Source organism: Halomonas icarae, assembly GCF_009901955.1.
GTDB classification, from domain to species: domain Bacteria; phylum Pseudomonadota; class Gammaproteobacteria; order Pseudomonadales; family Halomonadaceae; genus Halomonas; species Halomonas icarae.
Genome location: NZ_WUTS01000001.1, coordinates 2,712,585 through 2,766,073 on the forward strand (window position 1 = coordinate 2,712,585; position 53,489 = coordinate 2,766,073).

The following is a 53,489-nucleotide window of genomic DNA, read 5'->3' on the forward strand; positions in this document are numbered from 1 at the left end:
GGCGCCCAGCGCCTGCTGGCGGGCGAACACGACGAGCCTGGCGCGATGCAGGCCGTGCCGCGCTGGCCGATGGATACTCTGGAACCTCCTGCCGGTGGCTGAACGGCGCCATGATCGCGCTCTTTATGTCACAGCGCCCAGCGCCTGCTGGCGGGCGAACACGACGAGCCTGGCGCGATGCAGGCCGTGCCGCGCTGGCCGATGGATACTCTAAACAAGCCGTAAGCCGTAAGCTGGAAGCTGGAAGCTGGAAGCTGGAAGCTGGAAGCTGGACAACAGCTTGAATTCGCCACATCGTGTGGCAAGGTCACTCTTCAAGCCTCCAGGAGCGAAGCGACGCTCTTCAAGCTTGTGGCTTACAAGGGTGGCTCATCGCCGCGCCCGAGGCGCTGGATATTGAGAATATGGCGGCCCAGCACCAGCAGGGTAAAGGCGATCACCACGCCCACATAATTCGGCGCGAGCCACAGGCTGGCCAGAGGGGCGGCGGCGGCACTGGCCAGCGACGCTACCGCGGCGGTACGTACCCGCCAGGCGAGCAACCCCCATAGCGTGGCACACACCAGCGCCACTCCCGGGGTCAGCACCAGCATCACACCAAAGGCACTGGCCACCGCCTTGCCACCGCGCAGGCGATGCCAGACCGGATAGCTGTGGCCCAGCAGCACGGCGAGGCCCACCACCCCCTGGGCCCAGGGCGGCAACTCCAGCAGAATCGCCCCCACCAGTACCGGCATGCCCTTGACGGCATCCACCAGCAGGGTCGCCAGCGCCAGCCAGCGCCCATGCAGGCGCAGCACATTGGAGAAGCCCGGATTGAAGGAGCCCGCCAGGCGCGGGTCGCCCACGCCCGCCAGCCGGCAGACGGTAAGCGCGCCGAGCCAGCTGCCGCTGAGGTAACCCAGCACCACCAGCGGCAATAGCGAGATCAGTGGCGCCTCCACGGCCGCCCCTCCTGCAACGGGAACTCGGCCATTCTGACAGTCCCGCTTCGGACTGCCCAGCAACCGAGGTATTCCACACGGCGCGGCTCGCGTACAATCTCGCCCCATTCCCCCTGCACCCGCCCGGAAGCCACCATGGATCTAGTGCTGATAGAGTCCCTCGCCGTCGACACCGTGATCGGCGTCTACGACTGGGAGCGCAACATCACCCAGCGCCTGGTACTCGACCTCGAGCTGGCCACCGATATTCGTCCCGCCGCGGCGGACGACGATATCGCCCAGACCCTCGACTACGCCGCCATCAGCGAGCGCATCCAGACCTTCGCTGCCGCCCACGACTTCGCCCTGGTGGAGACCTTCGCCGAGCGACTGGCCGCGACCCTGCACGAGGAGTTCGGCATCGCCTGGCTGCGCCTGGTCGTGCGCAAGCCCGGCGCCGTGGCGGCCGCTGCCGCGGTGGGCGTCAGCATCGAGCGCGGCGTGCGCCCGGGAGTGTCGTGATGGCACTGGTCACGGTCAGCATCGGCAGCAATATCGAGCGCGACCACCATGTACGCGTCTGCCTGGACGCCCTGGCGGCCTCCTTCGAGAACCTGCGTGTCTCGCGCGTGTTCGAGAGTGAACCGGTAGGCTTCGAGGATGGACGCAACTTCTACAACCTGGTGGCGGCCTTCGAAAGTGACGCCTCGGTTGCAGAGCTGCAGGCCTGGTGCAAGCGCCTGGAATTCGCCAATGGCCGGCGCGAAGAGAGCCCCAAGTTCAGCCCCCGCACCCTGGATGTGGACCTGCTCACCGTGGGTGAGCTCAGCGGCGAGCACGGCGGGGTCAGCCTGCCACGCGGCGAGATCACCCACCACGCCTTCGTCCTGCAGCCCCTGGCCGAACTGCTGCCCGAGGCGCGCCATCCCGTGAGTCAGGAGACCTACGCCTCCCTCTGGCACCGCTTCGACGCGGACGATCAGCGGCTCTGGCCGGTATCCTTCATCTGGGCCGGGCGCAGGATCTCGACCCCGGACCGGGCGACCGACTAGGCTTTGTCTGAAAAGTCGGCGAGCGAAGGTTAGACAAGGCAAAAATCGGCGAAAAGACGGAGTTTACGGAGTGTAAATGAGTACTTTGAGTCGATTTTTAACGCTGTATAGCCGAGCGCAGCCAGTTTTCGGACAGAGTCTAGCCCGCCGGCCGGCGGCGAGCTTATTCACTGCCCAGGGCGGCATCGATCACCTCACGGCGTCGACGGGCAAGCTCCAGGCCCAGCTCGCGGCCCTTGAAGCCCTCCTCCACCAGCGCCTTCGGCAGCACCTGGGCGGCCAGCCGCCAGCCCAGGGCCAGCTCCTCGGCCAGCACCGGCGCCTCCAGGCTCACCAGGCTGATCAACGGCATCACCCGTTCTCCACGTCGCCAGGCATCGATGCGATCCAGCCAGGCGAGGATCTCGTCACCCGTCGCAGGCACCAGACGCGACGCCGCGACCAGCGCCCGAGTCTGCGCCACCTGGCGAGCCAGGTCGGCAAAGGCCCTGGGCTGACGCAGGCGCTCGGCCAACTCGGCTCGCTCCGCCTCGCCCAGATGCTCCACCAGGCGCGCCCAGCGCCAACAGGCCAGCGCCTCGCCCTCCCCCTCCTCGGGTAGGCGATGCAGTCGGCCCAGGGCCGCGTCCAGCGCTTCACGGTCGGCCACCAGCGCCGGCATCAGCTCCGCCAGGGCGCCGCACTCATCGAGTGTCTGAAAGTAGACCTCGGGCCAGGGCTCGGCCAGTGCCTTCTCGGTCTCGACCCATACTCGCTCGGCCACCAGATGGGCGAGCTCTCCGCTCTGCACCAGCTGGCGCATCAGCTCCCGAGTCTCCTCGGCGATGGTGAAACCGAGGCCCGCATAGCGGGCCAGGAAACGCGCGGTACGCAACACCCGCAGCGGATCCTCCACGAAGGCCGGCGAGACATGGCGCAACACCCGCGCCTCCAGGTCGGCGAGGCCGGCATAGGGGTCCACCAGCTCGCCCTCCAGGGTCTCGGCCATGGCGTTGATGGTCAGGTCACGGCGCGCCAGATCCTCCTCCAGGGTCACCTCGGGGCTGGCATGCACCTCGAAGCCGGTATAGCCATGGCCGGCCTTGCGCTCGGTGCGCGCCAGGGCGTACTCCTCGTGGGTTCGGGGGTGGAGAAAGACCGGAAAGTCACGTCCCACGGGCCTGAATCCGCGCCGACGCAGGGCCTCCGGGGTGGCCCCGACCACCACCCAGTCGGTATCGGTGACCGGCCAGCCGAGGTGTGCATCGCGCACCGCCCCGCCTACCCGATAGACCCTTAGCCCTGCCACGGCCGGATCACACGACCGTGCCACGCTCAGGCCTCCACTCGATCGGGATGGCGCAGCTGCCAGTCGGTAAAGCCGCCATCGAGACTGTAGACCTCGGCAAAGCCCTGGACGGCCAGCCAGGCCGCCGCCTGCTGGCTGGAGTGACCGTGGTAACAGACCACCACCACCGGCCGCTCCGCGGGCGTCGCCTCGACGAACTCGCCTACCGACTCGTTGTCGAGCCGGCGACTGCCGGGAATATGGCCCTGGGCGAAGCTCAGGGCGTCGCGGATATCGACCAGCGCCGTCTCCCGGCCCTCATCGAGCCAGGCCTTGAGAGTGGGGGTATCGAGATGCTGGAAGCTCATGGCACGCCTCATGTCAGGGTTGGAAGCGGTTCAGGATAAACAGCTTGTGAGGGATCAGGATAGAACCGGTGCCGCCGCGCTTATCGCCGCCGGCTGGGCACGCTGATGCGCTCGCCGCGTTCGAGGTCCAGGGCCGTCAGGGAGCCACCCCATACACAGCCGGTGTCCAGCGCGCAGGCATTGACACGGCTGCCCGGCGTCTCGCCCTGGAGCGCCGCCCAGTGACCGAAGACGAGCCGAGTAGCGTCGCCACGCGGATAACGGAACCAGGGAGCGAACCCCGCCGGGGCACTGTCGAGCCCCTCCTTGGCGGCGAAGTCCAGCCGGCCCTCGGCATCGATGAAGCGCATGCGGGTGAGCACGTTGACGATGGCACGCAGGCGATCGATGCCCTCGAGGTCATCGCGCCAGCAATCCGGCGCATTGCCATACATGCGCTCGAGAAAGCCCCCGGCCTGTTCACCGCTGAGCATCACCTCCACCTCGGCGGCGAGCCTCTCGGCCTGGTCCGGCGACCATCGGGGCAGCAGGCCGGCATGGGTCATCAGGGTATCCTCACCGCCCAGCGTCTCACGCACCAGCATTGGGCGTGACTGAAGCCAGTCGAGCAGTCGCTCGCGATCCGGGGCGGCGAGGATGGCATCGAGGGTATCCTTGCGATTGAGCGTGGCGCCCCCTCGAGCCACCGCCAGCAGGTGGAGGTCATGGTTGCCGAGCACCGTCAGGACGGCGTCTCCCAGGGCCTCGACCTCGCGCAGGCAGTCCAGTGACCCCGGGCCACGATTGACCAGATCGCCGGCCAGCCACAGCCGGTCGCGACGCGGATCGAAGCCGAGGGTCTCGAGCAGCTCGACGAACTCTGCGTGACACCCCTGAAGGTCGCCGATGGCATAGGTCGTCATGGACGCTCCCTGTTGATGGTTCGGGCGCAGCTTGTGGTTCGGCTGCCGCGAATTCAGTGGACCTGGTTGGGCCCGGCCAGCCGGAAGGGGGCAATGGGCACCTCGAAGGGGCGCTGGGTGGCGGTATCGACGCAGGTGTACTCGCCCTGCATCACCCCCACCGGTCCATCGAGGATGGCGCGACTGGTATAGCGAAAGTGCTGGCCGGGGGCAATCACAGGCTGTTGCCCCACCACCCCCTTGCCTCGCACGTCCTGAACCTTGCCGCTGCCCTGGGTGATGGTCCAGTGACGTGCCATCAGCTGGATGCTATGACGCGAGGCGTTGTGCACCGTCACGGTGTAGCTAAACACATAGCGCTCCTCCTCGGGAGCGGACTCCTCGGGGCGAAACTCCGGTTCGACCTCGACGTTGACGGCCGCCCCCTCGGTCATCACGGGATCATCGCCTGAGGCTCGATCGCTCATGGGCGCGCCTCCCCGGTGGCCTGGGTCAGGTGATCGGCAATCGACACGAACTCCTCCACGCTGAGGGTCTGAGGGCGCCTCGCGGGGTCGATCCCCAGCGCCTCGAGCTCGTCGGCGGTGATGCGCCCCTTGAGGTTGTTGCGCAGGGTCTTGCGGCGCTGGCCGAACGCCTCCTTGACGATCGTGGCCAGCAGCGCTTCATCGCGGGCCGGATGGGGCAGCTCGGCATGGGGCGTCAACCGCACGATGGCGGAATCCACCTTGGGCCGGGGCACGAAGGCTTCCGGCGGGACCACGAACAGTGACTCCACCCGACAGCGATACTGGGCCATCACCGAGAGCCGCCCCCAGTCGGCACCGCCTGGCTCGGCGGCAAGGCGCTCCACCACTTCCTTCTGCAGCATGAAGTGCATGTCGGCGACGGCATCGCCGGCCTGGAGCAGGTGGGCGATCAGCGGGGTCGAGATATTGTAGGGCAGGTTGCCGACCACCCGCAGCGGCTCGCCCTCACCGCGCAGGGCGCGAAAATCAACCTTGAGGGCGTCGCCCTCATGGATCACGAAGTCGGGATAGTTGAAGAACTGAACGCGCAAGCCGGGAATCAGGTCACGGTCGAGCTCGATCACCTCCAGGCGTCCGTCGGCGGCCTCCAGCAACGGCTCGGTGAGCGCCCCCTGGCCGGGGCCGATCTCCACGATGCGCTGGCCGGGGCGCGGCCCGATGGCCCGCACGATGCGAGAGATGATGCCGCGGTCGCGCAGAAAGTTCTGTCCGAAGCGCTTGCGGGCCTGATGAACCGGGGGGCGAGATGCCATTCAGGGGTGTCCTTCTATCACTAGAGTCTTGAATTCTTGACTGAAACCGGAGCTTTTCGGCGGCCGGCCATCTCCGCCGCCAGGGCCACGGCGACCCGCAGGCTACCCGGGTCGGCGCGGCCCGTGCCGGCCAGATCCAGGGCGGTGCCGTGATCCACCGAGGTACGCACCAGCGGCAGCCCCAGGGTGATATTGGCGGCCCGGCCGAACCCAGCATACTTGAGTACCGGCAGGCCCTGGTCATGATACATGGCCAGCACCGCATCGACGCCCGCCAGGTGGCGCGGGGTAAACAGGGTATCGGCGGGCAGCGGGCCATCGAGGGTCAACCCCTCGTCGCGCAGTGCGGCCAGGGTCGGTTCGATCACCTCGATCTCCTCGCGCCCCAGGTGGCCCCCCTCCCCGGCATGGGGGTTGAGCCCGCACACCGCGATGCGCGGCGTGGCCACCCCGAACCAGCGCCTCAGATCGGCGTCGAGAATGCGCAGCACCCGTGTCAGACGCTCCGCAGTGATGGCCTCGGCCACGTCGCGCAACGGCAGGTGGGTGGTGGCCAGCGCCACTCGCAGTGATGCCCCCTCCGCCCAGTCAGGCCGCTCGGCATGCAGGGCGGCATCGGTGGCGAGCATCATCACCACCTCCTCGACACCGCAGGCATCACGGAGATACTCGGTGTGGCCGGTAAACCCGGCATGCCCCGCATCGAGGATCACACCCTTGTGCAGCGGCGCGGTGACCATGCCCTGAGCGTGCCCCGCCCGACAGGCATCGATGGCCACATCCAGGGTCTCGAGTACATAGGCCGCGTTGTGTGGCGCCAGCACTCCCGGTCGGGCCGGCTCACGCAGCGTCACGGGCCATACCGGAAGCTGGCCGGGGGCCACCGATGGCACCTCCTCGCCGGGTGCCGCCTGGAGCAGCTCGATGGCAAGGCCCAGCCGGGAGGCGCGCTCGGCAAGCAGCGCGGGATCCCCCACGGCCACCACCCGCGCATCATCAACCCCCTCGGCGGCCAGTCTCAGGACGAGATCCGGGCCGATACCGGCCGGCTCGCCGGTCGTCAGCGCCAACAGCGGCATGCCTGGCGTCGTCATCAGCGTGCGTCGAGGCGATTGTCGACGAAGGCCTGGGAGCGGATCTCCTGTAGCCAGGCTTCGAGCTCGGCGTTGGCCTTGCGCTGAAAGAGGGCCTGCTGGGCCTGCTCACGGGTGGCGCCCTGCTGCGCCATGAAGCGCTCCACCTCCCGCTCGGAGAGAGTGACTCGGCTGCCGACACGACGCTGCTGAAGCTGGCGCAGCGTGATTTCGCGACGGATCTCCTCCCGCACGCTGGCCAGCGTCAGGCCATCGGCCTCCAGGGCGTCGGCAAACTGCTCCAGGCTCATGCCATTGCGCTCGGCGATGCCACGCACCTGACGATTGAGCTCGGTGTCGTCCACCGTGAGGCCGGACTCCTCGGCCATCTGCCACTGGATCTCCTCGAGGATCATCTGCTCCAGGATCTGTTCGCGCAGCACCCTTTCCGGGGGAAGCTCCTGCTGCTGGGCGCTCATCTGGCTGCGCACCTGGGCGATACGCTCCTCGAGCTGGCTATGCATGATCGCCCCCTCGTTGACCACCGCCACGATATGATCCAGGGCCTGGCGCTGGCTGGAGGTGAATTCCTGGGCCTGGGTGCCGAACGGCACCACGGCTAGGCCCAGCGCCATCGCCAGGCCGGCGGCCAGGAGGGGGGTGCGGCGACTACGCATGGTGTGCTGTCCTTTCATCATTCCTCTCTAACGGACCATTCCGGCCTAGAAGGCGGTGCTGCGGTAGCCGGGAATGGCCTCCTCGAAGTAGCTGTCGGCCTCGCGGCCCACGCCGCCGAGCCCCTTGAACACGAAGCGCAGGAAGACCCCGCGATCGGTGAAGTCATCGGTCACGGCGCCGGTGTCGTTGTCATCGATCCACTCGCGCCACACCAGCTGCACGCCGTAGCAGCAGTCGTTCCACTGCACCCCGGCCAGCTGCTCCAGGGAACGGTCGTTGGTATTGTCGTAGAGCAGGCGGCCGATCAGGTCGAGGCGCCGGCCGGCCTGCCACGCAAACGAGACGTCATACTCCTCGCGATCGTAGGCGCGGAAGTCATCGTCGGTCCGATCCAGCGAGGGATCGAAGCCTTCGAGCTCCCAGTGATAGCCGAGGTTCAATGCATGCCCCTGGGGCGAGCGATACTGCAGGTCGACACCGGTACGCTCGGTGCGCTCCAGGTTGTCGTCATAGAGCCACTGCCAGCGGGTACGCCAGCGCTCGGTGATCTGCCAGTCGGCATTCGCCACCAGCGGCGAGCGATCTCGGGTGGCGCGATAGCGATCGGCATCATTGGTCGGCAGCTCGTCGGGGTTGCCCGCCATGTCGATCGTGCGATCCTCGAAATAGAGCGCCTGTCCCAGCCCCAGGGAGAGGCGCTGGCGGCCGCTGCCGTCCTCCAGCAGGCGCGACGCCACGCCCAGGGAGAGACGATTGAGGTCACCGACCCGATCGCTGCCCGAGAAGCGGTGGGGCGACCACAGCTGCCCCCAGGAGAAGGCGCGCTCGCTGGTGTCGAAGTCGGGGAAGTCGCGCTGGTCCCGTTCCGGCACATAGGCGTAGTTGGCCCTCGGCTCCAGCGTCTGGCGATAGCCACGGCCGCCCAGGTCGAGCTCACGCTCGAAGACCAGGCCGGCATCCACGGAGGTGACCGGCACGCTGCGGGTCAGGCTGGTATCACGATCGCCGACGTCACGATCACCGTAGTCCAGCTCATAGGCGGTACCCAGCCACTCGAGTCGCGGCTCCAGGTGGCCCCAGCTCGCGTCGAAGCGCCAGCCCAGGGCCGGCGACAGATGCAGCCGGGAGCCGGTGGCTGCCTCACGATCAAAATGCTCATTATTCGGCAACGCTGTCTCGTCGATGTCGCGCCAGAAGTAGCTGTAGTTGCTTCGCCACTGCTGATAGAAGCCGCTCTCCTGACGCCAGCGGGCAGAGGCGCTGAGGCTGGGCAGGCGATAGAAGGGCTTGTCCTGCTCCAGCAGCGGGTCATCGAGCTTCTGGAACCCCTGGGCGCGAGCATCGAGGCGCCAGGTGTCGCCGCGGTAATCGATCTGGGCCAGCCGTGGCATCGCCGAGGTGTTCTGCTCGGCGAAGTCACTGCCGAAATCATCGAAGTAGCGACCATCGCTGGCCGCACCGTAGCGCAGCCGATAGTGGGTGCGGGGGTCCAGGGTGCCGGCATGGCGATAGTCGAGGTACCAGCGCTCCTCGCCCTCGAAGCGGCGCGGTGGATCATTGGGGTTGTCGCTGCTGCCGGCATCATCGCTGCCCAGCCAGGCGCCCTCGACCTGACCGGCCGCGGAAGGGAACAGGTAGCGGTACTGGCCACCCAGCAGCAGCCCGCTATCGCTGATCCAGCGCGGCGTGATGGTGGCGTCCTGGTCCGGGGCGATATTCCAGTAGAAGGGCTGGGCATAGTCCAGCGAGTCGCTGGAGAAGCCCACCGTGGGCCACAGGAAACCGGTATGCCGGCGATCATCGATGGGAAAGCGTACCCAGGGCCAGTAGAAGACCGGAACATCCTTCACCTCCAGCCGGGCATGGCGGGCGGTACCGAATCCGCTCTCCCGGTCGAGCACGACATCACCGCCCACCAGGCGCCATAGATTGTCGCCCGGGTCGCAGGTGGTGAAGCTCGCCGAGGAGAGCCGGTAGCGGCCATCCTCGAGGCGAGCCAGGCGCTCGGCATCCCCACGCAGGCGCTGGTCGTGAACCACATAGTGGGCCTCGTCGATGCTCGCCGCATCGTTGACCAGCGAGAGCTCGGCGGCACTGCCCCGCACCAGCAGCCCCTGGTCGCGCAATGCCATGGGGCCCTCGGCGTAGGCACGCTCCCGACTGGGGGGCACGCGCACCTCCGGGGTCTCGAGCTGGGCGGTGTCGCGGCGCAGCACAACCTCGCCCCGCAGCAGGGTCTCACCATCCTCGCCGTAGTGGGCGCTGGACGACTCGCTGGCCACTTTGCCGGGCTCCGGCGGCGGCAGGCGATAGCCGGGCATCACATACCGCCCGCGACATCGGGCATCCGCGGGGCGCTCGTCGCCCCAGGCTTGAAAGTCCAGCTGTTCGGCAGGCAGCGACTCCGGGGGAGCCGCCTGCAGCGGACCTCCGGCAAACGCCGCGGTCACCAGGCCCGCGAGGGCTGTCCATGAGAGTCGCTTGCCCATGTTGGTCGATGTCCTTGGCGGGGTGAAACGCTATTATACAGGCCGCCGTCGGCCTGTCCTGCCGGCGGTGACGACGCAGCGCCCAGCATGCGGTGCCTGCCCACGACCGTCAACCGGACATACCGACTGGAGCCTCATCAATGATCGACGCCGCCTCTGACGCATCGCGCCACGAACGGCTCATCCGCTGGGCCGCCGAGTGCCACGCCCTGGCGCCCGATGCCTTCGAGCTGCGCCTGGCCGCCGGTGACGCCAGCTTCCGCGACTACTACCGGCTTACCCTGCCCGATGGCACCACCCGCATTCTGATGGATGCTCCACCCGACCAGGAGGATAGCAGTCCCTTCGTGGCCATCGCTCGTCGCTGGGAAGCCGCCGGGCTCCCGGTGCCGCACCTCTACTCGGTCGACCTGGAGGCGGGATTTATCGAACTGGAGGACCTCGGGAATACGCCACTGCAGCACTGCTTCGACGACGCCGCCGAGACGCTGACCTGGCACGAGCGCGCCATGGCGCTGCTCCATGATCTACAGAATCACGCCGGGCCCGGGACCCTGCCACGCTTCGATGCCGCCCTGCTCGAGCGTGAGCTGGAGCTCTTCCCCGAATGGTGCCTGGGCGAATGGCTTGGGCTGGAAACACCGGTAGGCTGGTCGGCGTTACGCCAGGCCCTGGTGGCGCAGGCGCTGACCCAACCGGTGGTCACCGTGCACCGCGACTTCGATGCCATGAACCTGATGGTTCGCGATGACGCCCTGGTGTTGATCGATTTCCAGGACGCCGTCGCCGGCCCGCTCAACTACGATCTGGTGTCGCTGCTGCGCGGCCGCTACTGCCGCTTCGACGCGCCGCGCTTCGCCGCCTGGGTCGAGGCCTTCCGGTGCCGCGCGATCGCCGACGGCCGCCTCCCCTCCCGCACCACGCAGGCCGACTTCCTGGCCCAGGCCAACGCCATGGCCGCCCAGCGCTCGCTCAAGGTCCTGGGCATCTTCTGCCGCCTGACCCTGCGCGATCGGAAGCCGGGCTATCTCGAGCGCCTGCCCCACTTCCTCGATCACCTCGAGGACAGCCTGGCGGGCCTGGAGGGACACGACGCCTTCAAGACCTGGCTGTCCGACACCTTCCGGCCGGCCCTGGTCACCCGGCTGGAGGCGAGCGCATGAAGGCGATGATCCTGGCCGCCGGCCTCGGCACCCGCATGCGACCGCTCACCGACCACTGCCCCAAACCGCTGCTGCGGGTGGGCAACAAGCCACTGATCGTTCATCACCTCGAGCGACTGCGCGCGGCGGGCATCCATGAGGTCGTGATCAACGTCAGCTATCGCGCCGAACAGATCATCGAGGCGCTCGGGGATGGCAGCACTTACGGGGTTTCCATCGCCTGGAGCCGGGAGGAGACGCCCCTGGAAACCGGCGGCGGCATCCAGCGGGCGCTGCCGCTGCTTGGCACTCAGCCCTTCCTGCTGGTCAACGGGGATATCTGGTGCGACCTCGACCCAACTACACTGCCCGCGCTCGGCGACGATGAACTGGCGCGGCTGGTACTGGTGGACAATCCCGAGCATCACCCAAACGGCGATTTCCACCTCGACGCCGATGGCCGGGTGCACTCCCAGGGTGAGCCGCGGCTGACCTTCTCGGGCATCAGCCTGCTCGACCCGGCGCTGGTGGCCAACGAGCCTCCTGGCGCCTTCGCCCTGGCGCCGCTGCTGCGACGCGCCATGGCCGCAGGCCGCGTGGCCGGTCACCACCACCGCGGCCAATGGGTCGATGTGGGCACGCCGGAGAGGCTGACAAAGCTGGACAAGGAACTGGCATCAAACCTCCCACGAAACTAAGCGAGAGGCGCCGGGGGCTGGCCTAAGAGGGGGTCCGAGGACCATGGAAGGCCGAGGTAGCGTACAGGGACGTATTCACAGCACCCCCCTCGCAGGCTAGCCGCCGGAACAGCCTCGAGCGGATAGCTTCGCATGGGTGAAGCTGAGCCCACTCGATACAGCTGGTATGCTGATCATCCTTTCCACCGCAGCTACAACAAGCCCAAAGCCAGGGGCGCCGGGGCGACTCCTCGGAACAGCCACGATTAGGCTGCAAGAGACACACAAGGAAACTCGAGACATGAAAGCCACAGTGAAATGGACCGACGGTCGTCAGTTCGTCGCCGAATCGGGAAGCGGCCATAGTGTGGTCATCGACGGGCCGCCCGACCATGGTGGCCGCAACACCGGCCCACGCCCCATGGAGATGCTGCTGATGGGCATGGGCGCCTGCGCCTCCTTCGATGTACTCAATATCCTCGAGAAGGCCCGCGCCGATGTCAGTGACTGCGTGGCCAGCATCGAGGCCGAGCGCGCCGACGTCACGCCCAGCGTGTTCACGTCGATTCACGTCCACTTTACCGTGTCCGGCAAGGGGCTCAAGGAGAAGCAGGTGGCGCGAGCCGTGGAGCTCTCCGCCGAGAAGTACTGCAGCGCCTCGATCATGCTGGCCAGGGGCGGGGTCGAGATGTCCCACTCCTATAGCATCATCGAAGACGGCGTAATCGAAGGTGATCTAGAAGGCTGAGATATCCGGAATGCACCTGATGCGCCGAACACCGTAGATCGCGCGGTTGCCCGCAGGAACGCCGACTACCCAGCCGGCCAGGTAAAGCGTCGGCCGCCCATCAGGTGCATGTGAATATGATAGACCGTCTGGCCGCCCTGGTCATTGCAGTTCATCACCACTCGATAGCCCTCCTCGGCGAAGCCACGCGCCTGGGCCAGACGGGCGGCGGTGAACTGCAGGCGCCCTACCAACGCCAGATCGCCCTCCTCGATATCGTTGAGGGTCGCGATATGCTTCCTGGGGATGACCAGCAGATGGGTCGGTGCCTGGGGGTTGATATCCTCGAAGGCCACGACCTTATCATCCTCGAAGACGATCTCGGCGGGAATCTCGCGATTGATGATCTTGCAGAACAGACACGCCATCTTGCAGGCCTCCTCCTCGACAGGGTGTGCGACCTCAGCGCGACCGGCGCTGGGCCAGCAGGTGACGCACCAGCGGCCCCAGGATCAGCTCCATGGCCAGGGAGACTCGTGCACCGGGCACCACCAGGGTATGCGGGCGGCTCATGAAGGCATCCGGGATCATCGCCAGCAGATAGGGAAAGTCCACCGTGGAGGGTTCCCGGAAACGAATCACCGCGAAGGACTCGGCATCCGAGGGAATATCCTGCACCTCGAAGGGGTTGGAGGTATCCACCGTCGGCACCCGCTGGAAGTTGATATGGGTACGCGAGAACTGCGGCTGAATGTAGCGCACATAGTCGTCCATGCGCCCCAGGATGGTGTCGATCACCGCCTCCTGTGAGTAACCGCGCAGCTTGGTATCACGGTCGATCTTCTGGATCCACTCCAGGTTCATGGTCGGCGCCACGCCCACCAGCAGGTCGACGTGGCGAGCGATATCGTGCTCGGGCGTGACCAGGCCGCCATGCAGCCCCTCGTAGAACAGCAGATCGGTACCATAGGGCAAGGGCTGCCACTCGGTGAAGGTGCCGATCTGGTGCCCCGCCTCGATCATCTGCTTGTCTTCGGCATGGATGTACTGACGATAGATACCGCTCCCGCTGTCGCCATACTCCTGGAACAGCGTCTCGAGCTCCTCGAGCAGATTGGCTTCCACCGCGAAGTGGGACAACTCCCCCTTGTCGGGTGCCTCGCGGAAGGTTCGCGCCAGCTCTTCACGGGTATAGCGGTGAAAGGCATCGCCATCGACGAAGGCGGCATGCACATCCTCTCGGGCGAACATGCGCTCGAAGGTGCGCCTGACGGTGGTGGTGCCGGCCCCCGAGGAGCCGGTCACGGCGATGATCGGGTATTCACGGGACATCAGGACCCTCCTGTCCCGGCGAAAGCCGCCTTCACCGCCTCGGGCACCGACACCGGGCGGCCGGTCTCGGGCTCCACCAGCAGCAGGTTGAGGCGCGCCGTGGCCACCGGCCGGCCCCCCTCGGCATGACACACCCGCTGAAAGACGGTGAGCGCCTTGCCGCGCGGGGTGGGGATCGCCGTCTCCACCACCAGGGCGTCGGGCCAGCGCGCCTCGGACTGGTACTGCACTGCGAGGTCGGCCACCACGCTTGGGTAGCCGCCCAGATCCCACTCGGTCAGCCCCCGTGAGGCCAGCGCCTGGATGCGTGCCTCGTGGAGCAGCGACACCAGGGCATCATGCCCCAGGTGGCGGCCATAGTTCATGTCGGTCACTCGCACCGTCAGCGGCTGACGATGGATGATGGCGGCCTCGGGAAACTCAAGCCTGACGCGCTCCATGCTCGCCTCCTCACTGTTGATCTTGTTATGAAACGGCCAGACGACTCAGCGCTCGCCACGCTCCCGGGCAATGGCCCGATGGGCGATATCACGGCGACAGAAGGCCCCCTCCCAGCGGATGGCATCGACCCCCTGATAGGCATTCTCGGCGGCGGCCGCAACGCCCTCGCCCAGGGCGGTGACACAGAGCACCCGCCCGCCGGAGGTCACCGTATGGCCATCCCGTTCGGCGGTGCCGGCATGAAACACCTTGCAGCCGGCGGCCTCGGCGGCCTCGAGCCCCTCGATGACATCACCCTTGCGATAGCTGCCCGGATAGCCGCCGGCGGCGAGCACCACGCCTACCGAGGCACGCTCGTCCCACTCGCAGGCCATGCCGGATAGCTCGCCCCGCGCACCCGCCAGGCAGAGCTCGGCGAGATCGGAGCGCAGACGCAGCATGATCGGCTGGGTTTCGGGATCGCCGAAGCGGCAGTTGTACTCGATCACCTTGGGGTTGCCCGCGGCATCGATCATCAGGCCGGCGTAGAGGAAGCCGGTGTAGGAGTGACCCTCTTCGGCCATGCCACGCACCGTCGGTAGCACCACCCGCTCCATGATCCGGTCATGCACCTCGGCGGTGACCACCGGAGCCGGCGAATAGGCCCCCATGCCGCCGGTGTTGGGCCCGCTATCGCCTTCGCCGACCCGCTTGTGGTCCTGGCTGGTGGCCATGGGCAGTACGGTTTCGCCATCGACCATGACGATAAAGCTGGCCTCTTCGCCGTCGAGGAACTCCTCGATCACCACACGGGCGCCGGCATCACCGAAGGCATTGTCCTCGAGCATGTCACGCACCGCCGCCTCGGCCTCCTCGAGGCTCATGGCGACGATGACGCCCTTGCCCGCGGCCAGCCCGTCGGCCTTGATCACGATGGGGGCGCCCTGTTCACGCAGATAGTTCAGCGCCGGCGCCACCGCGGTGAAGGTGCGGTACTCGGCGGTGGGAATGGCGTGGCGCGCCAGGAAGTCCTTGGTGAAGGCCTTGGAGCCCTCGAGCTGGGCGGCACCGGCGGTGGGGCCGAAGATCGCCAGGCCCGCCTCGCGGAAGCGGTCCACCACGCCGGCCACCAGCGGCGCCTCGGGTCCAACGATGGTCAGATCAATGCCGGCATCCCGGGCGAAGAGCAGCAGTCCCTCCAGGTCATCCGCAGCGATGGCCACATTGGTCAGCCCCGGCTCCCGGGCGCTGCCGGCATTGCCCGGTGCCACATAGGTCATTGTCACCTTGGGTGACTGAGCGACCTTCCAGGCCAGGGCGTGTTCGCGGCCACCGCCGCCGATGATCAGCACCTTCATCCTATCCACCTTCATGCTGCTGGCCGACTATGCGGCATGGGAAATCGAGGCGGCATTATGTCAGAAAGTCGAGAAGTCTGCGTGGCGATACGCGGCTAGGATTCGTTATCGTCGCCCTTGCCACCCTTGTTACCGTTGCCCGTGGCCTGACCGATGGTCTTCTGCCAGAAGCGCATGTTCTCCTCGGCCATGTCACGCATCAGGTCCATGGGCGAGTGACGCATGGCTTGCTGCCACTGATCCTGCATGCGCTGCTGCTGCTCCAGCATCAACTTGGTACCCTGTTCCAGATAGCGTGACAGCGGCAGCGGCTGGGCCATGTCGTAGACACGAATGAACTGAGCCAGCAGGTCATTGGAGAACACCTGGGCATCGCCATCGGCCTGTTCCTGCTCGATGATGATCGAGAGCAGGATGGTCCGAGTCAGGTCCTCACCGCTCTTGGCGTCCTCGACGCGGAACGGCACCTCATCGAGGATCAGCCCTCGCAGATCCTCGAGGGTCACATAGCGGCTCTGTTCGGTATCATAGAGCCTGCGGTTGGCATACTTGCGAATCACGCGCACGGCGCTACTCCTCATTCGGCATGGGTGGGGCGACTGCCCCTGCAGGACCATTGTGCACCGCGACACCCACCATGCAAGACAAAGACGCCAACGCGAGGCCCCATGAACCTGATCCTGCTGACCCACGACGATATCGAGAACGACCGCCTGGCTCGGGTGAGGGACCCGCGACGGCTGCGTCACCTGCGCGAGGTGCATCGCGCCACACCGGGGGATCGCCTCACCCTCGGCGTGGTTGGTGGTCATATCGGCCAGGGCGAACTGCTCACCCTCTGCGACCAGGAGGCGACCTTTGCCCTGTCGCCTCTCGATCAGGCGCCACCACCACCGCTTCCGGTCCACCTGGTGCTGGCACTGCCACGCCCTCGCATGCTGGCGCGCACCCTGGAGCATGTCACCGCACTCGGGGTCAAGCAGATCACCCTGCTGCACACCCGCCGCGTGGAGAAGAGCTACTGGATGTCGCCCGAACTCACCCCGGAGAAGATTCACCATCATCTGGTGCTGGGCCTGGAACAGGCCCGGGACACCCTGCTGCCCGAGGTCACCCTGGAGAGGGGCTTTCGCCCTTTCGTGGAGGGTCGCCTGCCCGCCCTTCTGGAGGGCCGACGCGGCCTGCTGGCCCACCCCGGCATGCCCAGTGCCTGCCCGCGGGGGGTCGAGGCTCCCACCCTGCTGCTGGTGGGCCCGGAGGGCGGCTTCATCCCCTGGGAGGTGGAAAGGCTGCTCGAGGCGGGCTGCGAGGGCATCCATCTGGGGCAGCGTATCCTGCGCGTGGAGACCGCGGTAACGGCCTTGTTGGCACGCCTCTTCTAGTCAGTCGCCGCCTCTAGTCGTCATTCTCTTCCGGGTCATGCGCCACGACCCGGGAGTCATGGTCACAGCGCGGCTCGGTAACAAAGGTATCGCGCACGTCGAGCAGGCCCAGGTGGCTGATGGTGCGCCGCCCCAGCAGCAGCGGATAGTGCATTTCACCGCGATCGCGCAGGCCAAACTGCTCCTCATAGATCGTATCGTCCAGACAGACCTTCATCAGCACCACCGGGCGCTCGTCACGCCCCCCGGCGCCGCGCACCTTGAGGTCACGGTAGAGGGGTAGCTCCAGGCGCTCGCTGAACAGCTCACCACTCTCCTCATCCTCCAGCTTGAGGCGAAAGCGCACCCACGGCTCACCATCCTTGTCGAAGTTCTCTATCTCGCGAGCATCCAGCGATGAGGTCAGGGCGCCGCTGTCGAGCTTGGCCTTTACCTCCACTCCCCACGGCTCGACGGTGGCCTTCTCGACCCAGCCGAACACCTTGTCGTCGGCCTGAACCGAAGTGACCAGCAGGGCCGCCCCCAGGGCAGCCGTCAGCATTGGCTTGATGCGCATCCTATTTCTCCTCTGGTGAGTAGGGGCATGGCCGAGTCAGCGGGCCAGGCGCTCCAGCAGTCGCCGGGTCGCGAAGCCATCCGGTATCTCACCGATGGACGCCTGGTACTCACGCAGGCCACGTCGAGTATTGGGCCCCAGAATGCCATCGGGCACCCCCACGGAGAAGCCGCGCGCATTGAGGGCCTGCTGCATCTCGCGGATCTCGGCGCGTGCCAGAGGCTGTTCGTCGCGTGGCCAGCCACCGATGACCCCGTCACGCCCCGCGATCTCGTCGGCGAGATTACCGACGGCCAACGCATAACTGGTGGCGTTGTTGTAGCGCAGGATGACACGGAAGTTGGGGCCCACCAGGAAGGCGGGGCCTCTCGCCCCCGCGGGCACGATCACCGCGGCCTCATCAAAGGTGGGCAAGGCGCCTTTCCCCGCGGGGCGCACGCCCTGGGCGGACCAGGCCGCGGAGGAAAGGCGGTTGGACGACTCGGCCTGGGCATAGTCGAACCCCTCCGGCAGGACCACCTCGACACCCCAGGGCTCCCCCTCGCGCCAGCCGGCGCGCGCCAGATAGTAGGCAGTAGAAGCCATGACGTCGGGGATGCTGCCCCAGATATCGCGACGCCCGTCGCCGTCACCATCCCGAGCGTAGGCCTCGAAGCTCGAGGGAATGAACTGGGTATGCCCCATGGCCCCGGCCCAGGAGCCCAGCATGCGCCCGGGGGCGATATCCCCGGCGTCGATGATGCGCAGGGCGGCGAGCAGCTCGCCACGCGCAAAGTCCCGGCGCCGACCGTCATAGGCCAGGGTTGCCAGCGCCTCCAGGGTCGAGAAGTCACCGAAGTTCCCGCCATAGTTGCTCTCGATGCCCCAGATCGCCACGATCACCTCGGCCGGCACCCCGTAACGCTGCTCCATGCGGCGTGCGGTGTCGCGGTGCTCGGCCAGGCGGGCACACCCGGTGGTGACCCGCTGGGCGGAGACCGCGGTATCCAGATATTGCCAGATGGGGCGTACGAACTCCGGCTGGGAACGGTCGAGCTCGATCACCCTGGGGCGATAGCGCAGCGAGGCGAGGGCTCGCTCCAGGGTTGTCTCGGAGATGCCCTCGGCGCGGGCCTCGCGACGGAAACGAGCCAGCCAGTTGTCGAAGCTCTCGGCGACCGCCGACGCCTTATCCCGGGAGGTGGTCACTTCGTGGGCCCCGCCGGAGGCAGGTTCGGCGGCATCGTTGGCGGCTCGCGCCTCGTGGGCCGGGCCACTCTGGCAACCGGCCAGCAGGGCAAGGGCCAGGCAGCTGGTCACTGTTATCCGTCGCATGAAGCTCTCCTTGGCGTGGGCGGAAGGCGAGAATCATCGCGCAGATGGCGCCCTGCGCGCCAGTACCTTCGGGCGATGCCTAGCCGCCAGAGCACCACAAGATAACAGTCCGTCACCACTGCGGTCAGCCGACGAAGAAGGCAGTGGCGTCAGGTCGACAGCCAGCGGGTCACGTAGTGGCCCCGAGGGTCGTAGCGCTCGGCCTGCCATGACACATCGAAACGCTGGCCACGACGGTCGCGTCCGACGCCGGCCACATAACGCCAGTTGCCCCAGTTGCTGGCGGCATCGTAATCGATCAGGCAGCGCTCGAACCAGGCCGCGCCGAGGCGCCAGTCGCCCCCCAGCTCATGCACCAGGTAGCTCGCCGCGTTCTGACGCGCCCGGTTGGACAACCAGCCGGTCGCGGCCAGCTCGCGCATGGCGGCATCCACCAGGGGCATGCCGGTGCGCCCACGGCGCCAGGTCTCAAGGGCCTCATTGACCGCCGGCAACGGCCGTGGGCCATACAGCGCCGCCCCCTCCTGACGGGCGGCCCAGTGAAAATAGTCGCGCCACAGCAGCTCGAACACTATCCAGTAACTGGAGTCGCTGGCGCCGTGATGGTTCTCCCAGGCGCGCACCGCATCGTGGACCTGGCGCGCCGAAAGGCAGCCGTGGGCTAGCCAGGGCGATAGCCGGGTCGAGAAGTCGGGCCCGCAAAGGCCGTTGCGGGTCTGCTTGTAGCGGCCCGGGCCGCCAAGGGCCAGATAGTGAGCGAGCCGCTCTCGCCCCGCCGCCTCGCCTCCGACGAAGTCGAACTCGCCGCGGCGGTCGGGGCGCCAGCCGGCAGCCTCGGTGCATACACTGGTCAGCGGTGGCAGCCCGCGCGACGCCGTCTCGGGCCAGGGCGGCAGGGAAATCGGCGCCGGCATGGCGGAAGGCACGACCCAGTGGCGCTCGGCCCGCCGGCGGAAGGCCGAGAAGCTTGGGGGCAGGGCCTCGACAGCGATCGGTAGCCGGGTCTCATCGAACAGCGTGCCACCGTCTGGGCACCAGAGCCTGACCTCCGGGTCGAGACATCTGGCCAGTCGCGACACCGCTTGCGACTCTTCCCAGCCGGCATCGCGACGCACCGACACCTGATCGATGCGATGCCGCTCGACCAGCCGCGCAACCTCCGCCACCGGATCGCCCAGGCGCACCAGCAGGTCGCTGCCACGGCTCAATAGCTCACCGCGCAGGGCGATCAGGCTTTCCCACAGGAAACGCAGCCGCGCGGGTCCCATGCGCGTGACGCCGCCATCGAACGCCCGCAGCCAATCGCGGTCCAGCACGTAAACACACAGCAACGACTCCGGCGGGTGCTCGAAGTGCAACAGCGGATTATCGGCCAGGCGCAGGTCGCCGCGCAGCCACACAAGTACCCGGCTCATAAGGTGGTCGCACCACGGCGTGCTTCGCGGCGGCAACGTTCGCTGCAGTAACGCACATCGTGCCAGCAGCGCTCCCACTTGCGTCGCCAGGTAAAGGGCCTGGCGCAGTGCCGGCAGGACTTCTGCGGCAAATGAGGTTTGCGATGCATGGCGAGGCCTCGGCAATCATGAACACGACTTAAACATTAGTACAATTTATGTACAAATAAAACTGATCATCTGCCCACAACGCATGAGCCCGCCCGCGGGCGGCCTCATGCGTTGTCTAGGTAGCCAATCAGGGGACGTCGGACTCCCCGGGGCGCCGCTCGCCCTCGCGGCCGCTCTTGAGCTCGTGGGTCAAGGGGTCGTAGTGGGGCTTGAGCTCGTCCTTGACCGTGCCCTCCCACAGCCGCGAGCCGACGAAGTAACCGGCACGGCCAATCACGTGAGCAGCCACAGGTGCCGTCATCAGGATAAACAGGATCACGCCGAAGGCCCGCGCCACCACCGCCGCCTGGGCGAAGTGGATGGCCACCGCCAACATGATCAGGGTGACGCCCAGGGTGGCGGCCTTGGTGGTGGCGTGCATGCGGGTGAGCAGGTCGGGCAGGCGTACCACCCCCAGCGCCGCCAACAGCATAAACAGCGCCCCGACCAGAACCAGTCCTTCGCCGACGATATCAGTCATCCCGCGGCCCTCCTCGCTCCAGAAAGCGGGCAAAGCCGATGGCAGCCATAAAGGCCATCAGCGCCATGACGATGGCGACGTCGAGCAGACTGGCCACGTCGGTGGCGATGGCCATCACTCCGATGATACCGACCAGAATCGACGAGAAGAGCTCCAGGGCCACCACCCGATCGGGCAGGGTCGGCCCCCGGAACAGGCGCACGAAGGCGAGGCAAAGTGCCAGCGACATCAGCGCCAGGCTCAACAGAATGATGGGCGACATCGGTAGCCTCCTTCACGGCTCGGCATGGCTAATGGCTATCAGCGAAACAGCATCAGGGCACGGCGCTCCAGCTCCGCCAGATCGCGCCGCAGCTCCTCCTCTTCGTCCAGGAACATGGCGTGGATATAGAGCACTCGGCGATCGTCGGAGACGTCCAGGCTCAGGGTGCCCGGGGTCAGCGAGATGAGGTTGGCGACGAAGGCGATCTCGAACTCGCTGCGTGCCTGGAGCGGCATGGCGATCACCCCGGGCTTCATGTACCAGGGTGGGGTGACGATATCGAAGGCCACCTTGAGGTTGGCCATCACCAACTCCTTGACGAAGAAGCCGATGAAGCCCACCAGCCGAGGCAGACGCTGAGCATAGCCGGCCAGCGCCGGTACCTGGGGCTGGATCAGCGCCAGCACCAGGTAGCCGAAGACCAGGCCGGCGAGCAGGTTGAGGCCGCTGAAGTGGCCAGTGAGCACTACCCAGGCGCCCCCCAGCAGCAGGTTCCAGGCCGCACCGATCATGGCCCTCCCTCCACCTGCGCTCCCAGCACCGCCCGGATGTAGCTCTGAGGGTCCAGCAGCTGGGCCGCCGAGGCCTCGGCCAGGGCGTGGATCGGCGCCGGGTAGAGGCCGATGAACAGAGTACACAGCGCCAGCCCCACCACCGGCGCCACCATCAGCCACAGCTCGCGCTGGCGCACCTCAGGATAGGGATCGACGTCCCCCTCCGGCGGCACCGACTTCCAGAACACCTCGGCCCAGATCTTGATCATGGAGTAGAGCGTGAGCAGCCCCACCAGCAAGGCGATGGTGGTGACCCCGTAGGCCTCGGCCTCGATGCTGGCACGGATCACGATGAACTTGGCGAAGAACCCCGACAACGGCGGAATACCAGCCAGCGACAGGGCGGGAATCAGGAACAGCAGCGCCAGCCACGGATGGCTGCGATAGAAGCCACCCAGGCGCTTGAGCTGGTAGCTGCCACGCAGCCGGTGGACGATGCCGCTGACCAGGAAGAGGTTCGTCTTCACGATGATATGATGGATGATATAGAAGACCCCGCCGACGATCGCCAGAGGCGTGAAGAGCGCCAGGCCGAGGATCATGTAGCCGATCTGGCTGACGATATGAAACGACAGGATGCGTCGGAACTCGAACTGGGCCGCTGCTCCCAGCACCCCTGAGAGCATGGTCAGCCCCGCGCCCCACAACAGGATCTCGTGGGTGTAGCCCGGGCTATGATGAAAGATCAGGGTAAAGACCCGGAACAGCGCATAGACCCCCACCTTGGTGAGCAGCCCCGCGAAGAGTGCCGATACCGCGACCGGAGGGGTGTGATAGGAGGCCGGCAGCCAGAAGAACAGCGGGAAGGCCGCCGCCTTGATACCAAAGGCGACCATGAACATCATCGCCAGGGCATCCACCATGTCCTGCTCCTCGACCATGACCAGGCGCCGGGCGATATCGGCCATGTTGAGGGTCCCCACCATGCCGTAGAGCAGCCCCACGGCGATCAGGAAGATCACCGAGGAGAGCAGATTGAGAGTCACGTACTTGATCGCCCCCTCCATCTGCGGCTTCTCGCTGCCGAGGATCAGCAGCGCGAAGGAGGCCACCAGCATCACCTCGAACCACACGTAGAGGTTGAAGATGTCGCCGGTGAGGAAGGCGCCGGCCACTCCGGCCAGCAGCAGATGCATCAGCGGGAAGTAGCCGTAGGCCTCGTGGCCGCGCCCGGCGGTGGCCAGCGAGTAGAGGGCCACCGCGAAGCCGATGATACCGGTGAGCACCACCATGATGGCGCCCAGCAGGTCGGCCACCAGGCTGATGCCGAAGGGCGCCGGCCAGCCCCCCATGTGCATCACCAGGATGCCCTCACGGCTCACCGAGGCGAGCAGCCAGACGCTGGTCAGCAGCAATGCCACGGTGCCGCCCACGGCGACCAGCCGTTGCATCGGGCGCGAACGCCAGAAGACCAGCGACACGGCGCCCGACATCAGCGGAATCAGGATAGGCAGCGCGATCTCGGGGTTCACGTGTCGGTATCCTTCATCTTGTCCAGGTCATCGGCACGCACGACCTCCCAGGCGCGACGCACCAGCACCACGGCGAACGACAGCACACCGAAGGCGATAACGATGGCGGTAAGCACCAGCGCCTGGGGCAACGGGTCGGCGACGGCCCCCTCGGGTGCGGTGAGCCCCTGCGGCACCAGCGGTGGTGCCCCGCGGGTCATGCCGGCGGTGGCGAAGATCAGCAGGTTAGCGGCGTTGGAGAGCAGCATCAGTCCGATCACCAGCTTGACGATGGAGCGGCGCAGCATCATGTAGATCGCGGCGGCGAACAGGATGCCGATGGCGACGGCCAGCAAGGGTTCCATGGGACCTCCTCAGCGTTCGTCGTCTGCCTGATCGGTCTTGACCAGAGCGGTGATGGCGGTCAGCACCGAGCCGAGCACCACCAGGTAGACCCCGATATCGAAGATCAGCGGCGTCGAGGCCTTGAAGTCGATCACCGGCAGGGTCCACCACTGAGCGGTAAAGAAGGGCTGGCCATGCCACCAGGCGGGCAGCGTGGAGGCGACTCCCAGCAGCAGGCCGACCCCCACGAGGTCCCGCGGCGAGACCTTGATCATCGCTCCCAGGGCGCGCCGCCCATAGGCGAACAGGTAAAGGGCGAAGCCCCCCGCGGCGACCAGTCCGGCGATGAAGCCGCCACCCGGCTCGTCGTGGCCACGCAGCAGCAGGAACAGCGAGAACATCAGCTGCAGCGGCAGTAGCAGTCGTGCCGCCACGTTGAGGATCAGCGTGCCGGATCTAACCATCGTCGCTCCTCCGGGTGTGGCCGGCATCCCTGGCCGCGTACTCCTCGGCGTGGAAGCGCAGCATCGCATAGACGCCGCTGGCCGCCAGCGCCAGCACGAACATCTCGCCCAGGGTGTCGAGGGCACGGAAGTCCACCAGGATGACGTTGACGATATTGTGGCCGCGCCCCAGCGGCTGGCTGTTGGCGACCATGTAGTCGGAGATGCGCGGCAGCCGCTCGCCGGAGAGCACGGCGAGCATCAGCAGCGTCACCAGCCCGCCGGAGAGCCCCGCCACCGCCAGGTCGCGCAATCGCTCGGCGGGGGTCGAGAGGGTCGCGAAGCGCGGCAGCCGGAACAGCACCAGCACCAGCAGGATCACCGTCAGGGTCTCCACCAGCAGCTGGGTGATGGCCAGGTCCGGTGCACTGAACAGCACGAAGGTCAGGGCAATGGAGAAGCCCATCACCCCCACCGCGGCCACCGCCGCCAGCCGCGAGCGCATCACGCAGGCGGAGACCGCTCCGGCCACCATCAGCCCCGCCGCCACCGCCTCATGGAAGTAGATATCCAACGTGAAGGTGATGCTGGGCGTATGCCGCAGCAGCAACGCATGCCCCACAAGCCCCAGCAACACCAGCAGGGTGATCACCAGGTAGTTACGAAGATAGCCGCTCTGCAGGAAGCGGGTCTGCCACTCGGCGAGATCCACCATGCCACTCATCAGGGCCTCATAGCCGGCCTCGGGGCCGCGCGCCATCAGTGGCTCGAGGCGTGCCAGCCAGGCGCGCAGGCGATCCCAGCGGCGGAACACCAGGGCCCCCAGCCCCAGGCTCGCCAGGGAGAGCAGCAGCGGCAGGTTGATGCCGTGCCAGAGCGCCAGATGCACCTCGGCCGACCCCGCCCCGATGCCCGCCACGGTGGCCCCGACCAGGGAGTCGAGGAGCCGGGGCGCCAGGCCAAACAGCAGTGACAGTGCGGCCAGCAGCGCGGGGCCGGCGAGCATGCCGAAGGAGGCCTCTCGGGGGGCGCTCGGTGTCTGCCGCAGCGGGCCGAAGAAGGGGCGAATGGCGACGACCGCCGCCACCGCCAGGGTCAGGAAGGCGGCCAGGAAGGCCAGCGGCAGGATCACCGCCCGATAGGCTGCCGCGGCCAGCAGCGACTCCAGCATCAGCTCCTTGCCGATAAAGCCCAGCAGCGGCGGCAACCCCGCCAGCGACAGCGCCGCCACCACCGCCACCAGGGCGGTACACGGCATGGCGTGACGCAATCCGCCCATGGCGGTGACGTCCCGGGTACCGGTCTCGTGGTCGAGGATCCCGGCCACCATGAACAGCGCCCCCTTGTAAAGGGAGTGGGCGAGCAGGAAGACCACGAAGGCGGTGAGCGCGGCCTCGGTGCCGATGCCCAGCAGCATCGTCAGGGTGCCCAGCGCCATCACCGTGGAGTAGGCCAGCAGCGTCTTGACGTTGGTGTGCTGGATCGCCAGGAAGGCGCCACTGGCCATGGTCAGCGCCCCCACCAGGGAGAGCGTGATCACCCAGGGCTCGGTGCCGCCCAGCGCCGGATGCAGCCGCGCCAGCAGATAGACCCCCGCCTTGACCATGGTGGCCGAGTGCAGATAGGCCGAGACCGGGGTGGGCGCCGCCATGGCATTGGGCAGCCAGAAGTGAAAGGGGAACTGAGCCGACTTGGTGAAGGCACCCAGCAGCACGCAGATCAGCAGCGGCAGATAGAGTACATGCGCCTTGAGCTGCTCACCGCGGGTGTTGAGCTCGGCCAGCGACCAGCTATCGCCGGCCAGGGCCAGCATGACGAAGCCGGCGAGCAGCGCCAGGCCACCACCCACGGTGACGAAGAGCCCCTGCTGGGCCGACTTGCGCGCCGCCGGATCGGTGTGGTTGAAGCCGATCAGCAGATAGGAGGTGATGCTGGTCAGCTCCCAGAACACGAACAGAGTGACCAGGTTGTCGGCCAGCACCAGGCCCAGCATCGACATCATGAAGGCGGTGATCACCACCAGGAATCGCGGCAGGTCGCGGTGGCCGTGGAGATAGTCGCCGGCGTAGAGCAGCACCAGGGTGCCGATCATCGAGATCAGCATGGCGAAGAGCCACGCCAGACCATCGATCAGGAAGGTCAGGGTGATATCGAGGCCCGGCACCCAGGCCCACTCGAGCCACAGGGTCTCACCCGCGGCGATGACCGGCCACTGGGCCAGCAGCCAGGCGGCGATAGCCGCCGGCAGCAGCGCCAGCACCCGCGCGGTGCCCGCTCCGAACCATCGGTGCAGCAGCGGCACCAGGCTCGCCACCACGAATCCTCCCAGCACGGCGAGTTGCATCAGATGCTCTCCCGTCGGTCGATTTCACCACATTAGTCATACAAGGTGTTGAAACACAAGCCGGGGACGCACAGGAACGCTTTGCGTTAGGATGCTCGATATATCGTCTCGTCAGGCCGCCCCAGAGGAGTGATGCGACCCACGCTGGTGCATCACCTTGCCCTGCGGGTAGCCTATGCCTCTTCCCCACACTTCATATTTGCAGGATGAGCGACCGATGACATTGATGTGGATAGCCCTGCTGCCGCTGGCGGGCATGCTGGTACCAATGGTCACCGCCAGCCACGGACGGCGTATATGCTCTCTCGCTACTGCCGTCCTCCCGACCCTGGCTTTGCTGCTGATGCTGGCACAGTTGCCGGCCCTCTCCAGCGGCGAGGCCCTGCGCGCAACGGTCGGCTGGATACCCAGCCTGGGGCTCGAGCTGGCCTTCCGCCTGGATGGACTATCGGTGCTCTTCAACCTGCTGATCCTGGGTATCGGCCTGCTGATCCTGCTCTACGCCCATTTTTATCTTTCGGCGGAGGAGCCCTTCGGACGCTTCTACGCCTACCTGATCCTGTTCATGGCCTCGATGGTCGGCATCGTGATGGCCGACAACCTGATCCTGCTATGGCTCTACTGGGAACTGACCAGCCTCTCCTCCTTCCTGCTGATCGGCTTCTGGTCACACCGCAGCGATGCCCGCAAGGGCGCACGCATGGCGCTTACCGTGACCGGCGCAGGCGGCCTGGCACTGCTCGCCGGCCTGCTGCTGCTGGGCGACATGGTCGGCAGCTACGCCATGGACGATGTGCTGGCCGGTGGTGAGGCGATACTGGCCGACCCGCGCTACCCGGTCATGCTGGCACTGGTACTGCTGGGGGCCTTCACCAAGTCGGCCCAGTTCCCCTTCCAGTTCTGGCTGCCTCACGCCATGGCCGCGCCCACGCCGGTCTCGGCCTATCTGCACTCGGCCACCATGGTCAAGGCGGGCATCTTCCTGATGGCGCGGCTGCATCCCGCCATCGCCGGCAGTGAGCTGTGGTCGGTGGTCGTCTCCCTGATCGGCATGGCGACCATGCTCTACGGGGCCTGGTTTGCGCTGCTCAAGACCGACCTCAAGGGCATCCTGGCCTTCTCCACGGTCAGCCATCTGGGGCTTATCACGGTCCTGCTGGGCATCGGCAGCCCCATGGCGGTGCTCGCTGCACTGTTCCACATCCTCAACCACGCCAGCTTCAAGGCGGCGCTGTTCATGAGCGCCGGGATTATCGACCACGAGGCCGGCACCCGCGAACTCGCCCGCCTGGGCGGCCTGCGCAAGGCGATGCCGGTCACCGCCCTGCTGACCAGCGTGGCAGGGGCCGCCATGGCCGGGGTGCCACTGCTCAACGGCTTTATCTCCAAGGAGATGTTCTTCACCGAGACCCTGGAGACGCCGGTGCTGGCCGGACTGAGCTGGTTGCTGCCGGTACTCGCCGCCCTGGGCGGCATCCTCTCGGTCGCCTATTCGCTACGACTGGTGCACGCGGTCTTCTTCAAGCCCGCCAAGGAGGACCCACCTCATACGCCCCACGAGCCGCCGTGGCTGATGCGTGCGCCGGTGGCGCTGCTGGTGGCATTATGCGTGATCGTCGGCCTGGTGCCGGTACTGGCCGAGGGGCTGCTGGGCCTGGCCGTGGAGGCGGTGCTTGGCGCACCTCTCGACTTCCACCTGGCGGTCTGGCACGGTCTGAATCTGCCGCTAGCGATGAGTGCGCTGGCCCTGGTGGCCGGAATCACGGCCTACCGGCGTCACGCCGACCTGCGCCACTTCCACCGCGGTTTCAGCCCGGTGGATGCGCGCCTGGTGTTCGAGGCCGCGCTGCAGTGCCTGGGCCGCTGGTCCGAACACGGCCTGAAGCGCTTCGAGGGAGGCTCCCTGCAGCGCTACATGAGCTGGCTGCTGTTCGCCTCGCTGCTGATGGGAAGCCTGGGACTGGCACGCATCAGCGGCCTGACCGGCCCCCAGGGCAACCAGCCCATCGATGGTGTCGTGCTGCTCGGCGCCGCCCTGCTGGTGTTCGGCGGCATCGCCACCGCGGTGACTCACCGTTTCCGACTGATCTCGTTGATCATGCTGTCGGTGGTGGGGCTGGTCGTCGCCCTGACCTTCGCCCGCTTCTCGGCGCCGGATCTCGCCCTGACCCAGCTTTCGGTCGAGGTGGTCACCATGATCCTGCTGATGTTGGCGCTGTTCTTCCTGCCCCAGAAGACCCCCACCGAGTCCTCCAACCGCCGCAACCTGCGCGATGTGGTGCTGGCCAGCAGCCTGGGACTGGTGGTCGCCAGCCTCAACTATGCGGTGCTGACGCGCGACAACTCGCCCATCTCCGGCTTCTTCCTGGAGAACAGCATCCCTGGAGGGGGCGGCCACAATGTGGTCAACGTCATCCTGGTGGACTTCCGCGGCTTCGACACCCTGGGTGAAATCACCGTGCTGGCCCTGGCCGGCCTGGCGATCTTCAAGCTGCTCAATCGCCTGCGGCTGTTCATGCCCCATAGCGACAGCGAGGGACGCCTCTGGGCGCCGGATCGCTATCCGGCGGTTCTCACCTCCATCTCCATGGCGCTGCTGCCGCTGGCCCTGCTCGTCTCAGCCTTCATCTTTCTGCGCGGTCACAACGAGCCGGGAGGCGGGTTCATTGCCGGCCTGGTCACCGCCGTGGCACTGATTCTGCTCTATATGGCGCGCGGCGTGGAGTGGAGCCAGGAGCGCCTCGACTTCCCCTACCAGCCGGTGGCCGTGGCCGGGGTCGGCATCGCCACCCTCACGGGACTGGGCAGCTGGCTGTTCGGCTATCCCTTCCTGACCTCGTCATTCGGTCATTTTCATCTGCCGCTGATCGGCGAGTTCGAGCTGGCCACCGCGATGCTGTTCGACCTCGGAGTCTATCTCGCCGTGGTCGGCGCCACCCTGATGATCCTGGCCAACCTGGGCAAGGTGACCACGGTCCATCGCCCGGCCAAGGAGCCCACGCCCGAGGTCGATGCATCACCCCAGCGCCCCCGCAAGGAGACCACCTGATGGAAAGCCTTTACGCCATCACCACCGGCGTACTTACCGCCTGCGGACTCTACCTGGTCCTGCGTTCACGTACCTTCCCCGTCGTGGTGGGCCTGACCCTGCTCTCCTACGCGGTGAACCTGTTTCTGTTCTCCATGGGCGGCCTGACCACCGATGGCGCCGCACTGATCAACGGCGCCAAGGAGTACGCCGACCCACTGCCCCAGGCGCTGGTATTGACCGCCATCGTGATCGGCTTCGCCATGACCGCTTTCGTGGTGATCCTGGCGATGCGCGCACGCAGCGAGGCGGGCAACGACCATGTGGATGGCCGCAAGCATGAAGCCGGGGAGGGGCGTCGATGAGCACTCATCTGATCGTGCTGCCGGTGGTACTGCCACTGGTAGTGGGCATCCTGCTGCTCTTCCAGCGCCAGGGCAACGTGCGCCTGAAGCGCCTGATCGGGGTCGGCGCCACTCTGGGCCTGTTGCTGGTAGGCATCGCCCTGGTGGCCCGAGCCGCCGGCGGCGAGGTGACCTACTACGCCCTGGGAGACTGGCAGCCTCCGTTCGGCATCGTGCTGGTACTCGACCGGCTATCGGCCATGATGGTGCTGCTCACCGCCATCCTCGCGCTGGGCGCCGTGGTGTTCGCCTGTGCCGGCGACGACGAGCGCGGCAGCAACTTTCACGGCCTCTTCCAGTGGCAGCTGATGGGGATCAATGGCGCCTTCCTGACCGGCGACCTGTTCAACCTGTTCGTGTTCTTCGAGGTCCTGCTGCTCGCCTCCTATGCACTGCTGCTGCACGGTGGCGGCAAGGAGAGGATCATGTCCGGAGTTCACTACGTGGTGCTCAACCTGGCCGGATCCTCGCTGTTCCTGATCAGCGTCGGCATCCTCTATGGGGCCACCGGCACCCTCAACATGGCCGACATGGCCGTTCGTCTGAGCGAACTGCCAGCCGAGCATGAGGGACTGGTAGTAGCGGGCGCCCTGATGCTACTGGTCGTGTTCGGCCTCAAGGCGGCTATCCTGCCGCTCTACTTCTGGCTACCCAAGGCGTATGCCGCGGCCCCCGCACCGGTCGCGGCACTGTTCGCCATCATGACCAAGGTGGGGATCTACGCCATCCTGCGGGTCTACTCGCTGGTCTTCGGTGAGGCCGCCGGCCCCCTGGCCGATCTGGAGCAGGGCTGGGTATGGTGGCTGTCGCTGGGTACCCTGGTGGTGGCCACCATCGGCGCACTGGCCGCTCGGGACCTGCGCCTGCTGGTGGCCTATCTGGTGCTGGTCTCGGTGGGTACCTTGCTGGCGGGGATCGGTATCGGCACTCCTGCGGCGGTCTCCGCCCTGCTCTACTACCTGATCCATACCACCCTGGTCACCGGCGGCCTCTTCCTGCTCGCCGAAATGATCGGCGCCCAACGCGGCAAGGCGGGTACTCGTCTGGTCAAGGGCCAACCCCTGCGCCAGGGAGGGTGGCTCGCCGCCCTGTTCTTCGCCGGCGCCATCGCCGTGGCCGGTATGCCACCGCTCTCGGGGGCAATCGGCAAGGCACTGCTGATGGCCACCGCCGAGGGCGCCCAGCGTGTCTGGCTATGGCCGATCCTGTTGCTCAGCGGCCTTGCCGCCATCATTGCCCTATCGCGGGCGGGCTCCACGCTGTTCTGGCGCAGCACCGGCTCGGCCGATGGTCAGCACCTGCCCCGCCGTCAGTGGTTCGGCGTCGCCTGGTTGATCGGTGCCGCCCCGCTGCTGGTGGCCCTGGCCGGCCCGCTGACCGACTACACCGAGGCCACCGCCGAACAGCTGGCCCGCCCCGAAGCCCTGACACGCGCCCTGCTGAACAACGAGGGAGATGCCCCATGATTCAGCCTCGCTCCTGGCTGCCGACACCGCTGCTGTCGATTCTGCTGCTGATCGTCTGGCTGCTGATGGTACGCAGCGTTGCTTTCGGCCATATCCTGCTGGGCGGTACCCTGGCGGTAGCGATCCCTCTGGCAACTCACCGCTTCTGGGACACGCAGCCCCATGTCAAGAAGCCGGCCCTGCTGCTGCGCTTTGCGCTACGTGTACTCGGCGACATCGTGATCGCCAACCTTCAGGTCGCCTGGCTGATCATCAACCCCTGGCGGCGCATGCGGCCTCACTTCATCGAGTACCCATTGATGCTGGAGAACCGCTTCACCATTACCCTGCTCGCCAACACCATCAGCCTGACACCGGGCACGGTCTCGGCCAACCTTCGCCTGGATGGCAAGTCGCTGCTGATTCATGCCCTCGACGTGGAGGATGATGATGCATTGATCGAGACCATTCGCGAGCGCTATGAGCGGCCGCTTAAGGAGATCTACGAATGATTGAGGTTGCACTCTGGACCAGTCTGGCGCTGGTCGTGGCGGCCATGGCGCTGAATGTCTATCGACTGACCATCGGCCCGGACATGCCCGACCGGCTGCTGGCGCTGGACACCATGTACATCAACTCCATCGCGCTGATCGTGCTGCTGGGGCTGTGGCTGGATACCAAGACCTACTTCGAGGCGGCGCTGCTGATCGCCATGCTTGGCTTCATCAGTACCGTGGCGGTGTGCAAGTACCTGCTGCGTGGCGACATCATCGAATAGGAGGTCATCATGACGCTGCACTTTCTCATCGAGGGAGTCGCCTCCCTGCTGCTGGTGGCCGGCGGCGCCTTCATCTTTATCGGTTCGCTGGGCATGACCCATCTGCGCGACTTCTACATGCGCCTGCACGGCCCCACCAAGGCCACGACCCTGGGAATCGGCTGCATGCTGGGCGCCTCGATGATCTACTTCTGGGCGAGCGAAGGGAAGCCGGATATTCAGGAGGTGCTGATCACCATCTTCCTGTTTATCACCGCGCCGGTCAGCGCTCACCTGCTGGCCAAGACCGGGCTTCACCTGAAGCTCAAGCACGTGGAAAAGACCACTGGCCGGCCGGCAGAGCTGCGCCGCGAGGAGGTGGGCGAGAAACCGGTACCCCATCCGGACCGCGGCTACGACTGACGCCTTACTCCGGCCCGCCAGTGGCGTGCCTAGACCCAGCCCCCCAGCTCGTTGTCGATGATCGACAGCAGGGCAGCGATATGGTCGTCACGTTCGTTGAGGCAGGGCACATAGGTGAAGGTCTCGCCACCGGCCTCGAGGAACGCATCGCGAATCTCCTCCTCGATCTCCTCCAGGGTCTCGACACAGTCGGCGGAGAAGGCCGGCGACACCACGGCAATATGCTTCCTGCCCTGGCGCGCCAGCTCGGCGACATGCTCCACGGTCGCCGGCCCCACCCACTCCTCGGGGCCGAACTGCGATTGGAAGGCGGTCTGGATGACCCCCTCTTCCCAGCCTAGCGCCTCGCGCAGCAGCCGCGTGGTCTTCTGGCACTGGCAGTGGTATGGATCCCCCTCCATCAGGAAGCGCTTGGGCACGCCGTGATAGGAGGCCACCAGCACCTCGGGTGTTGTCTCGGCGGCGGCATAGGCCTCGCGCACGCTGTTGGCCAGGGCCTCGACATACTGCGGGTGCTCGAAGTAGGCCGGCACGGTGCGAATCGCCGGTTGCCACTTGAGCTTCATCAGGGTACGGAAGGCATGATCATTGGCGGTAGCGGTGGTCGGCGAGGCGTACTGTGGATAGAGTGGAAAGAACAGAATCCGCTCGCAGCCCGCCGCCTGCAGGCGCTTGAGTACGCTGTCAGTGGAGGGGTTGCCGTAGCGCATGGCGAAGTCGACCATCACCCGGTCGCCATGGCGCGCCTCGAGCCCTTCGGCCACCTTGCGGGTCTGCTCCCTGGTAATGGTCAGCAGCGGGCTCTCATCCTTCTCGGTGTTCCAGATACCGCGATAGGCCTCACCGGACTTGAAGGGACGGCGCGAGAGGATGATCAGCTGCAGCAGCGGCTGCCACTTCCAGCGGGGGTAGTCCACCACTCGCTTGTCGGAGAGAAACTCGTTGAGGTAGCGACGCATGGACCAGTAGTCGGTGGCATCCGGGGTGCCCAGGTTGACCAGCACCACCCCGACCCGGGCATGCGGAATCGGCGGATGATCCTCCGGCGCATGGGCCAGGCGCCCGCCGCCGGGGTGGTCCATGCCGGGATTGGCCGAATCCTGGGTCGTGGTGGTCATGGGCTGACTCCTTGGTCGATACGCACGGTTGATGAAGATGGGACTAGTGTATCAGGCCCCTCGCGGCGGCGGCGACAAGGTTGTACTATAATATTTTCCTGTACACCTTTGGATAAACCTTATGCCTCGCCCCCTGGTGCTCGTGCTCGGCGACCAGCTCAGCCTGGCGCTTCCCAGCCTCCGCGACCTGCCCGCCAACGCGGTGGTGGCGCTCTGTGAGGTCTCCGCCGAGGGGCGCTATGTGCCACACCACCCCCAGAAGATCGCGCTCATCCTCGCCGCCATGCGTCACTTCGCCGAGGCACTGCGCAAGCGCGGCTACCGGGTGCACTACAGCGCCCTGGATGACCCCGACAACACCCAGGCGCTGGTGACAGAGGCACAGCGCCTGGCCAGACTCCACGCCTGCGACGAGATTCGGGTCGTGCGCCCCGGGGAGTGGCGGCTGTGGCAGGCGATGCGCGAGCGTGAGCACGCCGCCCTGCCCTGGCGACTCCTCGAGGACGACCGCTTCTATACCACGCCGGACGACTTCGCGGCCTGGGCAAGCGGCCGCAGGTCGCTGCGCATGGAGTACTTCTACCGGGAGCAGCGGCGCCGCAGCGGCCTGCTGATGGAGGGCGAGGAACCCGCAGGCGGCCGCTGGAATCTCGATCACGACAACCGCGAGCCGTTACCGACCGGGACCCCGGTGCCCGCGCCCCCCCATCATCGCCATGACACCACCACTCGCGCGGTGATCGCCCTGGTGGCAGAACACTTCGGCGACCACTTCGGCAGCCTCGAGGGCTTCCACTGGCCGGTGACACGACGCCAGGCGCTGGTCGACCTGCGCCATTTCATCGAGCACCTGCTGCCCGCCTTCGGTCGCTACCAGGATGCCATCAGCGACAGTGAGCCTTTTCTGTTCCATTCGCGGCTCGCGGCGGCGCTCAATCTGGGGCTGCTCTCGCCCCGGGAGGTGTGCGAAGCCGCCGAGCGCGAATACCACGAGGGGCGAGCGCCACTCAATTCGGTAGAAGGCTTCATCCGCCAGGTGCTGGGCTGGCGCGAATATGTCCGCGGGGTCTACTGGACCCGCATGCCCGACTACAAGCGCGGCAACGCCCTGGGCGCCCGGCGTGGCCTGCCGAACTTCTTCTGGGACGGCGAGACCGAGATGCGCTGCCTGCGCCGTGCCATCGAGATGACCCGCGATAACGCCTATGCCCACCATATCCAGCGGCTGATGGTGACGGGCAACTTCGCCCTGCTCTGCGATGTGGCACCCGAGGCGCTCTGCGACTGGTATCTCGCGGTCTACGCCGACGCCTGCGAGTGGGTGGAGCTGCCCAACACCCTGGGCATGGTGCTGCACGCCGATGGTGGACTGATGGGCTCGAAGCCCTACTGCGCCTCGGGAAAGTATATCGATCGCATGTCGGATCACTGCCGGCACTGTCGTTTTGACCCCAAGCGGGTGACGGGTCCCGACGCCTGCCCGTTCAACAGCCTCTACTGGGACTTTCTGGAGCGCCACGCAGAGACCCTGAGCACCAATCCGCGCATGAAGCTGATCTACGGCAGCCTGTCGCGCATGAGCGAGGAGAAACGCAACGCCATGCGCGACCAGGCCGGCGCCTTTCTCGAGCGGCTCGATGCTGCGCCCGCCTATTCACACGCCCGTGGTCAGGGCGAACACCGGGCGGGCTATGCTGGCGTCGAGGAGACGCCGAAATGACCCGACGCGCCACCCTCGCTGCCCGCGCCCCGGTGACCCTCTTCCACGATGGTCACTGCCCGCTATGCCAGCGGGAGGTCGCCTGGCTGACACGTCACCCGCGCCGAGAGCGTGTCACATTGGTGGATATCCAGGCCGCGAATTTCGATGCCGTGCCGCTCGGCCGCAGCGTTGCGGCGATGATGGGCCGGCTGCACGTGCGCGACGCGGCGGGGCGCTGGTTCGTGGGGATGGACGCCAGCCGTGCCCTCTACGCGGTGCTGGGCTATCGACGGCTGGTCTGGATGAGCACCCTGCCAGGGATCGGAGGGCTGATGGATGCGGGGTACCGCTGGTTTGCCCGCCGTCGTCTGCGTCTGGGACGCTGGCTGGAACGGCGGGAGAAGGAGTGACGCGGGGCCCTGTTCGCGAGGGCGGCTCAGAACACCAGCGGCATGCGTGAGGTCAGCGGCTCCTGATAGTGAGTCTCGCGACCGATCACTTCATCGTGGGGCACCTGCTGCACCAGGTAGGCACGGTGGATACCGGCACGCTTGAGCTCCACGTAGACATCTTCCAGCGAACGGAAGAGCACCGGCTTGCCCTTACGGGTCAGCATATGACGCTGCCCCTCGATATCTTCCAGCTCCACTTGGTAGAAGCGGCTGCCGGCATGGCCGATGACGCGAATCTCGTAGTTGTCGTGATGGGCCGCGAAGGCCTTTAACTCGTGAAATTCCATGGATCCCTCCAGGTATTTTATCGTTGAAGTTCCTGGCAGCCTGACACCCACGGATGACACCGGGGTGACGACCGCATGTCAAAGATATGACACCGGCATCCCTGGCGAGTTCCGCAAGCTATTGATAATCTGAGGGATCAATCGCCTTTCCCAGGGAGTTTCGGTCGACCCACTTGCCGGCCTTGGTCTCCTTGTAGCGAAATACCACTCTATCACCGACGACCACCGGAAGCTCGGCATCCTCGGTCTGGTAGCTGTAGGTCTCGCCCTCCACTACCAGCTGGTAGCGGTAGAGGTCGGGCATGCCCAGCCACTCCTTGAACGGGCCTTCGCGCTCCACGGACTGAAGCTCGCCGCGCGCCTCCAGCTTGGGTGCACGCTGTCGATTACCGCGCCGAAATCCGCCTGCCATGCTGCCTCCTGGCTATGCTAACTGAAAGGGTGGGCATTATACGGGCCCCTCGTCACGGCTCAAGCCGAGAGGCCGAGCCTATTCGCCGAAGCCATCGCCATAGCTGTCCGGCGCCAGGTCCTCGAAGCGGGTATAGCGGCCGATAAATGCCATATGTACCGTGCCGATGGGACCATTGCGCTGCTTGCCGATGATCAGCTCGGCGAGCCCCTGATTGTCGGGGTTGTCAGGATTATAGACCTCGTCGCGATAGACGAAGGCGATCACGTCGGCATCCTGCTCGATGGCGCCACTCTCGCGCAGGTCCGACATCACCGGACGCTTGTTGGGTCGCTGCTCAAGGGAGCGGTTGAGCTGGGAGAGAGCCACCACTGGACAGCCAAACTCCTTGGCCAGCCCCTTGAGCGAGCGGGATATCTCTGAGATCTCGCCGGTGCGGTTCTCGGAGAAGCCGGGGATCTGCATCAGCTGCAGATAGTCGATCATCACCAGCCCGACATTGCCATGCTCCCGGACCACGCGCCGAATACGCGAACGCATCTCGTTGGGTGACAGCGCCGCGGTATCATCGATGAACAGCTGCTTGTCCTTGAGCAGGTTGACCGCCGAGGTCAGGCGCGGCCAGTCCTCATCCTCCAGCTGGCCCGTCCTCACCCGTGTCTGGTCGATGCGCCCCAGCGAAGAGAGCATGCGCAGCATCAGGGCATCGGCGGGCATCTCCATGGAGAACACCATCACCGGCTTTTCGCTGGAGATGACCGCATGCTCCACCAGATTCATGGCGAAGGTCGTCTTGCCCATGGAGGGGCGCCCGGCAATGATCACCAGATCCGAGGGTTGCAGGCCCGAGGTCATCTCATCCAGGTCTCGGAAACCGGTGGAGAGACCGGTCATCTCGCCCTGCATGTTGAACAGTTCGTCGATGCGGTCCACCGCTTTGGCGAGCAGCTCGCTCATGCCGATGGGACCACCCGACTTGGGCCGCTCCTCGCTGATCTGGAAGACCAGTCGCTCTGCCTCGTCGACCAGCTCATTCGCCGGTCTCCCCTGGGGGCTGAAGGCGCCATCGGCGATCTGGCTGGCGGCACGGATCAACTTGCGCAGCGTGGCCCGCTCACGAACGATATCGGCATAGGCGCGGATATTGCTGGCCGAAGGCGTGTTGCGGGCCAGCTCCGCCAGCGTCGCCAGGCCGCCCACGGTATCGAGCTGGTCGCGCCCCTCCAGCGCCTCGGAGAGCGTCACCACGTCCAGCGGCCGCGCCGACTCGGCCAGTTCGGCCATGACATTGAAGATCAGCCGATGTTCGTAACGGTAGAAGTCGTCGGCCACCAGGCGGTCGGCGACATTGTCCCAGGCCTGGTTATCGAGCATCAGTCCGCCCAGCACCGACTGCTCCGCCTCCAGCGAGTGGGGCGGCACCTTGAGGGCGGCGGTTTCCTGGTCGTGCTCGAGCATCTCTGACATGGCGGTCTTCACCCTGGGCATTGCGGGGTCGCCATTCTACCCCAGTCAGGCGACGCGCCCCATGACTCTTCCCCCCCAACGCGACGAGGGGCGCGAGGATCTCTCCTCGCGCCCCTCGTCGGTGGCGGCCGCCTGAACTTATTCGGCCACTACCACCACGCGCACGGTGGCTTCGACTTCGGCATGCAGGCGCAGCTGAATGTCGTACTCGCCGACGGCACGGATCGGACCTTCCGGCATGCGCACTTCGCTCTTGGCCACATCGATGCCGGCAGACGCGATGGCGTCGGCCAGGTCGCGGGGGCCAATGGAGCCGAACAGCTTGCCTTCATCGCCGGACTTGGCGACCAGGGAGAGTTCGATCTCGTTGAGCTGTGCGGCGCGCTCCTCGGCCTCAGCCTTGCGCTCGGCGGCCTGGGCCTCGAGCTCGGCACGCTGGGCCTCGAAGGCCTCGATGTTGTCCTTGGTGGCCGGCACGGCAAGACCGTAAGGCACCAGGTAGTTGCGGCCGTAGCCGGGCTTGACGGTCACCTGGTCACCCAGGCCACCCAGCTTGCCAATGTTGTCGAGCAGAATGACTTCCATCTCGTAAACCTCTTGTCAGTTACGGCTGGCCAGGCGCCCGCGAATGTCCGCGAAGACGTCGATAGCGGCCAGCAGCAGCACGATCAGAATCATGGGCCATGTAGTGATCAGCAGCAGGTAGAAGACGACCAGCCACAGCCCGTTCATCCCTTTAAATCCGATAAATCCATGCACCAGGGCGATGCCGGCGACCAGCAGCGGTACCCACAGCAGCATGCCCAGGCCGGGCAGCCCCAGCACGGCACCGATCACGCCGAGCGCCACCAGCATGGCCAGTTCGGCAGGCCTCAGGCGCAGGGCGTGGAACTCCTCGCGGAATCCACCGGGGTTATAGAGCCCCGCCTGCCAGCTACGCGCCAGGGCCAGGCAGCCGACGGCGGCGATCAGCACGATAAGCCCGGTGACGCCACCGATCAGCAATCCCGCCAGCTGCTCGGTATCGAGCCCCTGACTGCCCAGCTCGTTGAGCAGGCGCCCCACCTCGGGAGAGGCCTGACGCAGCTGGTCGAGCAGCTCTCCGGTGCCTCCGGGCGGCAGGAAGATCCCCAGCTGGATCATCGCCGCGCCAGCCAGGGCACCGGCGATCAGCGCCTCGCTCCAGCGCAGGCGAGAGCGCAGCACCACCGCCATCAGGGTCACCAGCAGCACGCTGGCCAGGGGGATGACATCCCCCTGCACCCACCACCAGCCCGAAGGCACGGCGGCAGCCACGATCACCGGTAGCGCCGGGGAGAGGCCTCGACGCAGGGTGACCAGGGCCGCGATGGCGGCCCCCAGCCAGAACAGCCAGGGAATCAGGGTGGCCACGACGGCCCCGCCGATGGCGTGGGGCGTGCCGCGCATCACCCAGCGGGCGATCGTCAGCATCTTGCCGCTGGCTTACTGGTGGCTATCGGAGTAGGGCAGCAGCGCCAGGTAGCGCGAGCGCTTGACGGCGGTCGCCAGCTGACGCTGGTAGCGGGCCTTGGTACCGGTGATACGGCTGGGAACGATCTTGCCGGTCTCGGTGATGTAGGCCTTGAGGGTGTCCAGATCCTTGTAGTCGATCTGCTTCACGCCCTCGGCGGTGAAACGGCAGAACTTGCGGCGACGGAAAAAGCGTGCCATGTAAAGACTCCTTCAGACGTGCGATGGGGGGTATCAGGCGGACTCGGCGCGAGGCTTCTCGTCGCGAGGCTTCTCGTCGCGACGTGCGCGCTTCTCTTCCACCGGCTTCATCATCGGCGAGGCCTCGGTGATGGCTTCGTTGCAGCGCACCACCAGGCTACGGATGATGGCGTCGTTGAAGCGGAAGATGTTCTCGATCTCGTCGAGGGTCTCGCCGCTGCACTCGACGTTCATCAGCACGTAGTGAGCCTTGTGGATCTTGTTGATCGGGTAGGCCAGGTGACGACGGCCCCAATCCTCCAGGCGATGCACGGTGCCGCCGTTCTCGGTAACGAGGCCGGTATAGCGCTCGACCATGGCCGGAACCTGCTCGCTCTGGTCCGGATGGACCATGAACACGATTTCATAATGACGCATGGGATCTCCTTGCGGTTTGGCAGCTTCCTCGGGAGGTCTTGGCTCCGGGGAAGCAAGGAGGTGATAGAAAAAACACGAATACCCGCTCGATGGACGAACGGGCGCAGGCATTCTAAAGAGTACGCGCCTCGCGCGCAAGCGGGGAATCGGCTTGCCGCTCCCGGCACTCGAGTCGGTACCGGGGTTCTTAGCAATTTTGGCTTATGGCTCCAGGCGAAGCCTGGCGGCGCTGGCGCACCACCTCGAAGAGGCTGATCCCGGTGGCAACCGAGACATTGAGACTGGATACCGTACCGGCCATGGGCAGCTTGACCAACTGATCACAGGCCTCACGTGTCAGGCGGCGCATGCCCTTGCCCTCGGCCCCCATGACCAGTGCCGTGGCCCCGGTCAGGTCGACCTCGAATACCAGCGACTCCGCCTCACCGGCAGTACCGGTCACCCAGACGCCCAGCGACTTGAGCCTGGCCAGGGCGCGGGCAAGATTGGTGACCTGGTAGACCGGCACGCTCTCGGCGGCACCACAGGCCACCTTGCGTACCGTGGCATTGAGCGGTGCGGCCTTGTCCTTCGGCACGATCACCCCATGCACCCCGGCGGCATCGGCGCTGCGCAGGCAGGCGCCAAAGTTGTGCACATCGGTGATGCCATCGAGCACCAGCAGCAGCGGGGGCGTCGCATGGGGCCACGCCTCCAGGCGGAACCACAGCGCATTCTCGGCCTCGAACGCCAACGGCGTGGTGAAGGCCACGACGCCCTGGTGGGCGGCCCCCTGGGCCAGGCGGTCCAGCTCGTCACGCGGACGTGACTGGATGCGGGAACCGCCACCTCGGGCGGTCTCTACCAGCTCGGCGAGGCGCGCCTCCGCGCCGCCCTGCTGCACCCATAGCTCGCGAGGTATTTCACCACGCTCGATCAGCGCACGCACGGCATGCACACCGAATACCGCCTCCAGGCCACCGGGCGTCGCCGGCTTGCCAGCGGCGGACCGCTGTGATCGCTTCTGCTTCATGTCTCTCGCTTCATTGCGGGTCACACGGCGGACCCGAAGGTCCGCCACGGAATTCAGCGCCGCGAACGGCGCCGACGGTTGCCGCTGCGCTTGCGGCCATCGCCCTTGTCGGACTTGTCGCTTTTGGCGGATTCGCCCCCCTTGCCGGAGGTCTCGCCAGACGAGGCCTCGGCCTTGGGTGGCTTGCCGCCGGCGCTGGCGCGCCCCTTGGCGGGGGCATCATCTACCGCACGGCGACGGCGCGGCGCCCGCTTGGGACGCGGCTGCTCATCGGCCAGGGCGAAATCGATCTTGCGATCATCCAGGTCGACGCGAGCCACCTGCACGGTGACACCGTCGCCGAGACGGTAGCTCATGCCACTGCGCTCGCCCTTGAGGCGGTGCTTCTCAGGCTCGTAGTGGTAGTAGTCCGAAGGCAGCGACGTGACATGCACCAGCCCCTCGACATAGACCTCATCGAGCCGCACGAAGATGCCGAACTGGGTCACCGATGCGATGGTGCCGTCGAAGATCTCGCCGAGCTTGTCGGACATGAACTCGCACTTGAGCCAGTCCTCGACGTCGCGTGTGGCGTCATCGGCGCGACGCTCGGTCATCGAGCAGTGCTCGCCGAGCTCGAGCATCTGCTCGAAGGTATAGGGCGCCCACTTGCTGGGCGGCTCCACCGGGGCCCCCTCGGCTCTCAGCACGGTGTTGGTCTGGCGCGGCCCGCGAATCACCGAGCGAATGGCACGGTGCACGATCAGGTCCGGATAGCGACGGATCGGCGAGGTGAAGTGGGCATAGGCCGGGTAAGCCAGGCCGAAGTGCCCATCGTTCTGGGGTGAGTAAATCGCCCGACTCATGGAGCGCAGCATCACCGTCTGGATGACATCGGTGTCGGGGCGCCCCTTGATGGCCTCGGCCAGGTCGCGGTAGTCCTGGGGGCTCGGATCATCGCCGCCGCCCAGGGTCAAGCCAAGCTCGCTGAGAAACAGGCGCAGCTTGTCGAGACGCTCCGGCGAGGGCTGCTCGTGGATACGATAGAGAGCCGGCAGATCATGCTTGTCGAGGAAGCGCGCCGTGGCCACGTTAGCCGCCAGCATGCACTCCTCGATGATCTTGTGGGCATCGTTGCGCGAGCGCGGCACGATCTTCTCGATCTTGCGCTCGTCGTTGAAGACGATGGCCGTCTCGGTGGTCTCGAAGTCGATGGCTCCTCGCTCCACCCGCGCCTCGCGCAGCAGCCGGTAGAGGGCATGCAGGTTCTTCAGCGAAGGCACGAGCTCGCGGTACTCCTCGCGCAGGGCCTCACCCTCCTGCCCCTCATCGTCGAGGATCGCCGCCACCTTGTTGTAGGTCAGGCGTGCATGGGACTGGAACACCGCCTCGTAGAAGCGGTAACGGCTGATGGCGCCGCTCTGGGAGATATTCATCTCGCAGACCAGGGCGAGGCGGTCGACCGCGGGATTGAGCGAACAGAGCCCGTTGGAGAGCAGCTCCGGCAGCATCGGCACGACCTGCCCCGGGAAGTAGACCGAGTTGCCGCGGCGGATCGCCTCCTGGTCCAGGGCACTGCCTGGGCGCACATAGTGGGAGACGTCGGCGATGGCCACCAGCAGCTTCCAGCTGCCGGACTTGGTCTTCCAGGCGCAGACGGCGTCATCGAAGTCCTTGGCGGTCTCGTCATCGATGGTCACCAGCGGCACGTCACGCAGATCGATACGGCTCTGCTTGTCCACCTCGGCAACCTCTGCGGACATGCTGGCGATCTGGTCGTGGACCTCAGGCGGAAACTCGGCGGGAATCTCGTAGCTGCGAATGGCGATATCGATCTCCATGCCGGGATCCATGCGCTCACCCAGCACCTCTACCACCTCGCCGACCGGCTGCACCCGCGTCTCGGGCTGCTTGACGATATGCGCCGACACCACCTGGCCATCCTTCGCTCCGCCGCAGGCGCTGTGTGGGATGATCACCTCCTGGGTGATGCGCGGATTCTCGGGGATCAACACGCCGAACTCGGGAGTATTCTCGCGGTAGACACCAACGATGGACTGGGTATTGCGAGCCAGCACCTCGGCAATGGTGGCCTCGTCGCGACCGCGGCGATCGCGTCCGCTGACGCGCACCAGCACCTGATCGCCGTGGAAAACCCGCCGCATCTGCCGCGGCGGCAGCATCAGGTCGGGCTTCTTGCCGTCGTCACGTAGCACGAAGCCGAAGCCGTCGCGGTGACCCAGCACCTTGCCCTTGATCAGGTCGAGCTTGTCGATCAGTGCATAGGCTCGCGCACGATTGCGCAGCACCTGACCATCGCGCTCCATGGCCGCCAGCCGGCGGCGCACCGCCTCCTGCAGATCCTCATCCTCAAGGCCGAGCAGCTGGCTCATCTTTTCGTGGGTAAGCGGCTTGCCAGCCTCCTCCAGGCGGGCGAGCAGATATTCGCGGCTGGGAGCTGGCTTGTCATACTTGTGGGCTTCACGTTCCGCGTGCGGATCGTCGCTGAGCGTCCAATGAGTCATGCGCGGTGCATCCTTGGCAGGGTCGGGGACGACATGAGTAAGCTGGCGCTCGGGCGCCACGGGAACGGGGTACTGCTTAGGGGTTCATTGATCATGGCCGCAGTATAGCGCCGCAGGCGCGGTCACCCAACCTCGATGAACCGGGCTGTGTGGGAAAAAATTGCCGCAGCTCCCCTATTCCCTCTTGCAAACCGGCACAATTCGGGTAGTATACGCGTCGCTTGCCCAGATGGCGGAATTGGTAGACGCGCTAGCTTCAGGTGCTAGTGTCCTTACGGACGTGGAGGTTCAAGTCCTCTTCTGGGCACCATTGCTCTTTATACAGTACGACTCGCTCGTGTTCGCCCAGGTGGCGGAATTGGTAGACGCGCTAGCTTCAGGTGCTAGTGTCCTTACGGACGTGGAGGTTCAAGTCCTCTCCTGGGCACCATCCTTCGGGAAGCCCGAACACGACGAGATGCATGATGCGCCCAGGTGGCGGAATTGGTAGACGCGCTAGCTTCAGGTGCTAGTATCCTTACGGATGTGGAGGTTCAAGTCCTCTCCTGGGCACCATTCATATCGCGTCATGCAGGTTAGAGCAGGCAAGATCATCGAGGAACCGCGACACTGAATCGCGGTTTTTTTGTATCTATATAACACGCTATTCGAAGCGCCCGGGACGGTTTGCCACCTCCTCCAGCCCCCAGCCACGGGTATCGACCCTCCCCTCCAGCACTTTCGCAGCCGACTCGGGAAGCCTGGGAAAGAAGTCGAGTCCGGTACGCGCCTCGATGGCGTCGATGCTTACCAGATAGTCGCCCAATGACTCGTCGCCGCGCACCCCCTGGGGCATCACGAAGGCCAGGGCGCGGGGCCTTTCGCCGGGCACCACGATAATCTTGTAGAAGGCCTCGGGGATCTCCACGAAACCGACCCGATTGAGCACGTTATCGAGGAAGCGTTCGGGGAAAATCGGCCCGGTAATGACTTGCACCGCACCAAAGCGTGGCACGAAATGATCCATCACCACCTCTTCGAGGCGCTGCCAGAGGCGTCGATTGAGATCGGGCCGCTGGGGCGTCATGTTGCTCATGTAGAAGGTGTCGTGCTGGGCGTCGCGACCATGCACCGCGGCAATGGCGTAGTTGGGTGCCAGGTGCCCACGATCGAAGCCGCTGCCGGCGTAGTGGTTGGTGCCGATCGGCCACAGGGTACGCCAGTCTCGGCGAAATGCCGGGCGCGGTCCCGACTCGGGGCTTTCGACCGCCTGAAGTCGATAGCTGGCCCACAGCGGATTGACCCGCAGGTCGGACCAGCCGACCAGGAAGCCATCATTGCGCAGCACGCGATGAAAGCCAGTGAGTGATGGCTCCTGCCACTCGGGCACCCCCATCCACACCAACGAGTCGCGCAGCTCACGCTCCTGGAGATGCCAGAGGCCGCCCCCCACGACCACGAACAGCAGACTGACGGCGAAACGCCGCAGCGGACGGCGGCGCAACAGAGAGGAACGACTCATCCGTGAAAGGCTTTCCTGTTGATGAAGTGAGTGACGGGTGGCGCCCTCCATAACGGCGCCTGGCCGGCGCGACTACTGGCCCACGCGACTACCAGCCCAGCGAGAACATGGTCTCCAGGTCGTGGCGGGAGTGCACCTGCATGGCGTTGAGCGTCTCCGTCTCCCGGATGCCCTCCACGGCATTGAGGCGCCCGGTCACCAGCTCGGCCAGGCTCTCGAAGTCACGCGTGCGCGCGATGGCCACCAGGTCATAGCGGCCACAGGTGGAGTAGACCTCACTGACCCCTTCGACGTCGGCCAGGCGCTCGGCCACCGACTTGACCTGCCCCTTCTCGGTATTGATCAGGATCACGGCATTCTGCATCGGGCTCTCTCCGGATGTCGCCACGCGGGCGGAGATGGGCGGCGGGCAGCCATCGAAACTGCCCGGGTTCTCGGATCGAGTATACCAGCGCCGGTGAGCGCGAAGCATCACCCTCTGATTGGCGCCCCTGGCGACGCGACAAGTCGTCGCAGCGCACCGTTCGCATACCGGGGTCGCCTTGACTATGATGACGAGGCGAACCCTGCCGACAGGCGACTGTCGGATTCCTAGAGGTGGAACACCACCCGAGAATAGCGGGCCCTGGCCCGTCCGTGCCTGGCAACGTGATACAAGGAGATTCCATGGCTAACCACAGCCGTCGTGACTTCATGCGCCATAGCCTGATGGGCATGGCTGCCCTCCCCCTGGGAGCCGGCATCCTCTCCAGCCGCGCCTTTGCCCAGGACCTGCCGCCGCTGGACCCCTCCAACGAGCAGGCCCAGGCGCTCAACTACGTCAAGGACGCCAGCGAAGCTGCCGACCATCCGGCCTATGAGGAAGGCGAAAAGTGCAGCAACTGCATGTTCTTCCAGGCTGACAGCCAAGGTTGCCAGCTGTTCCCCCAGAACAGCGTCGAGCCGGCGGGCTGGTGCCAGTCCTGGACCGCCCAGAGCTGATGTCCGAGCGGCATCCGCCGCCACCCGCCACAGCGAGGACCCGCGCCACGGCGCGGGTTCTGTTATATATAAGCTGTATATAGCCTGTCTACGCGGGCTACCTGCCTCCCATCAGCGTGCCACATGCCAGCACCATGACCGACCATCAGCCCCCGTTGCCGCCCTCCTCATCCGCCAGTGGCCACTGGTAACGCCGCACCACCCGCTCATCCTGAACCGACTCGAGACGCACCGGGAAGCCCCACAGCTGATGCAGATGACGGATCACCGGATAGACGCTGCGCGCCAGCGGTCGGCGATCATCCTGGACATGATGCAGGGTCAGCGAACGGTCGCCACGAATATCCGCGGAGTAGACCTGGATATTGGGCTCGCGTACGGCCAATGCATAGTGGGCCGCCAGCGCGTCGCGGATGCGCTGATAACCACGCTCGTCGTGGATCGCCGCCACCTCCAGCATCTCCTCCTGATCGTCGTCGACCACCATGAACAGCTTGAGATCGCGAATTACCTTGGGCGACAGGAACTGCTGGATAAAGGACTCGTCCTTGAAGTTCTGCATGGCGAACTCCAGGGTTTCCCGCCAGTCGCTGCCGGCGATATCGGGGAACCAGCGACGATCCTCCTCGGTGGGATCCTCGCAGAGGCGCCGAAGATCGCTGAACATGGCAAAACCCAGGGCATAGGGGTTGATGCCGCTGTACCAGGGGGCATCGAAGGGGGGCTGCTGAACCACCGCCGTATGCGACTGCAGAAACTCGAGCATCAACCCCTCATCCACCGCGCCTTCGTCAAAGAGTCGGTTCATCAGGGTGTAGTGCCAGAAGGTGGCCCAGCCCTCGTTCATTACCTGGGTCTGGCGCTGGGGATAGAAGTACTGCGCCAGCTTGCGCACGATACGCACCACTTCCCGCTGCCACGGCGCCAGCAGCGGCGCGTTCTTCTCGATGAAGTAGAGCAGATTCTCCTGAGGCTCGGATGGATAGCGACCGCCGGCATGCAGACCGAGTGGATCCTCCTCGTCATCCATCATCCCCGGCAGGCGATCCTCCTGGGCGCGCCCGGGGATGGTGCGCCACAGGGTGTTGACCTGAGCCTGCAGAAGCTCCTCGCGCTCCTTCTGGCGACGCACCTCCTCCTCGGCGGAGATCGGCGACGGCCGCTTGTAGCGATCGACCCCATAGTTCTGCAGGGCGTGGCAGGCGTCCAGCAGCTGCTCCACCGCCGCCACGCCGTGGCGCTCCTCGCACTCGGCGACATACTTTCGAGCGAACACCAGGTAGTCGATGATCGAGGCGGCGTCGGTCCAGGTACGAAACAGGTAGTTGCCCTTGAAGAAGGAGTTGTGGCCATAGCAGGCGTGGGCCATCACCAGTACCTGCATCATCAGGGTGTTCTCTTCCATCAGATAGGCGATACAGGGGTCGGAATTGATCACCAGCTCATAGGCAAGGCCCATCTGGCCACGGCGGTAGGCCTGCTCCACGGCCAGGAACTGCTTGCCGAAGGACCAGTGGTGATAGCCCACCGGCATGCCCACACTGGCGTAGGCATCCATCATCTGCTCGGAGGTGATGACCTCGATCTGGTTGGGATAGGTGTCGAGACGATACTCGTCCGCCAGCCGCGCGATCTCTCGCTCGAATTCGGCGAGTACCTCGAAGTTCCAGTCGGACCCCGTGGCGATGGGCTTGCGTCGGGTCATCTTGCCTCCTCAGCCGCCGGCGACGCGGCGCTTGAAAAGCTCGCGAAACACCGGATAGATATCTCCGGCCTCGACGATCTGGCGCATGGCGAAACGCGCCGGGAACTCGGCCGCCACGCTCTCGTACTCCTCCCACAGCGCCTGGTGCGCGTGAGGGGTGATCTCCACATAGGTGAAGTACTGCAGGCGCGGCATCAACTTCTTGACCAGCAGATCACGGCAGGCCACCGAGTCATCGTCCCAGTTATCCCCGTCCGAGGCCTGGGCCACGTAGAGGTTCCACTGCCCCGGCGGGTAACGCTCGGCAATGATCTCGTCCACCAGCGTCAGCGCACTGGAGACGATGGTGCCGCCGGTCTCCCGCGAGTAGAAGAACTCCTCCTCGTCGACCTCCCTGGCGGCGGTGTGGTGGCGCACGAAGACCAGCTCGACCTTCTCGTAGTTGCGCTCGAGAAACAGATAGAGCAGCAGGAAGAAGCGCTTGGCAATATCCTTGTGGGATTGGGTCATGGAGCCGGAGACATCCATGACGCAGAACATGACGGCCTTGCTGGAGGGCTGGGGCTGGTTGACCAGGTGGTTGTAGCGAAGGTCATAGGTGTCGATGAAGGGTACCGACTCGAGGCGCTTCTCGAGACGCTCCACCTCCTCCTTCAGCTCGGCGATGCGCACCGGATTGCGCATCACCGGATCCTTGCGCTCCTCGATCTCCAGCGCCTCACGGGCCTCACGCAGGGCACGACGAATCGGTGCCCGCATGGCGATGCGCCGAGCGTGGGCCTCGCGCATGGAGCGCACGATATTGATCCGTGCGGGCACACCCTCCCTGGAGACCCCCGCGCGCACCGGGCGCACCTCGTCGAGGTCCACCAGCGCCTTGCGCTCCAGGTGGGGCAGCTCCAGGCCGTCGAAGACGAAGTCAAGGAACTCATCTCGGGAGAGGGTAAAGGCGAACTCGTCCACGCCCTCGCCCTGGTTCGAGGCACCACCCTCACCGGCCCCATCACCGCCACCGCCGCCACCCGGGCGTTGCAGTCGATCCCCCTCCACAAACTCCTTGTTGCCGGGGGCGATGATGCGCCGCTTGCCACCGGAGCCGTGCTGAAATACCGGCTCCGAGATATCACGCGCGGGAATCGAGACCTTCTCTCCGCGCTCCATGTCGGTGATCGAGCGCCGATTGACCGCTTCCTCCACCGAGCGCTTGATATGCGTGCGATAACGGTCGAGGAAGCGCTGCCGATTGACCGCACTCTTGTGCTTGGCATTCGCCCGCCGGTCGATGAAGTAGCTCATGGCAACTCTCCTGCGCGCCGCGGGGACCCGCCCCACGACGCGGCGTCGGGCTACTGGGACTTGCGCACCCGCAGATACCACTCTGACAGCAGGCGCACCTGCTTTTCGGTATAGCCACGCTCCACCATGCGCGCCACGAAGTCCTCATGCTTCTTCTGGTCGGCGCTTGAGGCCTTGGCATTGAAGGAGATCACCGGCAGCAGCTCTTCGGTATTGGCGAACATCTTGTGCTCGATCACCCCGCGCAACTTCTCGTAGGACTGCCAGCTGGGATTCATGCCATTGTTCTGGGCACGCGCCCGCAGCACGAAGTTGACCACCTCATGACGGAAGTCCTTGGGATTGGAGATCCCCGCCGGCTTCTCGATCTTCTCCAGCTCCTCGTTGAGGGCCTGGCGATCCAGGAACTCACCGGTCTCGGGATCGCGGTACTCCTGATCCTGGATCCAGAAGTCGGCGTAGGTCACATAGCGGTCGAAGATGTTCTGTCCATACTCGGAGTAGGACTCGAGGTAGGCGGTCTGGATCTCCTTGCCGATAAAGTCCACATAACGAGGCGCCAGGAACTCCTTGATGAAGCGCAGATAGCGCTGGAAGGTCTCGCTCGGTAACTGCTCCTGCTCCAGACGCTGCTCCAGCACGTAGAGCAGATGCACCGGGTTGGCTGCCACCTCCAGGGTGTCGAAGTTGAACACCTTGGAGAGGATCTTGAAGGCGAAACGGGTCGAGAGCCCATCCATCCCCTCATCGACACCGGCGCTGTCGCGATACTCCTGGATCGACTTGGCCTTGGGATCGGTATCCTTGAGGTTCTCGCCATCGTAGACCCGCATCTTGGAATAGATGCTGGAGTTTTCCGGCTCCTTGAGCCGCGACAGCACCGAGAACTGCGCCAGCATGCGCAGGGTGTCCGGCGCACAGGGTGCCTCGGCCAGTGACGAGTGCTCCAGCAGCTTCCTGTAGATACTGATCTCCTCGGAGACCCGCAGACAGTAGGGAACCTTGACGATATAGACGCGATCCAGGAAGGCCTCGTTGTTGCGGTTATTGCGGAAGGTCTGCCATTCACTCTCGTTGGAGTGGGCCAGCACCACTCCCTCGAAGGGGATCGCCCCCATGCCCTCGGTCGGGTTGTAGTTGCTCTCCTGGGTGGCAGTCAGCAGCGGATGCAGCACCTTGATCGGCGCCTTGAACATCTCGACGAACTCCATCAGCCCCTGGTTGGCTCGACAGAGCCCCCCGGAGAAACTGTAGGCATCGGGATCATCCTGGGAATAGAGCTCGAGCTGGCGGATATCCACCTTGCCCACCAGCGAAGAGATGTCCTGGTTGTTCTCGTCACCGGGCTCGGTCTTGGAGATGGCGATCTGGTTGAGTCGCGACGGATAGAGCCGCACCACCCTGAACTGGCTGATATCACCGCCATACTCCCTGAGCCGCTTGGCCGCCCAGGGCGACATCACGCTCTTAAGATAGCGACGGGGAACGCCATACTCCTTCTCCAGCAGCTCGCCATCCTCCTCCGGCGAGAACAGCCCCAGCGGCGACTCGTAGACCGGCGAGTCCTTGATGGCATAGAAGGGCACCTTCTCCATCAACAGCTTGAGTCGCTCGGCCAGCGATGACTTGCCCCCACCCACCGGGCCGAGCAGATAGAGGATCTGCTTGCGCTCCTCCAGCCCCTGGGCGGCATGACGGAAGTAGGCGACGATCTGCTCGATGGCCTCCTCCATGCCGTAGAACTCGGCGAAGGCCGGGTAGCGGCGAATCACCTTGTTGGAGAAGATACGCGACAACCGCGGATCCTTCGCCGTGTCGATGACCTCCGGCTCGCCGATCGCCTGGAGCATGCGCTCGGCGGACGATGCATAGGCCAATGGGTCATCGCGGCATAGCTCCAGATACTCCTGCAGGTTCATCTCTTCCTGCTGGACGCGGGCGAAACGATTCTGGACATGGTCAAAGATGCTCATCGATGCCTCCTTAAGCCCGATGGCTCGGCGCCGACTCTTTGGCGCTCGAGAACTGGGTCACTCACAGCGTAGACAGGCGGGTTTCGACACAACGGATAGTGAGTCAACGTTCCGCTTACTCTTATGAACGCTAGGGGGCGTGGAGGGTTCGATGGCGTTGCGTCCTGTCATTCAACGCAGCGGTCCTGTCGCCTCGATGGCGACAGGACCGTGCAGGATCAATAGGGCGGCTCTCAGAGCTCGGCGGCCACCCGCGTGCCCTGGTCGATGGCGCGCTTGGCATCGAGCTCGCCGGGCTCGAGGGCACCACCGACCAGGTGCACCGCCACTCCGGCATCGCGCAGCGGCGCGTAGAGATCACGCACCGACTCCTGGCCGGCGCAGATCACCACCGTATCGACCGCCAGCAGGCGCGGCTGGTCGGCATGCCGGATATGCAGCCCAGCATCATCGATATGCAGATACTCGCAGCCGGCCAGGCTCTCCACCCCTCGCTGCCGGAGCGATGCCCGATGCACCCAGCCGGTGGTCTTGCCGAGCCCCTTGCCCGGCTTGGAGTGCTTGCGCTGGAGCAGGAAGACCTGACGCGACACGTCGGGACGCTCTGGCGCCCTGAGTCCGCCCGGCGACGAAACGGAGAGATCCACGCCCCACTCCCTGCACCAGGCGTCACGATCCAGGGAGGGCTGACCGACATGGGTCAATAGCTCCGCCACATCGAAGCCGATTCCTCCCGCACCAATGATCGCGACTCGCGCCCCCACCCGCTCGGGGTGCAGGATCGCCTCGGGGTAGCTCATCACCTTGAGGTGCTCGCTGCCCGGCAGCTCGAGGCGGCGAGGGCGCACACCGCTGGCCACTACCACCGCATCGAAATCGCGCAGCGCCTCCACATCCGCCTCGCAGTTGAGACGCAACTGCACGCCGTGTTTGTCCAGCATCACCCGAAAGTAGCGCAGGGTCTCGTCGAACTCCTCCTTGCCGGGAATCTGGCGGGCATAGTGGAACTGACCGCCCAGCTCGGGACCCCGCTCGAAGAGCGTCACCCGGTGGCCACGCTGGGCCGCGGTCAGCGCCGCGGCCAGGCCCGCCGGCCCACCACCCACCACGCCGATGCGCCGCGGCGTGGCCGCCGGCTCGATGACCAGCTCGGTTTCATGGCCGGCCCGCGGATTGACCAGGCAGGAGGTCGGCTTGCCCTCGAAGGTATGATCCAGGCAGGCCTGATTGCAGGCGATGCAGGTATTGATCTCGTCGCTGCGCCCCGCCGCGGCCTTGCTGACCCAGGCCGGGTCGGCGAGAAAGGGTCGCGCCATGCTGACCATGTCGGCATGGTCTTCGGCCAGCACCCCCTCGGCAACCTCGGGCATATTGATGCGATTGGTGGTGATCAGGGGCAGAGAGACCGCGCCCCTCAGTCGCCGGGTCACCTCGGTGAATGCCGCCCGGGGCACGCTGGTGACGATGGTCGGCACGCGGGCCTCATGCCAGCCGATGCCGGTGTTGAGGGCGTCGGCACCGGCGGCCTCGAGCGCCCTGGCCAGGGCTACCACCTCGTCATGGGTGCTGCCCTCCTCGACCAGGTCGATCATGGAGAGCCGGAAGATGACCGCAAAATCCGCCCCCACCGCAGCACGAATGCGCCGCATGATCTCCAGCGGGAAGCGAATTCGGTGCTCGAAGGCGCCCCCCCAATCATCGTCGCGATGATTGGTTCGCCGGCAGATGAACTGATTGATCAGGTAGCCTTCCGAGCCCATCACCTCCACGCCATCGTAACCTGCCTGCCTGGCGAGGGTGGCACAGCGGACATAGTCGTCGATCTGGCGCTCCACCTCATCGCTGTCCAGCGCCCGAGGCGCGAAGGGGTTGATGGGCGCCTGGATCGCCGAGGGCGCCACCAGCTCCGGCGTATAGGCATATCGGCCGGCATGCAGGATCTGCATGCAGATCCGCCCCCCTTCACCGTGCACCGCCTCTATCATCCGGCGGTGATCCTCCAGCTGCGCCTCGCGCTCGAGGGTCGCTGCCCCCTGAAAGACGGCGCCCTCGGGGTTCGGGGCGATGCCTCCGGTCACGATCAGTCCGACACCCTCCCGGGCGCGCTCGGCATAGAAGGTCGCCAGGCGCTCGAAGCCGTTCGGCCTCTCTTCCAGATTGGTATGCATGGAGCCCATCAGCACCCTATTCGGCAGGGTCAGGTGACCCAGCCGCAAGGGCTGAAAGAGGTGGGGATAAGCGGTCACGGCAGCACTCCTCTGTTGTTGGCATAACATCTTGTTGTTGGCGTTACACTGCATCGGTGGCGCCTGCGACAGGCAGGGTCCGAGCGCAGCGGCCGACATTCAAACAACTGTATGACAGTTGAACCTCTAGAGGAAGGCGCTGACAAGGGGGGATTGAAGATAGCGGACTGAAGTATGGCGGGCTGAAACGACGAAGCCCCGAGCACTGGGCTCGGGGCTTCTGAATTCGTGGCGATAATGG

At 65.7% G+C, this 53,489-nt stretch carries 57 protein-coding genes and 3 tRNA genes; 19 read left to right on the forward strand and 41 right to left on the reverse strand.

The genetic code is table 11. The features are described from left to right. Nucleotides 1–356: 356 nt before the first annotated feature. Entirely contained in the window at nt 357–944 is a 588-nt protein-coding gene (locus tag GRB80_RS12325; protein ID WP_374708594.1) for a glycerol-3-phosphate acyltransferase, read from the reverse strand. A 135-nt stretch (nt 945–1,079) separates the two neighbouring features. Between GRB80_RS12325 and folB the strand changes: the two genes are divergently transcribed. Both folB and folK read left to right on the forward strand, forming a co-directional pair. Further along, on the forward strand, nt 1,080–1,445 hold the full coding sequence (folB, locus tag GRB80_RS12330; RefSeq protein ID WP_161423775.1) for a dihydroneopterin aldolase: 366 nt from the start codon (nt 1,080–1,082) through the stop codon (nt 1,443–1,445). Continuing rightward, entirely contained in the window at nt 1,445–1,975 is a 531-nt protein-coding gene (folK, locus tag GRB80_RS12335) for a 2-amino-4-hydroxy-6-hydroxymethyldihydropteridine diphosphokinase (protein WP_161423776.1), read from the forward strand. The genes folB and folK overlap by 1 nt, the downstream gene beginning before the upstream one ends. Before the next feature lie 163 nt (nt 1,976–2,138). On the opposite strand, the gene GRB80_RS12340 is transcribed toward folK, so the two are convergent. From GRB80_RS12340 to GRB80_RS12375, 8 genes are all read right to left on the reverse strand, one after another. Next, nucleotides 2,139–3,287, reverse strand: coding sequence for a tRNA nucleotidyltransferase/poly(A) polymerase-related protein (locus tag GRB80_RS12340; protein WP_419880022.1), 1,149 nt, complete (start codon nt 3,285–3,287; stop codon nt 2,139–2,141). A 2-nt stretch (nt 3,288–3,289) separates the two neighbouring features. Continuing rightward, entirely contained in the window at nt 3,290–3,610 is a 321-nt protein-coding gene (gene glpE, locus GRB80_RS12345; protein ID WP_161423777.1) for a thiosulfate sulfurtransferase GlpE, read from the reverse strand. An 80-nt stretch (nt 3,611–3,690) separates the two neighbouring features. Then, the gene (locus GRB80_RS12350) at nt 3,691–4,512 is read right to left on the reverse strand and encodes a symmetrical bis(5'-nucleosyl)-tetraphosphatase (RefSeq protein ID WP_161423778.1); all 822 of its coding nucleotides are present in this window, start codon (nt 4,510–4,512) and stop codon (nt 3,691–3,693) included. A gap of 53 nt (nt 4,513–4,565) precedes the next feature. Then, a complete protein-coding gene (gene apaG / locus GRB80_RS12355) occupies nt 4,566–4,979 on the reverse strand; it encodes a Co2+/Mg2+ efflux protein ApaG (protein WP_374708592.1) in 414 nt (137 codons plus the stop codon). Beyond that, nucleotides 4,976–5,794 (reverse strand): 16S rRNA (adenine(1518)-N(6)/adenine(1519)-N(6))-dimethyltransferase RsmA, encoded by an 819-nt coding sequence (rsmA, locus tag GRB80_RS12360; protein ID WP_132044225.1) that lies wholly within the window; start codon nt 5,792–5,794, stop codon nt 4,976–4,978. The genes apaG and rsmA overlap by 4 nt, the downstream gene beginning before the upstream one ends. 20 nt (nt 5,795–5,814) lie before the next feature. Then, nucleotides 5,815–6,888, reverse strand: coding sequence for a 4-hydroxythreonine-4-phosphate dehydrogenase PdxA (gene pdxA / locus GRB80_RS12365; RefSeq protein WP_161423779.1), 1,074 nt, complete (start codon nt 6,886–6,888; stop codon nt 5,815–5,817). Next, nucleotides 6,888–7,544 carry a SurA N-terminal domain-containing protein gene (locus GRB80_RS12370; protein ID WP_132044229.1) on the reverse strand — a complete coding sequence of 219 codons (657 nt, stop codon included), beginning with the start codon at nt 7,542–7,544 and terminating at the stop codon, nt 6,888–6,890. Before GRB80_RS12370 ends, pdxA begins: the two co-directional genes overlap by 1 nt. Nucleotides 7,545–7,589: 45 nt before the next feature. Further along, nucleotides 7,590–10,034, reverse strand: coding sequence for an LPS-assembly protein LptD (locus GRB80_RS12375; RefSeq protein ID WP_161423780.1), 2,445 nt, complete (start codon nt 10,032–10,034; stop codon nt 7,590–7,592). Between the two features lie 140 nt (nt 10,035–10,174). On the opposite strand from GRB80_RS12375, the gene GRB80_RS12380 reads away from it, so the two are divergent. From GRB80_RS12380 to GRB80_RS12390, 3 genes are all read left to right on the forward strand, one after another. Further along, complete coding sequence (locus GRB80_RS12380) at nt 10,175–11,197, forward strand: aminoglycoside phosphotransferase family protein (RefSeq protein WP_132044233.1); 1,023 nt, start codon at nt 10,175–10,177, stop codon at nt 11,195–11,197. After that, on the forward strand, nt 11,194–11,874 hold the full coding sequence (murU, locus tag GRB80_RS12385) for an N-acetylmuramate alpha-1-phosphate uridylyltransferase MurU (RefSeq protein ID WP_161423781.1): 681 nt from the start codon (nt 11,194–11,196) through the stop codon (nt 11,872–11,874). The genes GRB80_RS12380 and murU overlap by 4 nt, the downstream gene beginning before the upstream one ends. Nucleotides 11,875–12,154: 280 nt before the next feature. Beyond that, the gene (locus tag GRB80_RS12390) at nt 12,155–12,601 is read left to right on the forward strand and encodes an OsmC family protein (protein WP_161423782.1); all 447 of its coding nucleotides are present in this window, start codon (nt 12,155–12,157) and stop codon (nt 12,599–12,601) included. Between the two features lie 65 nt (nt 12,602–12,666). On the opposite strand, the gene GRB80_RS12395 is transcribed toward GRB80_RS12390, so the two are convergent. The 5 genes from GRB80_RS12395 to phaR form a co-directional block, all read right to left on the reverse strand. Further along, nucleotides 12,667–13,008: a histidine triad nucleotide-binding protein gene (locus GRB80_RS12395; protein WP_161423783.1), complete on the reverse strand. Its 342-nt coding sequence runs from the start codon at nt 13,006–13,008 to the stop codon at nt 12,667–12,669. A 34-nt stretch (nt 13,009–13,042) separates the two neighbouring features. Beyond that, nucleotides 13,043–13,912 (reverse strand): phosphoribulokinase, encoded by an 870-nt coding sequence (locus GRB80_RS12400; RefSeq protein ID WP_161423784.1) that lies wholly within the window; start codon nt 13,910–13,912, stop codon nt 13,043–13,045. Continuing rightward, nucleotides 13,912–14,352 (reverse strand): acyl-CoA thioesterase, encoded by a 441-nt coding sequence (locus GRB80_RS12405; RefSeq protein ID WP_161423785.1) that lies wholly within the window; start codon nt 14,350–14,352, stop codon nt 13,912–13,914. The genes GRB80_RS12400 and GRB80_RS12405 overlap by 1 nt, the downstream gene beginning before the upstream one ends. A gap of 45 nt (nt 14,353–14,397) precedes the next feature. Continuing rightward, nucleotides 14,398–15,690 (reverse strand): phosphoribosylamine--glycine ligase, encoded by a 1,293-nt coding sequence (gene purD, locus GRB80_RS12410; protein ID WP_161423786.1) that lies wholly within the window; start codon nt 15,688–15,690, stop codon nt 14,398–14,400. A 95-nt stretch (nt 15,691–15,785) separates the two neighbouring features. After that, entirely contained in the window at nt 15,786–16,256 is a 471-nt protein-coding gene (phaR, locus tag GRB80_RS12415; protein WP_161423787.1) for a polyhydroxyalkanoate synthesis repressor PhaR, read from the reverse strand. Nucleotides 16,257–16,358: 102 nt separating this feature from the next. On the opposite strand from phaR, the gene GRB80_RS12420 reads away from it, so the two are divergent. Then, on the forward strand, nt 16,359–17,072 hold the full coding sequence (locus GRB80_RS12420) for a 16S rRNA (uracil(1498)-N(3))-methyltransferase (protein WP_161423788.1): 714 nt from the start codon (nt 16,359–16,361) through the stop codon (nt 17,070–17,072). 13 nt (nt 17,073–17,085) lie between these two features. Here GRB80_RS12420 and rloA3 read toward each other — a convergent pair whose 3' ends face one another. The 11 genes from rloA3 to GRB80_RS12475 form a co-directional block, all read right to left on the reverse strand. After that, nucleotides 17,086–17,628, reverse strand: coding sequence for a retropepsin-like aspartic peptidase RloA3 (rloA3, locus tag GRB80_RS12425; RefSeq protein WP_161423789.1), 543 nt, complete (start codon nt 17,626–17,628; stop codon nt 17,086–17,088). A 36-nt stretch (nt 17,629–17,664) separates the two neighbouring features. Next, nucleotides 17,665–18,942 (reverse strand): lytic murein transglycosylase, encoded by a 1,278-nt coding sequence (locus GRB80_RS12430; RefSeq protein WP_161423790.1) that lies wholly within the window; start codon nt 18,940–18,942, stop codon nt 17,665–17,667. A gap of 149 nt (nt 18,943–19,091) precedes the next feature. Next, on the reverse strand, nt 19,092–20,357 hold the full coding sequence (locus tag GRB80_RS12435; protein WP_161423791.1) for a DASH family cryptochrome: 1,266 nt from the start codon (nt 20,355–20,357) through the stop codon (nt 19,092–19,094). Continuing rightward, nucleotides 20,354–20,506 carry a DUF2256 domain-containing protein gene (locus tag GRB80_RS12440; protein WP_132044256.1) on the reverse strand — a complete coding sequence of 51 codons (153 nt, stop codon included), beginning with the start codon at nt 20,504–20,506 and terminating at the stop codon, nt 20,354–20,356. The genes GRB80_RS12435 and GRB80_RS12440 overlap by 4 nt, the downstream gene beginning before the upstream one ends. 128 nt (nt 20,507–20,634) lie before the next feature. After that, nucleotides 20,635–21,027, reverse strand: a complete 393-nt coding sequence (gene mnhG / locus GRB80_RS12445) for a monovalent cation/H(+) antiporter subunit G (RefSeq protein WP_132044258.1) — start codon at nt 21,025–21,027, stop codon at nt 20,635–20,637. Further along, nucleotides 21,020–21,289 carry a monovalent cation/H+ antiporter complex subunit F gene (locus GRB80_RS12450; protein WP_132044260.1) on the reverse strand — a complete coding sequence of 90 codons (270 nt, stop codon included), beginning with the start codon at nt 21,287–21,289 and terminating at the stop codon, nt 21,020–21,022. The genes mnhG and GRB80_RS12450 overlap by 8 nt, the downstream gene beginning before the upstream one ends. A 38-nt stretch (nt 21,290–21,327) precedes the next feature. Next, on the reverse strand, nt 21,328–21,801 hold the full coding sequence (locus GRB80_RS12455) for a Na+/H+ antiporter subunit E (RefSeq protein WP_132044262.1): 474 nt from the start codon (nt 21,799–21,801) through the stop codon (nt 21,328–21,330). After that, nucleotides 21,798–23,315, reverse strand: coding sequence for a Na+/H+ antiporter subunit D (locus GRB80_RS12460; protein ID WP_161423792.1), 1,518 nt, complete (start codon nt 23,313–23,315; stop codon nt 21,798–21,800). Before GRB80_RS12460 ends, GRB80_RS12455 begins: the two co-directional genes overlap by 4 nt. Further along, nucleotides 23,312–23,659 (reverse strand): Na+/H+ antiporter subunit C, encoded by a 348-nt coding sequence (locus GRB80_RS12465; RefSeq protein ID WP_161423793.1) that lies wholly within the window; start codon nt 23,657–23,659, stop codon nt 23,312–23,314. Before GRB80_RS12465 ends, GRB80_RS12460 begins: the two co-directional genes overlap by 4 nt. A 9-nt stretch (nt 23,660–23,668) precedes the next feature. After that, complete coding sequence (locus GRB80_RS12470) at nt 23,669–24,103, reverse strand: Na+/H+ antiporter subunit B (RefSeq protein ID WP_161423794.1); 435 nt, start codon at nt 24,101–24,103, stop codon at nt 23,669–23,671. After that, complete coding sequence (locus GRB80_RS12475; protein WP_161423795.1) at nt 24,096–26,426, reverse strand: putative monovalent cation/H+ antiporter subunit A; 2,331 nt, start codon at nt 26,424–26,426, stop codon at nt 24,096–24,098. The genes GRB80_RS12470 and GRB80_RS12475 overlap by 8 nt, the downstream gene beginning before the upstream one ends. A gap of 217 nt (nt 26,427–26,643) precedes the next feature. On the opposite strand from GRB80_RS12475, the gene GRB80_RS12480 reads away from it, so the two are divergent. Genes GRB80_RS12480 through GRB80_RS12505 form a run of 6 tightly spaced genes read left to right on the forward strand, consistent with a single transcriptional unit; the run spans nt 26,644 to nt 32,483 of the window. Continuing rightward, complete coding sequence (locus GRB80_RS12480) at nt 26,644–29,475, forward strand: monovalent cation/H+ antiporter subunit A (protein WP_161423796.1); 2,832 nt, start codon at nt 26,644–26,646, stop codon at nt 29,473–29,475. Further along, a complete protein-coding gene (locus GRB80_RS12485) occupies nt 29,475–29,819 on the forward strand; it encodes a Na+/H+ antiporter subunit C (RefSeq protein ID WP_132044274.1) in 345 nt (114 codons plus the stop codon). Before GRB80_RS12480 ends, GRB80_RS12485 begins: the two co-directional genes overlap by 1 nt. Beyond that, nucleotides 29,816–31,324 carry a monovalent cation/H+ antiporter subunit D gene (locus tag GRB80_RS12490; protein WP_132044276.1) on the forward strand — a complete coding sequence of 503 codons (1,509 nt, stop codon included), beginning with the start codon at nt 29,816–29,818 and terminating at the stop codon, nt 31,322–31,324. Before GRB80_RS12485 ends, GRB80_RS12490 begins: the two co-directional genes overlap by 4 nt. Beyond that, complete coding sequence (locus GRB80_RS12495; RefSeq protein WP_132044278.1) at nt 31,321–31,815, forward strand: Na+/H+ antiporter subunit E; 495 nt, start codon at nt 31,321–31,323, stop codon at nt 31,813–31,815. The genes GRB80_RS12490 and GRB80_RS12495 overlap by 4 nt, the downstream gene beginning before the upstream one ends. Beyond that, on the forward strand, nt 31,812–32,081 hold the full coding sequence (locus GRB80_RS12500; RefSeq protein WP_132044280.1) for a K+/H+ antiporter subunit F: 270 nt from the start codon (nt 31,812–31,814) through the stop codon (nt 32,079–32,081). Before GRB80_RS12495 ends, GRB80_RS12500 begins: the two co-directional genes overlap by 4 nt. A 9-nt stretch (nt 32,082–32,090) precedes the next feature. Beyond that, on the forward strand, nt 32,091–32,483 hold the full coding sequence (locus GRB80_RS12505; protein ID WP_202597223.1) for a Na+/H+ antiporter subunit G: 393 nt from the start codon (nt 32,091–32,093) through the stop codon (nt 32,481–32,483). 29 nt (nt 32,484–32,512) lie between these two features. On the opposite strand, the gene hemH is transcribed toward GRB80_RS12505, so the two are convergent. Next, a complete protein-coding gene (gene hemH, locus GRB80_RS12510; protein ID WP_237561990.1) occupies nt 32,513–33,601 on the reverse strand; it encodes a ferrochelatase in 1,089 nt (362 codons plus the stop codon). 121 nt (nt 33,602–33,722) lie between these two features. On the opposite strand from hemH, the gene GRB80_RS12515 reads away from it, so the two are divergent. Together GRB80_RS12515 and GRB80_RS12520 are read left to right on the forward strand one after the other, a co-directional pair. Next, a complete protein-coding gene (locus GRB80_RS12515) occupies nt 33,723–35,321 on the forward strand; it encodes a cryptochrome/photolyase family protein (protein ID WP_161423797.1) in 1,599 nt (532 codons plus the stop codon). Further along, nucleotides 35,318–35,713 (forward strand): thiol-disulfide oxidoreductase DCC family protein, encoded by a 396-nt coding sequence (locus GRB80_RS12520; protein ID WP_132044284.1) that lies wholly within the window; start codon nt 35,318–35,320, stop codon nt 35,711–35,713. Before GRB80_RS12515 ends, GRB80_RS12520 begins: the two co-directional genes overlap by 4 nt. A gap of 26 nt (nt 35,714–35,739) precedes the next feature. Here GRB80_RS12520 and GRB80_RS12525 read toward each other — a convergent pair whose 3' ends face one another. The 3 genes from GRB80_RS12525 to dnaB form a co-directional block, all read right to left on the reverse strand. After that, the gene (locus GRB80_RS12525; protein WP_132044286.1) at nt 35,740–36,042 is read right to left on the reverse strand and encodes a DUF6482 family protein; all 303 of its coding nucleotides are present in this window, start codon (nt 36,040–36,042) and stop codon (nt 35,740–35,742) included. Between the two features lie 118 nt (nt 36,043–36,160). After that, a complete protein-coding gene (locus GRB80_RS12530; protein ID WP_132044288.1) occupies nt 36,161–36,454 on the reverse strand; it encodes a hypothetical protein in 294 nt (97 codons plus the stop codon). A 78-nt stretch (nt 36,455–36,532) separates the two neighbouring features. Then, nucleotides 36,533–37,921, reverse strand: a complete 1,389-nt coding sequence (dnaB, locus tag GRB80_RS12535) for a replicative DNA helicase (protein WP_161423798.1) — start codon at nt 37,919–37,921, stop codon at nt 36,533–36,535. On the opposite strand from dnaB, the gene GRB80_RS12540 reads away from it, so the two are divergent. After that, nucleotides 37,920–38,057: a hypothetical protein gene (locus GRB80_RS12540; RefSeq protein WP_161423799.1), complete on the forward strand. Its 138-nt coding sequence runs from the start codon at nt 37,920–37,922 to the stop codon at nt 38,055–38,057. The genes dnaB and GRB80_RS12540 overlap by 2 nt on opposite strands. Nucleotides 38,058–38,059: 2 nt before the next feature. On the opposite strand, the gene rplI is transcribed toward GRB80_RS12540, so the two are convergent. From rplI to rnr, 6 genes are all read right to left on the reverse strand, one after another. After that, the gene (rplI, locus tag GRB80_RS12545) at nt 38,060–38,506 is read right to left on the reverse strand and encodes a 50S ribosomal protein L9 (RefSeq protein ID WP_132044292.1); all 447 of its coding nucleotides are present in this window, start codon (nt 38,504–38,506) and stop codon (nt 38,060–38,062) included. 15 nt (nt 38,507–38,521) lie between these two features. Further along, nucleotides 38,522–39,373 carry a hypothetical protein gene (locus GRB80_RS12550; RefSeq protein ID WP_132044294.1) on the reverse strand — a complete coding sequence of 284 codons (852 nt, stop codon included), beginning with the start codon at nt 39,371–39,373 and terminating at the stop codon, nt 38,522–38,524. Between the two features lie 12 nt (nt 39,374–39,385). Beyond that, the gene (gene rpsR / locus GRB80_RS12555) at nt 39,386–39,613 is read right to left on the reverse strand and encodes a 30S ribosomal protein S18 (RefSeq protein WP_027960188.1); all 228 of its coding nucleotides are present in this window, start codon (nt 39,611–39,613) and stop codon (nt 39,386–39,388) included. 33 nt (nt 39,614–39,646) lie between these two features. After that, the gene (gene rpsF / locus GRB80_RS12560; protein ID WP_132044296.1) at nt 39,647–40,030 is read right to left on the reverse strand and encodes a 30S ribosomal protein S6; all 384 of its coding nucleotides are present in this window, start codon (nt 40,028–40,030) and stop codon (nt 39,647–39,649) included. Between the two features lie 187 nt (nt 40,031–40,217). Beyond that, nucleotides 40,218–41,042 (reverse strand): 23S rRNA (guanosine(2251)-2'-O)-methyltransferase RlmB, encoded by an 825-nt coding sequence (rlmB, locus tag GRB80_RS12565; protein WP_161423800.1) that lies wholly within the window; start codon nt 41,040–41,042, stop codon nt 40,218–40,220. A 53-nt stretch (nt 41,043–41,095) separates the two neighbouring features. Beyond that, on the reverse strand, nt 41,096–43,546 hold the full coding sequence (gene rnr / locus GRB80_RS12570; protein ID WP_161423801.1) for a ribonuclease R: 2,451 nt from the start codon (nt 43,544–43,546) through the stop codon (nt 41,096–41,098). A 223-nt stretch (nt 43,547–43,769) separates the two neighbouring features. Here rnr and GRB80_RS12575 point away from each other — a divergent pair. The 3 genes from GRB80_RS12575 to GRB80_RS12585 all read left to right on the forward strand — a co-directional run bounded on the left by GRB80_RS12575 (nt 43,770) and on the right by GRB80_RS12585 (nt 44,101). Further along, nucleotides 43,770–43,856 (forward strand) — tRNA-Leu (locus tag GRB80_RS12575). Between the two features lie 33 nt (nt 43,857–43,889). After that, a tRNA-Leu gene (locus GRB80_RS12580) sits at nt 43,890–43,976 on the forward strand. 38 nt (nt 43,977–44,014) lie between these two features. Continuing rightward, a tRNA-Leu gene (locus tag GRB80_RS12585) sits at nt 44,015–44,101 on the forward strand. Nucleotides 44,102–44,189: 88 nt separating this feature from the next. Here GRB80_RS12585 and GRB80_RS12590 read toward each other — a convergent pair. Together GRB80_RS12590 and GRB80_RS12595 are read right to left on the reverse strand one after the other, a co-directional pair. Next, nucleotides 44,190–45,047 carry a DNA/RNA non-specific endonuclease gene (locus GRB80_RS12590; RefSeq protein WP_202597224.1) on the reverse strand — a complete coding sequence of 286 codons (858 nt, stop codon included), beginning with the start codon at nt 45,045–45,047 and terminating at the stop codon, nt 44,190–44,192. A gap of 88 nt (nt 45,048–45,135) precedes the next feature. Then, nucleotides 45,136–45,411: an Lrp/AsnC family transcriptional regulator gene (locus tag GRB80_RS12595; protein ID WP_132044351.1), complete on the reverse strand. Its 276-nt coding sequence runs from the start codon at nt 45,409–45,411 to the stop codon at nt 45,136–45,138. Between the two features lie 302 nt (nt 45,412–45,713). Here GRB80_RS12595 and GRB80_RS12600 point away from each other — a divergent pair, with 302 nt between their 5' ends. Then, nucleotides 45,714–46,028, forward strand: a complete 315-nt coding sequence (locus GRB80_RS12600; protein ID WP_132044302.1) for a high-potential iron-sulfur protein — start codon at nt 45,714–45,716, stop codon at nt 46,026–46,028. Between the two features lie 145 nt (nt 46,029–46,173). Here GRB80_RS12600 and GRB80_RS12605 read toward each other — a convergent pair whose 3' ends face one another. From GRB80_RS12605 to GRB80_RS12620, 4 genes are all read right to left on the reverse strand, one after another. Then, entirely contained in the window at nt 46,174–47,733 is a 1,560-nt protein-coding gene (locus tag GRB80_RS12605; RefSeq protein ID WP_161423802.1) for a SpoVR family protein, read from the reverse strand. Between the two features lie 9 nt (nt 47,734–47,742). Next, entirely contained in the window at nt 47,743–49,029 is a 1,287-nt protein-coding gene (locus tag GRB80_RS12610) for a YeaH/YhbH family protein (protein WP_161423803.1), read from the reverse strand. A 50-nt stretch (nt 49,030–49,079) separates the two neighbouring features. Next, nucleotides 49,080–51,002 (reverse strand): PrkA family serine protein kinase, encoded by a 1,923-nt coding sequence (locus GRB80_RS12615; RefSeq protein WP_161423804.1) that lies wholly within the window; start codon nt 51,000–51,002, stop codon nt 49,080–49,082. A gap of 233 nt (nt 51,003–51,235) precedes the next feature. Further along, on the reverse strand, nt 51,236–53,278 hold the full coding sequence (locus GRB80_RS12620; protein ID WP_161424346.1) for an NADPH-dependent 2,4-dienoyl-CoA reductase: 2,043 nt from the start codon (nt 53,276–53,278) through the stop codon (nt 51,236–51,238). Between the last annotated feature and the right edge of the window lie 211 nt (nt 53,279–53,489).

Bases quoted from the DNA above. Each gene is read 5' to 3' on its own strand.
- GRB80_RS12440 (WP_132044256.1), bottom strand. From the start codon at position 20,506: ATGCATCGCAAACCTCATTTGCCGCAGAAGTCCTGCCGGCACTGCGCC.
- GRB80_RS12400 (WP_161423784.1), bottom strand. From the start codon at position 13,912: ATGTCCCGTGAATACCCGATCATCGCCGTGACCGGCTCCTCGGGGGCC.
- GRB80_RS12435 (WP_161423791.1), bottom strand. From the start codon at position 20,357: ATGAGCCGGGTACTTGTGTGGCTGCGCGGCGACCTGCGCCTGGCCGAT.
- GRB80_RS12485 (WP_132044274.1), top strand. From the start codon at position 29,475: ATGGAAAGCCTTTACGCCATCACCACCGGCGTACTTACCGCCTGCGGA.
- GRB80_RS12465 (WP_161423793.1), bottom strand. From the start codon at position 23,659: ATGGAACCCTTGCTGGCCGTCGCCATCGGCATCCTGTTCGCCGCCGCG.
- GRB80_RS12480 (WP_161423796.1), top strand. From the start codon at position 26,644: ATGACATTGATGTGGATAGCCCTGCTGCCGCTGGCGGGCATGCTGGTA.
- rlmB (WP_161423800.1), bottom strand. From the start codon at position 41,042: ATGAAGCAGAAGCGATCACAGCGGTCCGCCGCTGGCAAGCCGGCGACG.
- GRB80_RS12550 (WP_132044294.1), bottom strand. From the start codon at position 39,373: ATGCTGACGATCGCCCGCTGGGTGATGCGCGGCACGCCCCACGCCATC.
- GRB80_RS12600 (WP_132044302.1), top strand. From the start codon at position 45,714: ATGGCTAACCACAGCCGTCGTGACTTCATGCGCCATAGCCTGATGGGC.
- GRB80_RS12395 (WP_161423783.1), bottom strand. From the start codon at position 13,008: ATGGCGTGTCTGTTCTGCAAGATCATCAATCGCGAGATTCCCGCCGAG.
- GRB80_RS12430 (WP_161423790.1), bottom strand. From the start codon at position 18,942: ATGCGACGGATAACAGTGACCAGCTGCCTGGCCCTTGCCCTGCTGGCC.
- folK (WP_161423776.1), top strand. From the start codon at position 1,445: ATGGCACTGGTCACGGTCAGCATCGGCAGCAATATCGAGCGCGACCAC.
- GRB80_RS12520 (WP_132044284.1), top strand. From the start codon at position 35,318: ATGACCCGACGCGCCACCCTCGCTGCCCGCGCCCCGGTGACCCTCTTC.
- GRB80_RS12490 (WP_132044276.1), top strand. From the start codon at position 29,816: ATGAGCACTCATCTGATCGTGCTGCCGGTGGTACTGCCACTGGTAGTG.
- GRB80_RS12505 (WP_202597223.1), top strand. From the start codon at position 32,091: ATGACGCTGCACTTTCTCATCGAGGGAGTCGCCTCCCTGCTGCTGGTG.
- GRB80_RS12525 (WP_132044286.1), bottom strand. From the start codon at position 36,042: ATGGAATTTCACGAGTTAAAGGCCTTCGCGGCCCATCACGACAACTAC.
- pdxA (WP_161423779.1), bottom strand. From the start codon at position 6,888: ATGACGACGCCAGGCATGCCGCTGTTGGCGCTGACGACCGGCGAGCCG.
- GRB80_RS12350 (WP_161423778.1), bottom strand. From the start codon at position 4,512: ATGACGACCTATGCCATCGGCGACCTTCAGGGGTGTCACGCAGAGTTC.
- murU (WP_161423781.1), top strand. From the start codon at position 11,194: ATGAAGGCGATGATCCTGGCCGCCGGCCTCGGCACCCGCATGCGACCG.
- rnr (WP_161423801.1), bottom strand. From the start codon at position 43,546: ATGACTCATTGGACGCTCAGCGACGATCCGCACGCGGAACGTGAAGCC.
- apaG (WP_374708592.1), bottom strand. From the start codon at position 4,979: ATGAGCGATCGAGCCTCAGGCGATGATCCCGTGATGACCGAGGGGGCG.
- GRB80_RS12495 (WP_132044278.1), top strand. From the start codon at position 31,321: ATGATTCAGCCTCGCTCCTGGCTGCCGACACCGCTGCTGTCGATTCTG.
- GRB80_RS12500 (WP_132044280.1), top strand. From the start codon at position 31,812: ATGATTGAGGTTGCACTCTGGACCAGTCTGGCGCTGGTCGTGGCGGCC.
- GRB80_RS12540 (WP_161423799.1), top strand. From the start codon at position 37,920: ATGGCGGTCTTCACCCTGGGCATTGCGGGGTCGCCATTCTACCCCAGT.
- GRB80_RS12475 (WP_161423795.1), bottom strand. From the start codon at position 26,426: ATGCAACTCGCCGTGCTGGGAGGATTCGTGGTGGCGAGCCTGGTGCCG.
- rloA3 (WP_161423789.1), bottom strand. From the start codon at position 17,628: ATGCGCATCAAGCCAATGCTGACGGCTGCCCTGGGGGCGGCCCTGCTG.
- mnhG (WP_132044258.1), bottom strand. From the start codon at position 21,027: ATGACTGATATCGTCGGCGAAGGACTGGTTCTGGTCGGGGCGCTGTTT.
- GRB80_RS12420 (WP_161423788.1), top strand. From the start codon at position 16,359: ATGAACCTGATCCTGCTGACCCACGACGATATCGAGAACGACCGCCTG.
- rpsR (WP_027960188.1), bottom strand. From the start codon at position 39,613: ATGGCACGCTTTTTCCGTCGCCGCAAGTTCTGCCGTTTCACCGCCGAG.
- GRB80_RS12390 (WP_161423782.1), top strand. From the start codon at position 12,155: ATGAAAGCCACAGTGAAATGGACCGACGGTCGTCAGTTCGTCGCCGAA.
- GRB80_RS12610 (WP_161423803.1), bottom strand. From the start codon at position 49,029: ATGAGCTACTTCATCGACCGGCGGGCGAATGCCAAGCACAAGAGTGCG.
- rplI (WP_132044292.1), bottom strand. From the start codon at position 38,506: ATGGAAGTCATTCTGCTCGACAACATTGGCAAGCTGGGTGGCCTGGGT.
- purD (WP_161423786.1), bottom strand. From the start codon at position 15,690: ATGAAGGTGCTGATCATCGGCGGCGGTGGCCGCGAACACGCCCTGGCC.
- GRB80_RS12405 (WP_161423785.1), bottom strand. From the start codon at position 14,352: ATGGAGCGCGTCAGGCTTGAGTTTCCCGAGGCCGCCATCATCCATCGT.
- GRB80_RS12470 (WP_161423794.1), bottom strand. From the start codon at position 24,103: ATGGTTAGATCCGGCACGCTGATCCTCAACGTGGCGGCACGACTGCTA.
- rsmA (WP_132044225.1), bottom strand. From the start codon at position 5,794: ATGGCATCTCGCCCCCCGGTTCATCAGGCCCGCAAGCGCTTCGGACAG.
- hemH (WP_237561990.1), bottom strand. From the start codon at position 33,601: ATGACCACCACGACCCAGGATTCGGCCAATCCCGGCATGGACCACCCC.
- GRB80_RS12370 (WP_132044229.1), bottom strand. From the start codon at position 7,544: ATGCGTAGTCGCCGCACCCCCCTCCTGGCCGCCGGCCTGGCGATGGCG.
- dnaB (WP_161423798.1), bottom strand. From the start codon at position 37,921: ATGTCAGAGATGCTCGAGCACGACCAGGAAACCGCCGCCCTCAAGGTG.
- GRB80_RS12375 (WP_161423780.1), bottom strand. From the start codon at position 10,034: ATGGGCAAGCGACTCTCATGGACAGCCCTCGCGGGCCTGGTGACCGCG.
- folB (WP_161423775.1), top strand. From the start codon at position 1,080: ATGGATCTAGTGCTGATAGAGTCCCTCGCCGTCGACACCGTGATCGGC.
- rpsF (WP_132044296.1), bottom strand. From the start codon at position 40,030: ATGCGTCATTATGAAATCGTGTTCATGGTCCATCCGGACCAGAGCGAG.
- GRB80_RS12530 (WP_132044288.1), bottom strand. From the start codon at position 36,454: ATGGCAGGCGGATTTCGGCGCGGTAATCGACAGCGTGCACCCAAGCTG.
- GRB80_RS12590 (WP_202597224.1), bottom strand. From the start codon at position 45,047: ATGAGTCGTTCCTCTCTGTTGCGCCGCCGTCCGCTGCGGCGTTTCGCC.
- GRB80_RS12455 (WP_132044262.1), bottom strand. From the start codon at position 21,801: ATGATCGGTGCGGCCTGGAACCTGCTGCTGGGGGGCGCCTGGGTAGTG.
- GRB80_RS12515 (WP_161423797.1), top strand. From the start codon at position 33,723: ATGCCTCGCCCCCTGGTGCTCGTGCTCGGCGACCAGCTCAGCCTGGCG.
- GRB80_RS12605 (WP_161423802.1), bottom strand. From the start codon at position 47,733: ATGACCCGACGCAAGCCCATCGCCACGGGGTCCGACTGGAACTTCGAG.
- GRB80_RS12450 (WP_132044260.1), bottom strand. From the start codon at position 21,289: ATGTCGCCCATCATTCTGTTGAGCCTGGCGCTGATGTCGCTGGCACTT.
- GRB80_RS12380 (WP_132044233.1), top strand. From the start codon at position 10,175: ATGATCGACGCCGCCTCTGACGCATCGCGCCACGAACGGCTCATCCGC.
- GRB80_RS12620 (WP_161424346.1), bottom strand. From the start codon at position 53,278: ATGTTATGCCAACAACAGAGGAGTGCTGCCGTGACCGCTTATCCCCAC.
- glpE (WP_161423777.1), bottom strand. From the start codon at position 3,610: ATGAGCTTCCAGCATCTCGATACCCCCACTCTCAAGGCCTGGCTCGAT.
- GRB80_RS12615 (WP_161423804.1), bottom strand. From the start codon at position 51,002: ATGAGCATCTTTGACCATGTCCAGAATCGTTTCGCCCGCGTCCAGCAG.
- GRB80_RS12595 (WP_132044351.1), bottom strand. From the start codon at position 45,411: ATGCAGAATGCCGTGATCCTGATCAATACCGAGAAGGGGCAGGTCAAG.